General features: G+C 51.2%; 54 protein-coding genes (1 of these 54 running past the window's edge). 31 read left to right on the top strand and 23 right to left on the bottom strand.

What is annotated here, in order from left to right; translation table 11 throughout:
- Positions 1-297 precede the first annotated feature (297 nt).
- Complete coding sequence (locus tag FEK66_RS01400; RefSeq protein ID WP_130222537.1) at positions 298-990, top strand: FadR/GntR family transcriptional regulator; 693 nt, start codon at positions 298-300, stop codon at positions 988-990.
- A 22-nt stretch (positions 991-1,012) separates the two neighbouring features.
- Complete coding sequence (mdtD, locus tag FEK66_RS01395; RefSeq protein WP_135495434.1) at positions 1,013-2,440, top strand: multidrug transporter subunit MdtD; 1,428 nt, start codon at positions 1,013-1,015, stop codon at positions 2,438-2,440.
- Here mdtD and rbsR read toward each other — a convergent pair.
- From rbsR to kup, 7 genes are all read right to left on the bottom strand, one after another.
- On the bottom strand, positions 2,406-3,398 hold the full coding sequence (rbsR, locus tag FEK66_RS01390) for a ribose operon transcriptional repressor RbsR (RefSeq protein WP_130261125.1): 993 nt from the start codon (positions 3,396-3,398) through the stop codon (positions 2,406-2,408). The genes mdtD and rbsR overlap by 35 nt on opposite strands.
- Positions 3,399-3,401: 3 nt before the next feature.
- Positions 3,402-4,331, bottom strand: a complete 930-nt coding sequence (rbsK, locus tag FEK66_RS01385; protein ID WP_135495456.1) for a ribokinase — start codon at positions 4,329-4,331, stop codon at positions 3,402-3,404.
- 125 nt (positions 4,332-4,456) lie between these two features.
- Positions 4,457-5,347 carry a ribose ABC transporter substrate-binding protein RbsB gene (gene rbsB, locus FEK66_RS01380; RefSeq protein ID WP_001056273.1) on the bottom strand — a complete coding sequence of 297 codons (891 nt, stop codon included), beginning with the start codon at positions 5,345-5,347 and terminating at the stop codon, positions 4,457-4,459.
- Positions 5,348-5,371: 24 nt separating this feature from the next.
- Positions 5,372-6,337: a ribose ABC transporter permease gene (gene rbsC / locus FEK66_RS01375; RefSeq protein WP_000211858.1), complete on the bottom strand. Its 966-nt coding sequence runs from the start codon at positions 6,335-6,337 to the stop codon at positions 5,372-5,374.
- A 4-nt stretch (positions 6,338-6,341) separates the two neighbouring features.
- Positions 6,342-7,847, bottom strand: a complete 1,506-nt coding sequence (gene rbsA / locus FEK66_RS01370; RefSeq protein WP_135495433.1) for a ribose ABC transporter ATP-binding protein RbsA — start codon at positions 7,845-7,847, stop codon at positions 6,342-6,344.
- 7 nt (positions 7,848-7,854) lie between these two features.
- A complete protein-coding gene (rbsD, locus tag FEK66_RS01365; RefSeq protein WP_130206840.1) occupies positions 7,855-8,274 on the bottom strand; it encodes a D-ribose pyranase in 420 nt (139 codons plus the stop codon).
- 168 nt (positions 8,275-8,442) lie between these two features.
- Positions 8,443-10,311 (bottom strand): low affinity potassium transporter Kup, encoded by a 1,869-nt coding sequence (kup, locus tag FEK66_RS01360; RefSeq protein WP_130206838.1) that lies wholly within the window; start codon positions 10,309-10,311, stop codon positions 8,443-8,445.
- Between the two features lie 222 nt (positions 10,312-10,533).
- Between kup and ravA the strand changes: the two genes are divergently transcribed.
- Both ravA and viaA read left to right on the top strand, forming a co-directional pair.
- On the top strand, positions 10,534-12,030 hold the full coding sequence (gene ravA, locus FEK66_RS01355) for an ATPase RavA (protein ID WP_130206836.1): 1,497 nt from the start codon (positions 10,534-10,536) through the stop codon (positions 12,028-12,030).
- Positions 12,024-13,475: an ATPase RavA stimulator ViaA gene (viaA, locus tag FEK66_RS01350; protein WP_130206834.1), complete on the top strand. Its 1,452-nt coding sequence runs from the start codon at positions 12,024-12,026 to the stop codon at positions 13,473-13,475. The genes ravA and viaA overlap by 7 nt, the downstream gene beginning before the upstream one ends.
- 4 nt (positions 13,476-13,479) lie before the next feature.
- On the opposite strand, the gene asnA is transcribed toward viaA, so the two are convergent.
- Positions 13,480-14,472 (bottom strand): aspartate--ammonia ligase, encoded by a 993-nt coding sequence (gene asnA / locus FEK66_RS01345; protein WP_000845136.1) that lies wholly within the window; start codon positions 14,470-14,472, stop codon positions 13,480-13,482.
- A 151-nt stretch (positions 14,473-14,623) separates the two neighbouring features.
- On the opposite strand from asnA, the gene asnC reads away from it, so the two are divergent.
- From asnC to phoU, 20 genes are all read left to right on the top strand, one after another.
- Positions 14,624-15,082 carry a transcriptional regulator AsnC gene (gene asnC, locus FEK66_RS01340; RefSeq protein ID WP_000432970.1) on the top strand — a complete coding sequence of 153 codons (459 nt, stop codon included), beginning with the start codon at positions 14,624-14,626 and terminating at the stop codon, positions 15,080-15,082.
- Positions 15,083-15,171: 89 nt separating this feature from the next.
- Positions 15,172-15,615 (top strand): FMN-binding protein MioC, encoded by a 444-nt coding sequence (gene mioC / locus FEK66_RS01335; RefSeq protein ID WP_130206832.1) that lies wholly within the window; start codon positions 15,172-15,174, stop codon positions 15,613-15,615.
- A 378-nt stretch (positions 15,616-15,993) separates the two neighbouring features.
- Positions 15,994-17,883, top strand: coding sequence for a tRNA uridine-5-carboxymethylaminomethyl(34) synthesis enzyme MnmG (gene mnmG, locus FEK66_RS01330; protein WP_130206830.1), 1,890 nt, complete (start codon positions 15,994-15,996; stop codon positions 17,881-17,883).
- A gap of 63 nt (positions 17,884-17,946) precedes the next feature.
- Positions 17,947-18,570 (top strand): 16S rRNA (guanine(527)-N(7))-methyltransferase RsmG, encoded by a 624-nt coding sequence (gene rsmG / locus FEK66_RS01325; RefSeq protein ID WP_130206828.1) that lies wholly within the window; start codon positions 17,947-17,949, stop codon positions 18,568-18,570.
- 616 nt (positions 18,571-19,186) lie between these two features.
- Complete coding sequence (gene atpI, locus FEK66_RS01320; RefSeq protein WP_130206826.1) at positions 19,187-19,567, top strand: F0F1 ATP synthase subunit I; 381 nt, start codon at positions 19,187-19,189, stop codon at positions 19,565-19,567.
- Between the two features lie 8 nt (positions 19,568-19,575).
- Positions 19,576-20,391 (top strand): F0F1 ATP synthase subunit A, encoded by an 816-nt coding sequence (gene atpB, locus FEK66_RS01315; protein WP_000135618.1) that lies wholly within the window; start codon positions 19,576-19,578, stop codon positions 20,389-20,391.
- Positions 20,392-20,437: 46 nt separating this feature from the next.
- On the top strand, positions 20,438-20,677 hold the full coding sequence (gene atpE / locus FEK66_RS01310) for a F0F1 ATP synthase subunit C (RefSeq protein WP_000429386.1): 240 nt from the start codon (positions 20,438-20,440) through the stop codon (positions 20,675-20,677).
- 61 nt (positions 20,678-20,738) lie between these two features.
- Positions 20,739-21,209 carry a F0F1 ATP synthase subunit B gene (atpF, locus tag FEK66_RS01305; RefSeq protein ID WP_001052219.1) on the top strand — a complete coding sequence of 157 codons (471 nt, stop codon included), beginning with the start codon at positions 20,739-20,741 and terminating at the stop codon, positions 21,207-21,209.
- Between the two features lie 14 nt (positions 21,210-21,223).
- A complete protein-coding gene (gene atpH, locus FEK66_RS01300) occupies positions 21,224-21,757 on the top strand; it encodes a F0F1 ATP synthase subunit delta (protein ID WP_001288587.1) in 534 nt (177 codons plus the stop codon).
- Positions 21,758-21,769: 12 nt separating this feature from the next.
- Entirely contained in the window at positions 21,770-23,311 is a 1,542-nt protein-coding gene (gene atpA, locus FEK66_RS01295; protein ID WP_001176745.1) for a F0F1 ATP synthase subunit alpha, read from the top strand.
- Positions 23,312-23,361: 50 nt separating this feature from the next.
- Positions 23,362-24,225, top strand: coding sequence for a F0F1 ATP synthase subunit gamma (gene atpG, locus FEK66_RS01290; RefSeq protein ID WP_000896501.1), 864 nt, complete (start codon positions 23,362-23,364; stop codon positions 24,223-24,225).
- 26 nt (positions 24,226-24,251) lie between these two features.
- Positions 24,252-25,634 (top strand): F0F1 ATP synthase subunit beta, encoded by a 1,383-nt coding sequence (atpD, locus tag FEK66_RS01285; RefSeq protein WP_000190506.1) that lies wholly within the window; start codon positions 24,252-24,254, stop codon positions 25,632-25,634.
- A 20-nt stretch (positions 25,635-25,654) separates the two neighbouring features.
- Positions 25,655-26,074 (top strand): F0F1 ATP synthase subunit epsilon, encoded by a 420-nt coding sequence (locus tag FEK66_RS01280; protein WP_001251965.1) that lies wholly within the window; start codon positions 25,655-25,657, stop codon positions 26,072-26,074.
- 387 nt (positions 26,075-26,461) lie between these two features.
- Entirely contained in the window at positions 26,462-27,832 is a 1,371-nt protein-coding gene (glmU, locus tag FEK66_RS01275; RefSeq protein ID WP_130261122.1) for a bifunctional UDP-N-acetylglucosamine diphosphorylase/glucosamine-1-phosphate N-acetyltransferase GlmU, read from the top strand.
- 162 nt (positions 27,833-27,994) lie between these two features.
- Positions 27,995-29,824, top strand: coding sequence for a glutamine--fructose-6-phosphate transaminase (isomerizing) (glmS, locus tag FEK66_RS01270; protein ID WP_131161515.1), 1,830 nt, complete (start codon positions 27,995-27,997; stop codon positions 29,822-29,824).
- A 444-nt stretch (positions 29,825-30,268) separates the two neighbouring features.
- Complete coding sequence (gene pstS / locus FEK66_RS01265; RefSeq protein ID WP_130206820.1) at positions 30,269-31,309, top strand: phosphate ABC transporter substrate-binding protein PstS; 1,041 nt, start codon at positions 30,269-30,271, stop codon at positions 31,307-31,309.
- An 85-nt stretch (positions 31,310-31,394) separates the two neighbouring features.
- A complete protein-coding gene (gene pstC / locus FEK66_RS01260) occupies positions 31,395-32,354 on the top strand; it encodes a phosphate ABC transporter permease PstC (protein ID WP_000741620.1) in 960 nt (319 codons plus the stop codon).
- Positions 32,354-33,244: a phosphate ABC transporter permease PstA gene (gene pstA, locus FEK66_RS01255; RefSeq protein WP_135495432.1), complete on the top strand. Its 891-nt coding sequence runs from the start codon at positions 32,354-32,356 to the stop codon at positions 33,242-33,244. The genes pstC and pstA overlap by 1 nt, the downstream gene beginning before the upstream one ends.
- Positions 33,245-33,334: 90 nt before the next feature.
- Positions 33,335-34,108: a phosphate ABC transporter ATP-binding protein PstB gene (pstB, locus tag FEK66_RS01250; protein WP_000063126.1), complete on the top strand. Its 774-nt coding sequence runs from the start codon at positions 33,335-33,337 to the stop codon at positions 34,106-34,108.
- A gap of 14 nt (positions 34,109-34,122) precedes the next feature.
- Complete coding sequence (gene phoU, locus FEK66_RS01245; protein ID WP_130206818.1) at positions 34,123-34,848, top strand: phosphate signaling complex protein PhoU; 726 nt, start codon at positions 34,123-34,125, stop codon at positions 34,846-34,848.
- A 59-nt stretch (positions 34,849-34,907) separates the two neighbouring features.
- Here the strand turns inward: phoU and cbrC are convergent, their stop codons facing one another.
- Both cbrC and yieH read right to left on the bottom strand, forming a co-directional pair.
- On the bottom strand, positions 34,908-35,495 hold the full coding sequence (gene cbrC / locus FEK66_RS01240) for a PF03691 family colicin E2 tolerance protein CbrC (protein ID WP_131161516.1): 588 nt from the start codon (positions 35,493-35,495) through the stop codon (positions 34,908-34,910).
- Positions 35,496-35,691: 196 nt separating this feature from the next.
- Positions 35,692-36,357 (bottom strand): 6-phosphogluconate phosphatase, encoded by a 666-nt coding sequence (yieH, locus tag FEK66_RS01235; protein WP_131161517.1) that lies wholly within the window; start codon positions 36,355-36,357, stop codon positions 35,692-35,694.
- Between the two features lie 166 nt (positions 36,358-36,523).
- Here yieH and adeP point away from each other — a divergent pair, with 166 nt between their 5' ends.
- Positions 36,524-37,861 (top strand): adenine permease AdeP, encoded by a 1,338-nt coding sequence (gene adeP, locus FEK66_RS01230; protein ID WP_064525932.1) that lies wholly within the window; start codon positions 36,524-36,526, stop codon positions 37,859-37,861.
- A 53-nt stretch (positions 37,862-37,914) separates the two neighbouring features.
- Here adeP and yieF read toward each other — a convergent pair whose 3' ends face one another.
- From yieF to rpmH, 12 genes are all read right to left on the bottom strand, one after another.
- The gene (yieF, locus tag FEK66_RS01225; RefSeq protein WP_130235770.1) at positions 37,915-38,481 is read right to left on the bottom strand and encodes a class I chromate reductase YieF; all 567 of its coding nucleotides are present in this window, start codon (positions 38,479-38,481) and stop codon (positions 37,915-37,917) included.
- A 21-nt stretch (positions 38,482-38,502) separates the two neighbouring features.
- Positions 38,503-39,252 carry a 4'-phosphopantetheinyl transferase superfamily protein gene (locus FEK66_RS01220; protein WP_130206812.1) on the bottom strand — a complete coding sequence of 250 codons (750 nt, stop codon included), beginning with the start codon at positions 39,250-39,252 and terminating at the stop codon, positions 38,503-38,505.
- Between the two features lie 155 nt (positions 39,253-39,407).
- Positions 39,408-40,367 (bottom strand): HTH-type transcriptional regulator YidZ, encoded by a 960-nt coding sequence (yidZ, locus tag FEK66_RS01215; RefSeq protein WP_135495431.1) that lies wholly within the window; start codon positions 40,365-40,367, stop codon positions 39,408-39,410.
- Positions 40,342-41,517 carry a multidrug efflux MFS transporter MdtL gene (gene mdtL / locus FEK66_RS01210; protein ID WP_135495430.1) on the bottom strand — a complete coding sequence of 392 codons (1,176 nt, stop codon included), beginning with the start codon at positions 41,515-41,517 and terminating at the stop codon, positions 40,342-40,344. Before mdtL ends, yidZ begins: the two co-directional genes overlap by 26 nt.
- Before the next feature lie 307 nt (positions 41,518-41,824).
- Positions 41,825-43,072 (bottom strand): low affinity tryptophan permease TnaB, encoded by a 1,248-nt coding sequence (gene tnaB / locus FEK66_RS01205; RefSeq protein WP_130261116.1) that lies wholly within the window; start codon positions 43,070-43,072, stop codon positions 41,825-41,827.
- Positions 43,073-43,163: 91 nt separating this feature from the next.
- Entirely contained in the window at positions 43,164-44,579 is a 1,416-nt protein-coding gene (tnaA, locus tag FEK66_RS01200) for a tryptophanase (protein ID WP_130206804.1), read from the bottom strand.
- Positions 44,580-44,801: 222 nt separating this feature from the next.
- Positions 44,802-44,876, bottom strand: a complete 75-nt coding sequence (gene tnaC / locus FEK66_RS01195; RefSeq protein ID WP_001364348.1) for a tryptophanase leader peptide — start codon at positions 44,874-44,876, stop codon at positions 44,802-44,804.
- A gap of 241 nt (positions 44,877-45,117) precedes the next feature.
- Positions 45,118-46,482: a tRNA uridine-5-carboxymethylaminomethyl(34) synthesis GTPase MnmE gene (gene mnmE, locus FEK66_RS01190; RefSeq protein WP_135495429.1), complete on the bottom strand. Its 1,365-nt coding sequence runs from the start codon at positions 46,480-46,482 to the stop codon at positions 45,118-45,120.
- Between the two features lie 105 nt (positions 46,483-46,587).
- Positions 46,588-48,234, bottom strand: a complete 1,647-nt coding sequence (gene yidC / locus FEK66_RS01185) for a membrane protein insertase YidC (RefSeq protein ID WP_064525945.1) — start codon at positions 48,232-48,234, stop codon at positions 46,588-46,590.
- A 2-nt stretch (positions 48,235-48,236) separates the two neighbouring features.
- Positions 48,237-48,494, bottom strand: coding sequence for a membrane protein insertion efficiency factor YidD (yidD, locus tag FEK66_RS01180; protein ID WP_001307474.1), 258 nt, complete (start codon positions 48,492-48,494; stop codon positions 48,237-48,239).
- Positions 48,458-48,817, bottom strand: coding sequence for a ribonuclease P protein component (gene rnpA, locus FEK66_RS01175; protein ID WP_000239730.1), 360 nt, complete (start codon positions 48,815-48,817; stop codon positions 48,458-48,460). Before rnpA ends, yidD begins: the two co-directional genes overlap by 37 nt.
- Positions 48,818-48,833: 16 nt before the next feature.
- Positions 48,834-48,974 carry a 50S ribosomal protein L34 gene (gene rpmH, locus FEK66_RS01170; RefSeq protein ID WP_000831330.1) on the bottom strand — a complete coding sequence of 47 codons (141 nt, stop codon included), beginning with the start codon at positions 48,972-48,974 and terminating at the stop codon, positions 48,834-48,836.
- A 606-nt stretch (positions 48,975-49,580) separates the two neighbouring features.
- Between rpmH and dnaA the strand changes: the two genes are divergently transcribed.
- From dnaA to yidA, 6 genes are all read left to right on the top strand, one after another.
- The gene (dnaA, locus tag FEK66_RS01160) at positions 49,581-50,981 is read left to right on the top strand and encodes a chromosomal replication initiator protein DnaA (RefSeq protein WP_000059100.1); all 1,401 of its coding nucleotides are present in this window, start codon (positions 49,581-49,583) and stop codon (positions 50,979-50,981) included.
- 4 nt (positions 50,982-50,985) lie between these two features.
- The gene (gene dnaN / locus FEK66_RS01155) at positions 50,986-52,086 is read left to right on the top strand and encodes a DNA polymerase III subunit beta (RefSeq protein WP_135495428.1); all 1,101 of its coding nucleotides are present in this window, start codon (positions 50,986-50,988) and stop codon (positions 52,084-52,086) included.
- Positions 52,086-53,159, top strand: a complete 1,074-nt coding sequence (gene recF / locus FEK66_RS01150; RefSeq protein WP_000060112.1) for a DNA replication/repair protein RecF — start codon at positions 52,086-52,088, stop codon at positions 53,157-53,159. Before dnaN ends, recF begins: the two co-directional genes overlap by 1 nt.
- Before the next feature lie 28 nt (positions 53,160-53,187).
- Positions 53,188-55,602: a DNA topoisomerase (ATP-hydrolyzing) subunit B gene (gyrB, locus tag FEK66_RS01145; RefSeq protein ID WP_130206798.1), complete on the top strand. Its 2,415-nt coding sequence runs from the start codon at positions 53,188-53,190 to the stop codon at positions 55,600-55,602.
- A gap of 239 nt (positions 55,603-55,841) precedes the next feature.
- Positions 55,842-56,240: a YidB family protein gene (locus tag FEK66_RS01140; RefSeq protein WP_205712815.1), complete on the top strand. Its 399-nt coding sequence runs from the start codon at positions 55,842-55,844 to the stop codon at positions 56,238-56,240.
- A gap of 114 nt (positions 56,241-56,354) precedes the next feature.
- Positions 56,355-57,167 carry a sugar-phosphatase gene (gene yidA, locus FEK66_RS01135; protein ID WP_130206794.1) on the top strand — a complete coding sequence of 271 codons (813 nt, stop codon included), beginning with the start codon at positions 56,355-56,357 and terminating at the stop codon, positions 57,165-57,167.
- Between the two features lie 43 nt (positions 57,168-57,210).
- Here the strand turns inward: yidA and FEK66_RS01130 are convergent, their stop codons facing one another.
- Positions 57,211-57,671: the 3' portion of a hypothetical protein gene (locus FEK66_RS01130; RefSeq protein WP_135495455.1), read on the bottom strand. It continues 196 nt past the right edge of the window; the window shows 461 of its 657 coding nt (coding positions 197-657); its start codon lies off the right edge, out of view; its stop codon occupies positions 57,211-57,213.

Genomic DNA, 57,671 nt, shown 5'->3' with positions numbered 1-57,671 from the left:
ATAATACGCTTTCCCGCTACAGAGTCAAGCATTTTTTGCTTTTCTCTGTTGAGATTCTCAGGAGAATCCCGCTGACCCGGCGGCGTGTTTGCCGTTGTTCCGTGTCAGTGGTGGCGCATTATAGGGAGTTATTCTGAGCTGACAAGAGGAAATTTAAAATAATTTTCCGAATGCGCGTTTTTTCAGCAAAACACCTGTGAGCGTGCCATAAAACAAGCAATTTGCCGTTTTTGCAACCGCAATCACACTTCCAGGTGGCATACTAAAGAGGAATAAAAAGAAAAAGGAAGATAAGTAATGCCTTTAAGCGCACAACAGTTAGCTGCACAGAAAAACCTTTCATATGTTCTGGCTGAGAAGCTGGCACAACGAATCTTAAAAGGTGAATACGCACCTGGCACCATTTTGCCGGGTGAAATTGAACTGGGTGAGCAATTTGGTGTGAGTCGTACTGCGGTACGCGAAGCGGTCAAGACGTTAACGGCAAAGGGGATGGTTTTACCGCGTCCACGAATTGGTACTCGGGTCATGCCACAATCCAACTGGAACTTTCTTGATCAGGAATTACTCACCTGGTGGATGACAGAAGAGAACTTTCATCAGGTCATTGATCACTTTTTGGTTATGCGTATCTGTCTGGAGCCGCAAGCCTGTTTACTGGCTGCAACGGTAGGAACAGCAGAACAGAAGGCGCATCTCAACACGCTAATGGCCGAAATGGTCGCATTAAAAGATAACTTTCGCCGAGAACGTTGGGTTGAGGTCGATATGGCCTGGCATGAGCACATCTATGAAATGAGCGCCAATCCGTTTTTGACCTCTTTCGCCTCGCTATTCCATTCGGTTTATCACACTTACTTCACGTCAATAACCAGTGACACCGTGATAAAGCTGGATCTGCACCAGGCGATCGTCGATGCGATTATCCAAAGCGATGGCAACGCGGCATTTAAGGCTTGTCAGGCGCTACTACACACTCCGGATAAGTGATAACCAGACAAAGGGACATTGAATGAGCGAGAAAAAGAAGCGCAGTATGGCGGGTTTGCCATGGATTGCGGCGATGGCTTTCTTCATGCAGGCACTTGATGCCACTATCCTGAATACAGCCCTCCCCGATATCGCTCATAGTCTTAATCGCTCCCCCCTCGCTATGCAATCGGCCATCATCAGTTACACGCTGACGGTGGCGATGCTTATTCCGGTCAGCGGATGGCTGGCCGATCGCTTCGGCACACGCCGCGTTTTCACCATTGCCGTTAGCTTGTTCACGTTGGGTTCTCTGGCCTGCGCACTCTCAAACTCGCTGCCACAACTGGTTGTCTTCCGTGTTATTCAGGGGATAGGCGGCGCAATGATGATGCCGGTCGCTCGCCTGGCGTTACTGCGCGCATACCCACGCAATGAACTCCTCCCGGTACTGAATTTTGTCGCCATGCCGGGTCTGGTAGGGCCGATTTTAGGGCCCGTTCTTGGTGGCATGTTAGTCACGTGGGCGACATGGCACTGGATCTTTTTAATCAATATTCCCATTGGTATTGCGGGCCTTCTTTACGCTCGCAAACATATGCCCAACTTCACCACAGCACGTCGAAAATTTGATATCACTGGTTTCTTACTGTTTGGTCTTAGCCTTGTGCTCTTCTCAAGTGGAATAGAGCTGTTTGGTGAGAAAATTGTTGAAACCTGGATAGCCTTGACGGTCATTGTGGCCAGCATAGTGTTACTGCTTCTCTATATCCTCCATGCGCGACGAACGCCAAACCCATTAATTTCATTAAATTTATTTAAAACCCGCACTTTCTCGATCGGTATCGTAGGCAATATTGCAACCCGTCTGGGGACCGGCTGTGTACCGTTCCTTATGCCATTGATGTTACAGGTAGGATTTGGTTATCAGGCGTTTATTGCTGGCTGCATGATGGCACCGATAGCGTTAGGCTCCATTATTGCGAAATCGATGGTTACGCAGGTTTTACGGCGTCAGGGCTATCGCCATACGTTAGTGGGAATTACGGTGATTATTGGTTTGATGATCGCCCAGTTCTCATTGCAATCTCCGGCAATGGCGATCTGGATGCTAATTTTGCCGTTGTTTATTTTAGGGATGGCGATGTCGACGCAATTTACCGCGATGAATACCATAACACTTGCCGATCTGACCGATGACAACGCCAGCAGTGGTAATAGCGTTCTGGCTGTCACGCAACAGTTGTCGATCAGTTTAGGTGTAGCCGTTAGCGCAGCCGTTCTTCGCGTTTACGAAGGGATGGAAGGTACGACGATTGTTGAACAATTCCACTATACGTTTATTACGATGGGGATTATTACGGTTGCTTCAGCAGCGATGTTCATGCTCCTGAAGGCAACTGATGGTAATAATTTGATTAAACGCCAGCAAAAATCTAAGCCGAGCCACGCGCCATCAGAATCGGAGTAAGTTGTAATCGTTGTTGCTGTAAGGTTGGCTGCGCCATTCGGTGGATGAGTACATCAATCGCCAGCTCTCCCAATTCATCTTTCGGTTGATGGATAGTGGTGAGCGGTGGCGTCATATAACGTGCCAGTTCAATATCGTCATAACCAATCACCGCGATATCCTGCGGGACATGCAATCCAGCCTGGTACAACGCCTGGTAAACACCCACTGCCATTGCGTCATTTCCGGTAAAGACCGCCTGAGGACGCAGAGGATGTGATAACAGCTGTCGCATCGCGTCAAACCCGCCGTTAAATTCAAAATCGCCAGTCACTTCATAGCCATCGGGAATGTCGAGGCCAGCACGTTTCATCGCCGCCCGATAACCTTCCAGCCGCAATCGGGCAGGCGTTTTATCCAGAGGCCCGGTAATACAGGCGATACGAGTATGACCTTTGTCGATCAGATATTGCGTTGCTAAATCGCCTCCCAGCAACGAGTTATCCTGAATGAGATCGCTGTCGCCATCGAACGGCGCCCAGTCCATCATCACGGTAGGCACAGTCGGATAACGTTGCATGATTTCACGCGAAGGCTGATGCGTTTCGGTGCACAGTAACAGCAAGCCATCAACACGCTTTTGCATCAACGTTTCCAGATTACGATTCATTCGCTGCTCATCGCCTTCGGTATTACAAAGGACAAGACTATAACCGCGCTCGAAGCAGCTGCGTTCAACACCACGCACCAGTTCTGAATAGAAAGGATTGGTACTGGCAGTGATCAACATGCCAATGGTATGTGTTTGATTGAGTTTGAGGCTACGCGCCAGAGCTGATGGCGCGTAATTGAGTTCTTTAATCGCCGCTTCAACTTTGGCGGTAATCGCTTCACTGACGAAGCGATCTTTATTGATGACGTGAGAAACTGTTGAGGTAGAAACGCCCGCCAGGCGGGCAACATCTTTCATTGTAGCCAAGCGTCACCTCTGCCTGTCTAAAAATGCGTCGATCTCTTCACGCCACGGTACGGAAGGTTGTGCACCTTTACGTGTTACGGCAATCGCAGCGGCGGCATGGGCAAAACGAATCGCCTCTGGCAATGGTTTTTCTTCCAGCAACGCCGTGATTAACGCGCCGTTAAAGGTATCTCCGGCAGCAATGGTATCGACAGCCTGCACCCGGAATCCAGGAACGCGCTGACCTTCACTATTCACGCTAGCCCATACACCACGACTTCCTAAAGTAATCAGTACAGTACGGATACCTTTTTCATGCAGTACCTGCGCCGCCTTCGCCGCATCTTCATCATTTTCAACACGAATACCGGTGAGCTTTTCTGCTTCCGTTTCGTTTGGCGTAATAATGTCCACCAGCGCCAACAGTTCGTCAGGAAGTTCGCGAGCCGGGGCCGGGTTAAGCGCAACGATAGTCTTATTTTGATGGGCAATTTTCGCTGCTGCCATCACACTTTCGAGTGGTGATTCCAGCTGCATTAATAATGCTGAGGCATTCGCAATACGCTCACGTTGCGCTTCCACCAGCGCCGGGGAAAGGGCAGCATTAGCGCCAGCATGAATACCAATGACATTCTCACCTTCGCCATTAACAAAAATCAGCGCTACACCTGTTGATTCACCTTTGATCACGCTGACCGGAGAAATATCAATGTTATCAGTAGCGAGCTGCTGACGTACGCTCTCGCCAATACTGTCATCGCCCGTGCAGGCTATAAACGAGATATTCGCGCCGCTACGCCCTGCTGCCACCGCCTGATTCGCGCCTTTGCCGCCAAATGCGACTTGATAGTGGTTACCGGTTACGGTTTCGCCTGGAGTAGGAAAAGATTGAAGATTAAGGATATGGTCAGCATTAATGCTGCCAAGAACAACGAGGCTGCCTGCGTTTTGCATATTCGGGATGTCCATAAAATGCGCCACCGGGTTAGGGTGGCGCGTACCCTGCTTTTCTTTATATTACACGTTCATCTGTCGATGACGTATTGATGCCACTATCAGGTTATAAAACCTGACTAAGACTACTGCTTAACAACCAGTTTCAGATCAACCGGATATTTCGCCTGAACTTTTTCGCCTTTCAGAACTTTGTCCGCGGTTTCGACACCTTTCGCGCCAATCTGATCGGGTAACTGAGCGATAGTCGCTGCCAGTTTGCCATCATTTACTGCTTTTTCGCCATCAGGTGTACCGTCAAATCCGACGACCATCACATCCGATTTACCAGCAGTTTGCAGCGCACGCAGTGCGCCCAGCGCCATTTCATCATTCTGCGCGAACACTGCCTGCACATCCGGATGAGCGGTCAACAGGTTCTGCATTACGTTCAAACCTTTGGTACGGTCGAAGTCTGCCGGCTGGCTGGCAAGGACGTTAAATTTGTGAGCAGCAACAGCCTGCTGGAAGCCTTCGCCACGTTCACGGGCTGCGGATGTACCGGCAATGCCTTGCAGCTCGATAACTTTGGCACCTTCGCCCGCTTTCTTCGCGATGTAATCACCGGCGATTTTGCCGCCCAGTACGTTATCAGAAGCAATGTGGCTCACCACTTCGCCTTTCGTGGCCTGACGGTCAAGGGTGATAACTGGGATGTTCGCCTGGTTTGCCATCTTCACGGCGTTACCCACCGCATCGGAGTCGGTTGGGTTAATCAGCAGAATTTTGGTGCCGCGAACGGTTAAGTCCTGCACGTTCGCCAGCTCTTTCGCCGGGTTGTTCTGGGAGTCCAGCACCACCAGGTTATAGCCGAGTTTATCCGCCTCTTTCTGCGCGCCATCTTTCAGCGATACAAAGAACGGGTTATTGAGTGTGGAAACCACCAGCGCAATGGTGTCTTTTGCCATTGCATTCGCACTAACGGTGGCGCTTAGCGCAACAGCAGAAACCAGGGTAGCCAGTTTTTTCATGTTCATATTCAAGATGTCCTGTAGTCGTTATTACTGCTTTTTGTTGTCTACCAGCACCGCCAGCAAAATCACCACAGCTTTGACGATCATCTGGTAATAGGAGGAAACACCTAACAAATTCAATCCATTATTAAGGAAGCCAAGAATTAATGCGCCGATCAACGTCCCAACAATGCGACCTTTTCCGCCCGCCAGACTCGTACCGCCCAGAACCACCGCAGCAATAGCATCCAGCTCATAGCCAGTCCCCGCCGTGGGTTGTGCGGAGGAGAGGCGCGCCACTTCAATGATCCCGGCCAGCGATGCCAGCAGACCACAAAGAGAATAGACGATGATTTTGATTTTATTGACGTTGATACCAGAAAGACGCGTTGCCGCTTCGTTGCCGCCCAGCGCGTAGATGTAACGCCCCAGACGCGTGTGATGCAGCATGTACCAGGCCGCGAGGAAGACAATCCCCATGATCCAGACTGGCGTCGGTACGCCCAGCGGACGACCAATACCAAACCAGCCAAACAGATCGGCGTTCTCAGTAAAGCCGGTATTCACTGGGCTACCGTTGGTATAAACCATAGTCACGCCGCGCAGCAATAACATCATCACGAGGGTAGCGATAAACGCCTGGACGCGGCCTTTCGCCACAATCACCCCTGTTACCGCACCAATTGCGGCACCTAATGCCAGTGCGGCAGCGACAGCCACCAGCGCATTGACTTCAATGCCGACGATAGACGCAGCAACTGCGCCAGTCAGCGCCAACAGAGAACCGACGGACAAGTCGATGCCCGACGTCAGGATCACCAGCGTCATCCCTACCGCCATAATGGCGTTCACCGAGGTTTGCTGGAGAATATTGAATAAGTTATTGATGGTGAAAAAGTTCGGGCTTAACGTCGAGACAATCGCGATCAGCACCAGCAGAGCGATAAGCGATTTCTGCTCCATCAGCCACGCTTTCGTGAAATAACGGCGACCAGAAACAGTCTGGGTTGTCATTTTTTTACTCCTGATTCACGCGATTAAGCTTGCCCACAGCGGCAGCCATTAACACTTCCTGGGTGGCTTGCTCACGAGTAAATTCCCCGCTGAGATGCCCTTCATGCATGACGATGATGCGATCGCTCATGCCTAATACTTCTGGCATCTCTGATGACACCAGAATGATGCTCAAGCCATCGGCTTTGAACTGGTTGATCAGTTGATAGATCTCTTTTTTCGCGCCGACATCTACACCACGGGTAGGTTCATCAAGGATAAGTACTTTCGGGCGCGTCATCAGACCGCGGGCAATCGCCACTTTTTGCTGATTGCCACCGGAGAGCAGGCCAATTGCCTGTTCCATTGACGGCGTTTTCACATTGAACAGGCGAATAAAATCACTCACTGCCTGTTGTTCATCGGCATGCTTCAAACTGCCGCCAGTACGGCTGAAGTAGCGCAGCGCAGTCAGCGACATATTTTCTTTTACTGACATGCCCAGTACTAAACCGTCGCGTTTACGGTCTTCAGAGATATACACAATGCCGTTTGCCAGGCCATCCTGCGGTGAACGAGTAATAACTTCATGCCCATCCAGCGTGACATAACCGCTGGTGCGCGGCAGTGCGCCATAGAGCACTTTCATTAATTCGGTACGCCCCGCGCCCATCAAACCAGAGACGCCAAGGATTTCGCCATTGCGTAGGGTAAAAGAGACGCTGTTAACACCAGGTCCGCAGAGATTATCGACTTTCAGGCGGATATCTCCCGGCGCTTTGTCCAGGTGTGGATACTGCTCTTCCAGCTTGCGGCCCACCATCATCTCAATCAGCGAATCTTCGGTCAGTGATGCCACTTCACGCTCGGCAATAAATTGCCCGTCACGAAAAATGGTAACGTCATCGCAAATCTCGAAGATTTCTTTCATGCGGTGGGAGATATAGACAATGCCGCGCCCTTGCGATTTCAGCTCGCGAATGACGCGGAACAGGGATTCGGTTTCGGTATCAGTCAGCGCATCTGTCGGTTCATCCATAATGATGACTTTCGACTCAAAGCTCAGCACTTTGGCAATTTCAACCATTTGCTGGTCACCGATGGAAAGATCGCCCACCAGCTTGTCGCTTTTAAAGCGCAGGTTAAGTTTAGCCAGCAATTTATCCGCTTCGGCATACATGGTTTTCCAGTCAATTTTGCCAAAGCGATTAACAAACTCACGACCGAGGAAAATGTTTTCGGCAATGGTCAACTGCGGGATCAGGTTCAGCTCCTGGTGGATAATCCCAATCCCGGCTTCCTGGGAAGATTTCGGCCCGGTAAATGTCGTTTCTTTCCCCAGCCATAAAAGCGTACCGGCATCGCGAGTATAGATACCGGTAAGCACTTTCATCATGGTGGATTTACCCGCGCCGTTTTCGCCTACCAGCGCCATCACGCGGCCCTGATAGACATTTAACGCGGCGCCCGAGAGGGCTTTTACGCCCGGAAAGGCTTTATCAATGCCTTTAAGCTGTAGTAATGCTTCCATGACGACCTCAGAACGTCACGCCAGCACAGAGAATGATATTCGCATACGGAGAACATTCTCCGCTGCGAATTACCGCCTGACTTTCTGCGGTTAGTTGTTTGAATTGTTCATGCGTGGTGTAACGAATTTCAATGGTGTTTCCCTGGTGTTGTTGCAGCTGCTCAAGGTGAGTGAGCAACGTTTCGTGGAGTTGCGGATTATGTTGTTTGATCTCTTCCGCGATAATGGCTGCCTCAACCTGCATTTCACTCGTAACAACTCCCAGTACCTGCATAAAAGAAGGTACGCCCTGGGTTAATGCCACATCGATACGCGTTGTACTTTTTGGGATGGGTAAACCAGCATCACACACCACCAGCGTATCGGTATGCCCCAGACGGGAGATCACCGACGAAATATCAGAATTAAGAACGGTGCCTTTTTTCATTTTTTTCTCCATCAGCGAAACGTTTCGCTGACCAGCAGTTTAATCCTGACTGAACAGAGAAAACCATCGCAACGTTACTGAAATGTGATCAACATCGAAACGTTTTACATCGTGATTAAGCATGAAAAACAAAAACGCCTCCTTTATGGAGAAAGGAGGCGTCTGGCGTTAGATTTCGACCTGAGTACCTAGTTCAATAACCCTGTTTGGTGGGATTTCAAACTGATCTGGTGCACGCAGTGCATTACGCTGCAACAGCAAGTACAGTTTGCCACGCAAACGTAAGTACCACGGGCGTTTGCCGAGGATCAACGACTCATGGGACATAAAGAAGGAGGTTTCCATCATCCGGCAACTTAACCCTTCCAGGCCACAGCGGTGGAAGACTTCTTCCACGTTTGGCGTTTCCCGCCAGCCGTAACTTGCCACCACGCGCCAGAAAGTGGGCGACAGTTGTTCAATCTGTACCCGACGGACGTTATGGACATATGGCGCGTCTTCGGTACGCAGAGTTAACAGAATCACCCGCTCATGCAATACCTTGTTATGTTTCAGGTTATGCATCAGCGCAAAGGGAATGACGTTGATTGCACGCGACATGTACACCGCGGTTCCGGGAACGCGAACGGGCGGTGATTTTTCCAGCGAAGCAATCATCGCTTCCAGAGAGTTACCATGTTCATGCATCCGTCGCAGCAGGCGGAAACGCTCGCTCTTCCAGGTGGTCATCACGATAAACATCACCGTACCGAGGCTCAATGGCAACCAGCCGCCGGAGAGCAGTTTATCGAGGTTAGCGGTGAACAATGGAATATCGACACAAAGGAAGGCTATCAGGATCAGCGCAACAAAATACTTATTCCAGTGCCAGTTCTGACGCGCCACGGTAGTCGAAAGAATAGACGTCAGTACCATCGTTCCGGTCACCGCAATCCCATACGCCGCCGCCAGGTTACTGGAGTGCTCAAAGCTGACAATCACAATCACGACCGCGACATAGAGCATCCAGTTCACAAACGGAATATAGATTTGCCCTGACTCCCTTTCGGAGGTGTGAATGATACGCATCGGCGAAAGATATCCCAGACGTACCGCCTGACGCGTCAATGAGAAAACGCCAGAGATAACTGCCTGCGAGGCAATCACCGTTGCCAGTGCAGCGATAATCAGCAGCGGGATTAGCGCCCAATCAGGTGCTAACAGGAAGAACGGGTTCTTAATCGCTTCCGGGTTCTTTAACAACAGCGCTCCCTGGCCGAAGTAGTTAAGGGTTAAGGAAGGCAAGACGACAGTGAACCACGCCAGGCGAATCGGGAACTTACCAAAATGCCCCATATCGGCATACAGCGCCTCGACTCCGGTAATCGACAGCACCACCGCCCCTAATGCAATAAAAGAAACCGTTTTGTATTCAAGGAAGAAATGCACCGCCCACATCGGATTCAGCGCATGCAGCACTTCCGGGTTAGCAATAATGCTACGTAACCCCAGCCCTGCCAGAATCAAAAACCAGGTCAGCATGATCGGCGCAAACAGCTTACCGACCATAGCCGTGCCATGTTTTTGAATCATAAACAGTAAAGTAAGAACGATGATTGAGAGGGGAACTATCCAGGTATCCAGTTGCGGGGCGACGATTTCCAGACCTTCAATGGCAGACATCACCGAAATAGCAGGTGTTATGACGACTTCACCATAGAAAAAGCTGCCACCGATTAGCCCCATAATCACCAGCATTGATGTGGTTCGCGCCGACGTATTACGCCCGGCAAGCGACATCAACGTCAGAATTCCCCCTTCTCCGGCGTTATCCGCGCGCATCACGAAGGTAAGGTATTTGATGGAAACCACAAAGATTAGCAGCCAGAAGATCAGCGATAAAAAGCCAAACACGGCATCGCGTTCAACGCCAAAACCAAACTGGCCGGACAAACATTCACGAAGTGTATATAACGGGCTGGTACCAATATCGCCGTAGACAACTCCAATCGCCGCGAGGGTTATCGCGGGCAACGATTGCTTATTATCAGTGCTCATAGACTAGTCTTTCGTTGAAATATGAAATGTGTGCGTAGTCCCTTGGCCCACAAAAAAGCGCTCAGTATGCACGATTAACGGCAAAATCGTACTCCTAAATGCGGCCACATTAACCTGGCTCAAAGAAAAATATCCCTTCTTTGAGACTATTTTTGCCACCAGCAAGAAACGTCTATACTCGCAATTTACGCAGAACTTTTGACGAAAGGACGCCACTTCATTATGGCTCACCCTCATTTATTAGCGGAAAGAATTTCCCGCCTGAGCAGCGCGCTGGAAAAGGGGCTTTATGAACGTAGCCACGCCATCCGCCTGTGTTTGTTAGCGGCATTAAGTGGTGAAAGCGTGTTCCTGCTTGGCCCCCCAGGTATTGCTAAAAGTCTGATCGCCCGTCGCTTAAAATTCGCCTTCCAGAATGCGCGCGATTTTGAATATCTGATGACCCGCTTCTCCACCCCGGAAGAAGTTTTTGGCCCCCTTTCCATTCAGGCGTTAAAAGATGAGGGACGCTATGAACGCTTAACCAGCGGTTACCTGCCGGAAGCAGAAATCGTCTTTCTGGATGAAATCTGGAAAGCTGGCCCGGCAATTCTTAATACCCTGCTAACCGCTATTAACGAACGTCAATTCCGTAACGGTGCTCATGTCGAAAAAATCCCGATGCGCTTGCTCGTGGCGGCCTCCAACGAGCTGCCGGAAGCAGACAGCAGTCTGGAAGCGTTATATGACCGCATGCTGATTCGTCTGTGGTTAGATAAAGTGCAGGATAAAGCGAATTTCCGCTCCATGCTGACCAGCCAACAAGATGAAAATAACAATCCGGTTCCTGCCGCCTTGCAGGTCACTGATGAAGAATATGAACGCTGGCAGAAAGAGATTAGTGAAATTACGCTGCCCGATCATGTATTTGAGCTGATTTTTATGCTGCGCCAGCAACTGGATAAATTACCAGATGCGCCTTACGTCTCCGATCGTCGCTGGAAAAAAGCGATCCGCTTATTGCAGGCCAGCGCTTTTTTTAGTGGTCGCAGTGCTGTTGCCCCGGTTGATCTTATCTTGCTGAAAGATTGCCTGTGGTATGACGCGCAAAGCCTGAATTTGATTCAACAACAAATTGATTTATTGATGACCGGTCATGCCTGGCAACAGCAGGGGATGTTGACCCGCCTGGGCGCGATTGTGCAACGTCGTCTGCAACTCCAGCAGCAACAAAGCGATAAAACAGCCTTAACGGTAATTCGTCTGGGCGGCATTTTCAGCCGTCGTCAGCAGTATCAGCTTCCTGTCAACGTTACTGCTTCCAATCTGACTCTGCTGCTGCAAAAACCGTTAAAACTGCATGATATGGAAGTAGTTCATATCTCCTTTGAGCGTAGCGCGCTGGAACAGTGGCTGAGCAAAGGTGGTGAAATTCGTGGCAAACTGAACGGTATCGGCTTTGCCCAGAAACTGAATCTGGAAGTTGATAGCGCCCAACATCTGGTTGTACGCGATGTAAGTTTACAAGGCAGTATGCTGGCGCTCCCCGGTTCATCGGCTGAAGGTCTACCAGATGAAATAAAACAACAACTGGAAGAGCTTGAAAGCGACTGGCGTAAGCAACACATTTTATTCAGCGAACAGCAAAAATGTCTGTTTATCCCTGGCGACTGGTTAGGTCGCATTGAAGCCAGCCTACAGGATGTCGGTGCCCAGATTCGCCAGGCGCAACAATGCTAACACTGGATACGCTCAATGTGATGCTGGCCGTCAGCGAAGAGGGATTGATCGAAGAGATGATCATCGCGCTGCTGGCCTCACCGCAGCTGGTGGTATTCTTTGAAAAATTCCCGCGCCTCAAGGCGGCAATCACCGATGATATTCCCCGCTGGCGTGAGGTGCTGCATAGCCGTCTGAAAGATACGCGTGTCCCGCCGGAACTCACTGAAGAGGTCATGTGCTATCAGCAAAGCCAGCTTCTCTCCACGCCGCAGTTTATTGTGCAGCTGCCGCAGATTCTGGACTTACTGCATCGTCTGAATTCCCCGTGGGCCGAACAAGCCCGACAGCTGGTTGATGCTAACAGCACTATCACTCCGTCATTGCATACGCTTTTTCTCCAGCGTTGGCGCTTAAGCCTGATTGTGCAAGCGACGACCCTGAATCAGCAGTTATTAGAAGAAGAACGCGAACAACTGTTGAGCGAAGTTCAGGAACGCATGACATTAAGCGGACAGCTCGAACCAGTTCTGGCAGATAACAACACCGCAGCCGGTCGTCTGTGGGATATGAGCGCCGGTCAGCTTAAACGCGGCGACTATCAGTTGATTGTGAAATACGGGGAATTTCTTAACGAACAGCCGGAACTGAAACGTCTGGCGGAACAGCTGGGACGTTCGCGGGAGGCCAAATCAATACCCCGCAACGATGCGCAGATGGAAACCTTCCGCACTATGGTGCGCGAACCGGCAACCGTTCCTGAGCAGGTTGATGGCCTGCAACAAAGCGATGATATTTTACGCCTTCTGCCGCCGGAACTGGCGACACTGGGCATCACTGAACTGGAATATGAATTTTATCGTCGGCTGGTGGAAAAACAGTTGCTCACCTATCGTCTGCACGGTGAATCATGGCGTGAAAAAGTGATCGAACGCCCGGTGGTACATAAAGATTACGACGAACAACCGCGTGGACCGTTTATTGTCTGCGTAGATACTTCCGGCTCAATGGGCGGTTTTAATGAGCAGTGTGCGAAAGCGTTCTGCCTGGCCTTGATGCGCATAGCCCTCGCTGAAAATCGACGCTGCTATATTATGTTATTTTCCACCGAGATCGTCCGTTACGAGCTTTCAGGCCCACAAGGTCTTGAACAAGCGATCCGCTTTTTAAGTCAGCAGTTTCGTGGCGGCACCGATCTGGCCAGTTGTTTTCGCGCCATTATGGAACGCTTACAAAGTCGGGAATGGTTTGACGCTGATGCGGTGGTGATTTCTGATTTTATCGCCCAGCGGTTGCCTGACGATGTGACGAGTAAAGTGAAAGAGTTGCAGCGGGTACATCAGCATCGCTTTCACGCCGTGGCGATGTCAGCACACGGCAAACCCGGCATCATGCGCATTTTCGATCATATCTGGCGCTTTGATACCGGGATGCGAAGCCGCCTGCTCAGACGCTGGCGGCGATAAACGATTACAGCAGAGAAGGGACGCTCTCGCGAACAGCTGCCGGCCATACACCACACTGAACCTGGCCGATATGCGGCAGTTGCAGCAGCAGCATAGTCAAACGAGACTGGCCAATACCGCCACCGATGGTCTGCGGCATTTCACCACGCAGCAGCGCCTGATGCCATTCCAGCTGTAGACGATCTTCATCACCGGTCAGCGCCAGTTGATGCTTCAGCGTGTCGGCATCCACGCGGATCCCCATGGAAGAAAGCTCAAACGCATCTTCCAGTACTGGGTTCCATACCAGAATATCGCCGTTCAGACCCGCATGACCCAGCTCTGACGGGGTGCTCCAGTCATCATAATCCGGTGCGCGCACGTCGTGGCGATGACCATCGCTCAGCTTGCCACCAATCCCTACGAGGAATACCGCGCCAAGATCTTTCGCAATCGCCCGCTCACGCCCTTTGGCATCGAGATCCGGATAACGAGACAGTAACTCCTGGCTGTGTACGAAGTGGATCTGATCCGGCAGGAACGGTGCCAGACCAAACTCTTCGCTAACAGCAGCTTCGGTTGCTTTAATTCCCGCCCAGATCGCCTCTACTGTGCTTTTCAGAGTGGAGAATTGACGCTCACCGTCGCCCATTACGCGTTCCCAGTCCCACTGGTCAACATAGACCGAGTGCAGCGGGGAAAGACGGTCTTCATCGGGGCGAAGGGCTTTCATGTGCGTGTACAGCCCTTCGCCCACGCTGAAGTCGTGTTGCCCTAATGTCTGACGTTTCCACTTCGCCAGTGAATGAACCACTTCGAACTGGGCATCAGGCAGAGCTTTCACTTTTACCTGTACCGCTTTTTCACAGCCCGACAAGTTATCCTGCGTGCCATCCCCCACACGGCTAAGAATCGGCGCCTGGACTTCAATCAGCCCTAAGCGTTCTTCCAGTTGACGAGAAAAGTGAGATTTCACGAAGCTAATTTGACGTTGTTTGGCAATGTAAGCGGTTTTCATTTTTTATACTCCTGCGTCCTGTTGCTTATGATTAAGCAATAAAAACCGACACACATGCAATAATCATTCAATAAAAAGCCAAACTCATTTTTGATTCGTTAAAAAAGAAGGCTAAAATAGAACAAATCATCAATACACATAAGAAAATCCTATGGAAAATTATCTGATCGACAATCTGGACCGCGGCATCCTGGAAGCATTAATGGGCAATGCACGCACCGCTTACGCCGAACTGGCGAAACAATTTGGCGTAAGCCCGGGGACGATTCACGTTCGTGTAGAGAAAATGAAGCAGGCGGGGATCATTACCGGCGCCCGTATCGACGTCAGCCCAAAACAGCTCGGTTATGACGTAGGCTGTTTTATCGGCATTATCCTGAAGAGCGCAAAAGACTATCCTTCCGCGCTGGCAAAGCTGGAAAGTCTCGACGAAGTCACCGAAGCCTATTACACCACCGGCCACTACAGCATCTTTATAAAAGTAATGTGCCGCTCGATCGACGCCCTCCAGCATGTACTTATCAACAAGATCCAAACAATTGATGAAATTCAGTCCACTGAGACACTGATCGTCCTGCAGAACCCGATCATGCGCACCATCAAGCCATGATCAGCTTTTTTAATCCCATACTTTTCCACAGGTAGATCCCAGCGCGTTCACAGCGTACAATACGCCACTCTTAATAAAGGTGGCGGTTTATGGCAGATATCACTCTTATCAGCGGCAGCACCCTGGGCGGTGCCGAATATGTAGCAGAACACCTGGCTGAAAAGCTGGAAGAGGCGGGTTTTACCACCGAAACGCTGCACGGTCCGCTGTTAGAAGATTTATCTGCCTCTGGGATCTGGCTGGTTATCAGCTCAACCCACGGTGCCGGAGACATTCCGGACAACCTTTCTCCTTTCTATGAAGCATTGCAGGAACAAAAGCCCGATCTTTCTGCGGTGCGCTTTGGCGCAATCGGTATTGGCAGTCGTGAATACGACACTTTTTGTGGGGCCATAGATAAACTCGAGGCAGAACTCAAAAATTCCGGTGCAAAACAGATTGGTGAAACACTGAAGATCAACATCCTTGATCACGACATTCCGGAAGATCCGGCAGAAGAATGGCTGGGATCGTGGATTAATTTACTCAAATAAGTATACAGATCGTGCGATCTACTGTGGATAACTCTGTCAGGAAGCTTGGATCAACCGGTAGTTATCCAAAGAACAACTGTTGTTCAGTTTTTGAGTTGTGTATAACCCATCATTCTGATCCCAGCTTATACTGTCCAGGATCACCGATCATTCACAGTTAATGATCCTTTCCAGGTTGTTGATCTTAAAAGCCGGATCCTTGTTATCCACAGGGTAGTGCGATCCTAATAAGAGATCACAATAGAACAGATCTCTAAATAAATAGATCTTCTTTTTAATACCCAGGATCCCGGGTCTTTCTCAAGCCGACAAAGTTGAGTAGAATCCACGGCCCGGGCTTCAATCCATTTTCATACCGCGTTATGCGAGGCAATCACCATGTTTTATCCGGATCCTTTTGACGTCATCATCATTGGCGGGGGTCATGCAGGCACCGAGGCCGCGATGGCCGCGGCGCGTATGGGTCAACAGACTCTGCTTTTGACACACAATATCGACACTCTGGGGCAGATGAGCTGCAACCCGGCGATCGGCGGTATTGGGAAGGGACATCTGGTAAAAGAAGTGGATGCACTCGGCGGTCTGATGGCGAAAGCGATCGATCAGGCGGGTATCCAGTTTAGGATACTAAACGCAAGCAAGGGACCGGCGGTTCGCGCTACCCGAGCTCAGGCGGATCGTGTGCTCTATCGTCAGGCAGTACGTACTGCGCTGGAGAACCAACCGAACCTGATGATCTTCCAGCAGGCGGTTGAAGATCTTATTGTCGAAAACGATCGCGTGGTCGGTGCAGTTACCCAAATGGGACTGAAGTTCCGTGCCAAAGCCGTCGTGCTCACCGTTGGGACGTTCCTCGACGGTAAAATTCATATCGGTCTGGATAATTACAGCGGTGGCCGTGCTGGTGATCCGCCATCCATTCCGCTTTCTCGCCGTTTGCGTGAACTGCCGCTGCGCGTTGGTCGTCTGAAAACCGGGACGCCGCCGCGTATCGATGCGCGCACTATCGACTTCAGCGTGCTGGCGCAACAGCATGGCGATAACCCAATGCCGGTATTCTCGTTCATGGGCAATGCGGCCCAGCATCCCCAGCAGGTTCCGTGTTATATCACCCATACCAACGAGAAAACCCATGATGTGATCCGCAGTAACCTCGATCGCAGCCCAATGTACGCGGGGGTGATCGAAGGTGTTGGCCCACGTTACTGCCCGTCGATCGAAGACAAAGTCATGCGCTTTGCCGACAGAAATCAGCATCAGATCTTCCTTGAACCGGAAGGGCTGACGTCTAACGAAATTTATCCGAACGGTATCTCCACCAGCCTGCCGTTCGATGTGCAGATGCAAATCGTCCGTTCCATGCAGGGGATGGAAAATGCGAAGATCGTGCGTCCTGGTTATGCCATCGAATATGACTTCTTCGATCCGCGTGACCTGAAACCAACGCTGGAGAGTAAGTTTATCCAGGGCCTGTTCTTTGCTGGTCAGATTAACGGCACTACCGGTTATGAAGAAGCCGCTGCGCAAGGTTTGCTGGCCGGTCTTAACGCTGCCCGTCTGTCTGCTGACAAAGAAGGTTGGGCTCCGGCGCGTTCTCAGGCGTATCTCGGCGTACTGGTTGATGACCTGTGCACTTTAGGAACCAAAGAACCGTACCGTATGTTTACCTCCCGCGCAGAATATCGTCTGATGCTGCGCGAAGATAACGCGGATCTGCGTTTGACTGAAATCGGTCGTGAACTGGGTCTGGTAGATGACGAACGCTGGGCGCGCTTTAACGAGAAGCTTGAGAACATCGAGCGTGAGCGTCAGCGCCTGAAGTCAACCTGGGTAACGCCGTCAGCGGAAGCTGCAGCCGAAGTGAATGCCCACCTGACTGCGCCGCTTTCCCGTGAAGCCAGCGGTGAAGATCTGCTGCGTCGTCCGGAAATGACTTATGAAAAATTAACCACGCTGACGCCGTTTTCCCCTGCGTTGACAGACGAACAGGCGGCGGAACAGGTTGAGATTCAGGTTAAATACGAAGGTTATATTGCGCGCCAGCAAGATGAGATCGAAAAGCAACAGCGTAACGAGAACACGCTGCTGCCTGCGACGCTGGATTACCGCCAGGTATCCGGTCTGTCTAACGAAGTGATCGCCAAACTTAACGATCACAAACCGGCATCTATCGGTCAGGCTTCGCGTATTTCTGGCGTTACGCCTGCGGCCATCTCCATTCTTCTGGTGTGGCTGAAAAAACAGGGTATGCTGCGTCGTAGCGCATAACGCATTAAAAATGCCAGGTAAGCACCCGCTTACCTGGCAACGCATCAAGAACAGGTAATCACCGTGCTCAACAAACTCTCTTCACTGCTGAAAGACGCAGGAATTTCGCTTACCGATCACCAGAAAAATCAGCTTATTGCCTACGTAAATATGCTGCATAAATGGAATAAAGCGTACAACCTGACCTCGGTCCGCGATCCTAACGAGATGCTGGTACGCCATATTCTCGACAGCATTGTCGTTGCTCCATATCTGCAAGGTGAGCGTTTTATTGATGTGGGAACCGGACCGGGGTTGCCTGGCATACCGCTTTCCATCGTGCGTCCTGAAGCCCATTTCACATTGCTGGATAGCCTTGGTAAACGCGTGCGTTTCCTCCGTCAGGTGCAACATGAGCTTAAACTGGAGAATATTGAGCCAGTACAAAGCAGGGTAGAAGAGTTTCCGTCAGAGCCACCATTTGATGGCGTAATTAGCCGCGCTTTTGCCTCTCTGAACGATATGGTGAGCTGGTGCCATCATCTTCCTGGTGAGCAAGGCCGTTTCTACGCGCTGAAAGGGCAAATGCCGGAAGATGAAATCGCTTTGTTGCCCGAAGAATATCAGGTTGAATCAGTGATTAAACTTCAGGTTCCAGCCCTGGATGGCGAACGTCATCTGGTGGTTATTAAAGCAAATAAAATTTAATTTTTATCAAAAAAATAATAAAAAATTGACCGGTTAGACTGTTAACAACAACCAGGTTTTCTACTGATATAACTGGTTACATTTAACGCCACGTTCACTATTTTGTATCAACAAAGTAACGTGGCTTTTTTTGGTAAGCAGAAAATAAGTCATTAGTGAAAATATCAGGCTGCTAAAAATCGGCGCTAAGAACCATAATTGTCTGTTAAAATTTTATTAAGAATGTCAATGGGTGGTTTTTGTTGTGTAAATGCTATTTGTGAAAAGAGTATCTGTTTTTAGACTTAAATATCAGAAGCTTGCAAAGGCATCATTTGCCAAGTAAATAAATATGCTACGGGTGAACATGCTCGATATGTGATCTGAAGCACGCTTTACCACTAGTGTTTACGCGTTATTTACAGTTTTTCATGATCCACCACGGTCAGCAGAAAAGTCGCAATTGTATGCACTGGAAAAATATTTAAACATTTATTCACCTTTTGGCTACTTATTGTTTGAAATCACGGGGGCGCACCGTATAATTTGACCGCTTTTTGATGCTTGACTCTAAGCCTTAAAGAAAGTTTTATACGACACGCGGCATACCTCGAAGGGAGCAGGAGTGAAAAACGTGATGTCTGTGTCGCTCTTGAGTCGAAACGTTGCTCGGAAGCTTCTGCTCGTTCAGTTACTGGTGGTGATAGCAAGTGGATTGCTGTTCAGCCTCAAAGACCCCTTCTGGGGCGTCTCTGCGTTAAGTGGAGGCCTGGCAGTCTTTCTGCCTAACGTTTTTTTTATGATATTTGCCTGGCGTCACCAGGCGCATACACCAGCGAAAGGCCGGGTGGCCTGGACGTTCGCATTTGGCGAAGCTTTCAAAGTTCTGGCTATGTTGGTGTTACTGGTGGTGGCGTTGGCTGTTTTAAAGGCGGTATTCTTGCCGCTGATCGTTACGTGGGTTTTGGTGCTGGTGGTTCAGATACTGGCACCGGCTGTAATTAACAACAAAGGGTAAAAGGCATCATGGCTTCAGAAAATATGACGCCGCAGGATTACATAGGACACCACCTGAATAACCTTCAGCTGGACCTGCGTACATTCTCGCTGGTGGATCCGCATAACCCCCCAGCCACCTTCTGGACAATTAATATTGACTCCATGTTCTTCTCGGTGGTGCTGGGTCTGTTGTTCCTGGTTTTATTCCGTAGCGTAGCCAAAAAGGCAACCAGCGGCGTGCCAGGTAAGTTTCAGACCGCGATTGAGCTGGTGATCGGCTTTGTTAATGGTAGCGTGAAAGACATGTACCATGGCAAAAGCAAGCTGATTGCTCCGCTGGCCCTGACGATCTTCGTCTGGGTGTTCCTGATGAACCTGATGGATTTACTGCCTATCGACCTGCTGCCGTACATTGCTGAACATGTACTGGGTCTGCCTGCACTGCGTGTGGTTCCGTCTGCGGACGTGAACGTAACACTGTCTATGGCACTGGGCGTATTTATCCTGATTCTGTTCTACAGCATCAAAATGAAAGGCATCGGCGGCTTCACGAAAGAGTTGACGCTGCAGCCGTTCAATCACTGGGCGTTCATCCCTGTCAACTTAATCCTTGAAGGGGTAAGCCTGCTGTCCAAACCAGTTTCACTCGGTTTGCGACTGTTCGGTAACATGTACGCTGGTGAGCTGATTTTCATTCTGATTGCTGGTCTGTTGCCGTGGTGGTCACAGTGGATCCTGAATGTGCCGTGGGCCATTTTCCACATCCTGATCATTACGCTGCAAGCCTTCATCTTCATGGTTCTGACGATCGTCTATCTGTCGATGGCGTCTGAAGAGCATTAATTTACCAACACTACTACGTTTTAACTGAAACAAACTGGAGACTGTCATGGAAAACCTGAATATGGATCTGCTGTACATGGCTGCCGCTGTGATGATGGGTCTGGCGGCAATCGGTGCTGCGATCGGTATCGGCATCCTCGGGGGTAAATTCCTGGAAGGCGCAGCGCGTCAACCTGATCTGATTCCTCTGCTGCGTACTCAGTTCTTTATCGTTATGGGTCTGGTGGATGCTATCCCGATGATCGCTGTAGGTCTGGGTCTGTACGTGATGTTCGCTGTCGCGTAGTAAGCGTTGCTTTTATTTAAAGAGCAATATCAGAACGTTAACTAAATAGAGGCATTGTGCTGTGAATCTTAACGCAACAATCCTCGGCCAGGCCATCGCGTTTGTCCTGTTCGTTCTGTTCTGCATGAAGTACGTATGGCCGCCATTAATGGCAGCCATCGAAAAACGTCAAAAAGAAATTGCTGACGGTCTTGCTTCCGCAGAACGAGCACATAAGGACCTTGACCTTGCAAAGGCCAGCGCGACCGACCAGCTGAAAAAAGCGAAAGCGGAAGCCCAGGTAATCATCGAGCAGGCGAACAAACGCCGCTCGCAGATTCTGGACGAAGCGAAAGCTGAGGCAGAACAGGAACGTACTAAAATCGTGGCCCAGGCGCAGGCGGAAATTGAAGCCGAGCGTAAACGTGCCCGTGAAGAGCTGCGTAAGCAAGTTGCTATCCTGGCTGTTGCTGGCGCCGAGAAGATCATCGAACGTTCCGTGGATGAAGCTGCTAACAGCGACATCGTGGATAAACTTGTCGCTGAACTGTAAGGAGGGAGGGGCTGATGTCTGAATTTATTACGGTAGCTCGCCCCTACGCCAAAGCAGCTTTTGACTTTGCCGTCGAACACCAAAGTGTAGAACGCTGGCAGGACATGCTGGCGTTTGCCGCCGAGGTAACCAAAAACGAACAGATGGCAGAGCTTCTCTCTGGTGCACTGGCGCCAGAAACGCTCGCCGAGTCGTTTATCGCAGTTTGTGGTGAGCAACTGGACGAAAACGGTCAGAACCTGATTCGGGTTATGGCTGAAAATGGTCGTCTTAACGCGCTCCCGGATGTTCTGGAGCAGTTTATTCACCTGCGTGCCGTGAGTGAGGCTACCGCTGAGGTAGACGTCATTTCCGCTGCTGCATTGAGTGAACAACAGCTCGCGAAAATTTCTGCTGCGATGGAAAAACGTCTGTCACGCAAAGTTAAGCTGAATTGCAAAATCGATAAGTCTGTAATGGCAGGCGTTATCATCCGAGCGGGTGATATGGTCATTGATGGCAGCGTACGCGGTCGTCTTGAGCGCCTTGCAGACGTCTTGCAGTCTTAAGGGGACTGGAGCATGCAACTGAATTCCACCGAAATCAGCGAACTGATCAAGCAGCGCATTGCTCAGTTCAATGTTGTGAGTGAAGCTCACAACGAAGGTACTATTGTTTCTGTAAGTGACGGTGTTATCCGCATTCACGGCCTGGCCGATTGTATGCAGGGTGAAATGATCTCCCTGCCGGGTAACCGTTACGCTATCGCACTGAACCTCGAGCGCGACTCTGTAGGTGCGGTTGTTATGGGTCCGTACGCTGACCTTGCCGAAGGCATGAAAGTTAAGTGTACTGGCCGTATCCTGGAAGTTCCGGTTGGCCGTGGCCTGCTGGGCCGTGTGGTTAACACTCTGGGTGCACCAATCGACGGTAAAGGTCCGCTGGATCACGACGGCTTCTCTGCTGTAGAAGCAATCGCTCCGGGCGTTATCGAACGTCAGTCCGTAGATCAGCCGGTACAGACCGGTTATAAAGCCGTTGACTCCATGATCCCAATCGGTCGTGGTCAGCGTGAATTGATCATCGGTGACCGTCAGACCGGTAAAACCGCACTGGCAATCGATGCCATCATCAACCAGCGCGATTCCGGTATCAAATGTATCTATGTCGCTATCGGCCAGAAAGCGTCCACCATTTCTAACGTGGTACGTAAACTGGAAGAGCACGGCGCTCTGGCTAACACCATTGTTGTGGTAGCAACCGCGTCTGAATCCGCTGCACTGCAATACCTGGCGCCATATGCCGGTTGCGCAATGGGCGAATACTTCCGTGACCGCGGTGAAGATGCGCTGATCATTTACGATGACCTGTCTAAACAGGCTGTTGCTTACCGTCAGATCTCCCTGCTGCTCCGTCGTCCGCCTGGACGTGAAGCATTCCCGGGCGACGTATTCTACCTCCACTCTCGTCTGCTGGAGCGTGCTGCGCGTGTTAACGCCGAATACGTTGAAGCCTTCACCAAAGGTGAAGTGAAAGGGAAAACCGGTTCTCTGACCGCACTGCCGATTATCGAAACTCAGGCGGGTGACGTTTCTGCGTTCGTTCCGACCAACGTAATCTCCATTACCGATGGTCAGATCTTCCTGGAAACCAACCTGTTCAACGCCGGTATTCGTCCTGCGGTTAACCCGGGTATCTCCGTATCCCGTGTTGGTGGTGCAGCACAGACCAAGATCATGAAAAAACTGTCCGGTGGTATCCGTACCGCTCTGGCGCAGTATCGTGAACTGGCAGCGTTCTCTCAGTTTGCATCCGACCTTGACGATGCAACGCGTAAGCAGCTTGACCACGGTCAGAAAGTGACCGAACTGTTGAAACAGAAACAGTATGCGCCGATGTCCGTTGCGCAGCAGTCTCTAGTTCTGTTCGCAGCAGAACGTGGTTACCTGGCGGATGTTGAACTGTCGAAAATCGGCAGCTTCGAAGCCGCTCTGCTGGCTTACGTCGACCGTGATCACGCTCCGTTGATGCAAGAGATCAACCAGACCGGTGGCTACAACGACGAAATCGAAGGCAAGCTGAAAGGCATCCTCGATTCCTTCAAAGCAACCCAATCCTGGTAACGTCTGGCGGCTTGCCTTAGGGCAGGCCGCAAGGCATTGAGGAGAAGCTCATGGCCGGCGCAAAAGAGATACGTAGTAAGATCGCAAGCGTCCAGAACACGCAAAAGATCACTAAAGCGATGGAGATGGTCGCCGCTTCCAAAATGCGTAAATCGCAGGATCGCATGGCGGCCAGCCGTCCTTATGCAGAAACCATGCGCAAAGTGATTGGTCACCTTGCGCACGGTAATCTGGAATATAAGCACCCATACCTGGAAGAACGCGACGTTAAACGCGTGGGCTACCTGGTGGTGTCGACCGACCGTGGTTTGTGCGGTGGTTTGAACATTAACCTGTTCAAAAAACTGCTGGCGGAAATGAAGACCTGGACCGATAAAGGCGTTCAATGCGACCTCGCAATGATCGGCTCGAAAGGTGTGTCGTTCTTCAACTCCGTGGGCGGCAATGTTGTTGCCCAGGTTACAGGCATGGGGGATAACCCTTCCCTGTCCGAACTGATCGGTCCGGTAAAAGTGATGTTGCAGGCCTACGACGAAGGCCGTCTGGACAAGCTTTACATTGTCAGCAACAAATTTATTAACACCATGTCTCAGGTTCCGACCATCAGCCAGCTGCTGCCGTTACCGGCGTCAGATGATGATGATCTGAAACACAAATCCTGGGATTACCTGTACGAACCCGATCCGAAGGCGTTGCTGGATACCCTGCTGCGTCGTTATGTCGAATCTCAGGTTTATCAGGGCGTGGTTGAAAACCTGGCCAGCGAGCAGGCCGCCCGTATGGTGGCGATGAAAGCCGCGACCGACAATGGCGGCAGCCTGATTAAAGAGCTGCAGTTGGTATACAACAAAGCTCGTCAGGCCAGCATTACTCAGGAACTCACCGAGATCGTCTCGGGGGCCGCCGCGGTTTAAACAGGTTATTTCGTAGAGGATTTAAGATGGCTACTGGAAAGATTGTCCAGGTAATCGGCGCCGTAGTTGACGTCGAATTCCCTCAGGATGCCGTACCGCGCGTGTACGATGCTCTTGAGGTGCAAAATGGTAATGAGCGTCTGGTGCTGGAAGTTCAGCAGCAGCTCGGCGGCGGTATCGTGCGTACCATCGCAATGGGTTCCTCCGACGGTCTGCGTCGCGGTCTGGATGTAAAAGACCTCGAACACCCGATCGAAGTCCCGGTAGGTAAAGCGACTCTGGGCCGTATCATGAACGTACTGGGCGAACCGGTCGACATGAAAGGCGAGATCGGTGAAGAAGAGCGTTGGGCGATTCACCGCGCAGCACCTTCCTACGAAGAGCTGTCAAACTCTCAGGAACTGCTGGAAACCGGTATCAAAGTTATCGACCTGATGTGTCCGTTCGCTAAGGGTGGTAAAGTTGGTCTGTTCGGTGGTGCGGGTGTAGGTAAAACCGTAAACATGATGGAGCTTATTCGTAACATCGCGATCGAGCACTCCGGTTACTCTGTGTTTGCGGGCGTAGGTGAACGTACTCGTGAGGGTAACGACTTCTACCACGAAATGACCGACTCCAACGTTATTGACAAAGTATCCCTGGTGTATGGCCAGATGAACGAGCCGCCGGGAAACCGTCTGCGCGTTGCTCTGACCGGTCTGACCATGGCTGAGAAATTCCGTGACGAAGGTCGTGACGTACTGCTGTTCGTTGACAACATCTATCGTTACACCCTGGCCGGTACGGAAGTATCTGCACTGCTGGGCCGTATGCCTTCAGCGGTAGGTTATCAGCCGACCCTGGCGGAAGAGATGGGCGTTCTGCAAGAACGTATCACCTCCACCAAAACTGGTTCTATCACCTCCGTACAGGCAGTATACGTACCTGCGGATGACTTGACTGACCCGTCTCCGGCAACCACCTTTGCGCACCTTGACGCAACCGTGGTACTGAGCCGTCAGATCGCGTCTCTGGGTATCTACCCGGCCGTTGACCCGCTGGACTCCACCAGCCGTCAGCTGGACCCGCTGGTAGTTGGTCAGGAACACTACGACACCGCGCGTGGCGTTCAGTCCATCCTGCAACGTTATCAGGAACTGAAAGACATTATCGCCATCCTGGGTATGGATGAACTGTCTGAAGAAGACAAACTGGTGGTAGCGCGTGCTCGTAAGATCCAGCGCTTCTTGTCCCAGCCGTTCTTCGTGGCAGAAGTATTCACCGGTTCTCCGGGTAAATACGTCTCCCTGAAAGACACCATCCGTGGCTTTAAAGGCATCATGGAAGGCGAATACGATCACCTGCCGGAGCAGGCGTTCTACATGGTCGGTTCCATCGAAGAAGCTGTGGAAAAAGCCAAAAAACTTTAACGCCTTAATCGGAGGGTGATATGGCAATGACTTACCACCTGGACGTCGTCAGCGCAGAGCAACAAATGTTCTCTGGTCTGGTCGAGAAAATCCAGGTAACGGGTAGCGAAGGTGAACTGGGAATTTACCCGGGCCACGCACCGCTGCTCACCGCCATTAAGCCTGGTATGATTCGCATCGTGAAACAGCACGGTCACGAAGAGTTTATCTATCTGTCTGGCGGCATTCTTGAAGTGCAGCCTGGCAACGTGACCGTTCTGGCCGACACCGCAATTCGCGGCCAGGATCTCGACGAAGCGCGAGCCATGGAAGCGAAACGTAAGGCTGAAGAGCACATTAGCAGCTCTCACGGCGACGTAGATTACGCTCAGGCGTCTGCGGAACTGGCCAAAGCGATCGCGCAGCTGCGCGTTATCGAGTTGACCAAAAAAGCGATGTAACACCGGCTTGAAAAGCACAAAAGCCAGTCTGGAAACAGGCTGGCTTTTTTTTCGCGCGCCGCAGCGAGATTGGTTCTGCTATATCCTGCGCATTTTTATATCCCGCAATTAAACTCATTTTTATAATTACGCGAAATCCTTCGCTGATTTTCCTGTTTATTCATTGATCGAAATAAGAGCAAAAACATCAGCCTGACGCTTAAATGAAGGTGGTGTCTTACATTTATGAAGACAAAAGGCGTGACGATGGTCGAAAATGGCTCTTTCACCAGCGGGGATAATCCGTTATTGAGCAATTTATCCCCTGTCCATTTCACGATGAAAAAAATGTAGTTTTTTCAATGTGAAGCGGTTTAAATTCGTTCTCAAATTACAGTCAGGACGCGTATGTTGAATAATGCTATGAGCGTAGTGATCCTTGCAGCAGGCAAAGGCACTCGCATGTATTCCGATCTTCCGAAAGTGCTGCATACCCTTGCCGGGAAAGCGATGGTTCAGCATGTCATTGATGCCGCGAATGAATTAGGTGCAGCGCACGTTCACCTGGTTTACGGCCACGGCGGCGATCTGCTTAAACAGGCGCTGAAAGATGACAACCTTAACTGGGTGCTTCAGGCAGAACAGCTGGGTACGGGTCATGCAATGCAGCAGGCCGCACCTTTCTTTGCCGATGATGAAGACATTTTAATGCTCTATGGCGACGTGCCGCTGATCTCTGTTGAAACACTCCAGCGCCTGCGTGATGCTAAACCGCAGGGCGGCATTGGCCTGCTGACAGTGAAACTGGATGATCCGACCGGTTATGGACGTATCACCCGTGAAAACGGCAAAGTTACCGGCATTGTTGAGCACAAAGATGCCACCGACGAGCAGCGTCAGATTCAGGAAATCAACACCGGCATTCTGATCGCCAACGGCGCAGATATGAAACGCTGGCTGGCGAAGCTGACCAACAATAACGCTCAGGGCGAATACTACATCACCGATATTATTTCGCTGGCGTATCAGGAAGGACGTGAAATCGTTGCCGTTCACCCGCAACGTTTAAGCGAAGTTGAAGGCGTGAATAACCGCCTGCAACTCTCTCGTCTGGAGCGCGTTTACCAGTCCGAACAGGCTGAAAAACTGTTGTTAGCCGGCGTTATGTTGCGCGATCCAGCCCGTTTTGATCTGCGCGGTACGCTAACTCACGGGCGCGATGTTGAAATTGATACTAACGTTATCATCGAGGGCAACGTTACTCTCGGTAATCGCGTGAAAATCGGCACCGGATGCGTGATTAAAAATAGCGTGATTGGCGATGATTGCGAAATTAGCCCGTATACCGTAGTGGAAGATGCTAATCTGGCAGCAGCCTGTACCATCGGCCCGTTTGCCCGCCTGCGCCCCGGTGCTGAGTTGCTGGAAGGCGCACACGTCGGTAACTTCGTTGAGATGAAAAAAGCGCGTCTGGGTAAAGGTTCGAAAGCCGGTCATCTGACTTACCTGGGCGATGCGGAGATCGGCGATAACGTTAACATCGGTGCGGGAACTATTACCTGCAACTATGATGGAGCGAATAAATTCAAAACCATTATCGGCGATGATGTCTTTGTCGGTTCCGACACCCAGCTGGTGGCTCCTGTAACGGTGGGTAAAGGTGCGACGATTGCTGCCGGTACAACTGTGACGCGTAATGTTGGCGAAAACGCCCTGGCGATCAGCCGCGTGCCGCAGTCGCAAAAAGAAGGCTGGCGTCGTCCGGTAAAGAAAAAGTAATTCTGGCTGGGTAAATCCGGCCTCCAGGGATGAGGAGATAACATAATCTCCCTCCCACAAGCAGTAACTATAAAAATAACCCCACTCTCTACAAGGCTCGGGGCGCCCGAAAAAACGGGCATACAGGTTGACCGACAACGATATAAACCGGAATCAAAAACTATGTGTGGAATTGTTGGCGCGATCGCGCAACGTGATGTAGCAGAAATCCTTCTTGAAGGTTTACGTCGTCTGGAATACCGCGGATATGACTCTGCCGGTCTGGCCGTTGTTGATGCAGAAGGTCATATGACCCGCCTGCGTCGCCTCGGTAAAGTCCAGATGCTGGCTCAGGCAGCGGAAGAACATCCTTTGCATGGCGGTACGGGTATTGCTCATACTCGCTGGGCGACGCACGGCGAACCTTCAGAAGTGAATGCGCATCCGCATGTTTCTGAACACATTGTGGTGGTGCATAACGGCATTATCGAAAATCATGAACCGCTGCGTGAAGAGTTAAAAGCGCGTGGTTATACCTTCGTGTCTGAAACCGACACCGAAGTTATTGCTCATCTGGTGAACTGGGAACTGAAACAGGGCGGCACTCTGCGTGAAGCTGTTCTGCGCGCTATTCCGCAGCTGCGTGGCGCTTATGGCACGGTAATTATGGATACCCGTCACCCGGATACCCTGCTGGCGGCACGTTCTGGTAGTCCGTTGGTGATTGGCCTCGGTATGGGCGAAAACTTTATCGCTTCTGACCAGCTGGCGCTGCTGCCAGTGACTCGTCGCTTTATCTTCCTCGAAGAAGGCGATATTGCCGAAGTGACTCGCCGTTCGGTAACTATCTTCGATAAATCAGGCGCGGAAGTGAAACGTCAGGATATCGAATCCAATCTGCAATATGACGCGGGCGATAAAGGTATTTACCGTCACTACATGCAGAAAGAGATCTACGAACAGCCGAACGCGATCAAAAACACCCTTACCGGGCGTATCAGCCACGGCCAGGTGGATTTAAGCGAGCTGGGGCCGAACGCGGATGAACTGCTGTCGAAGGTTGAGCATATTCAGATCCTCGCCTGCGGTACTTCTTATAACTCCGGTATGGTTTCCCGCTACTGGTTTGAATCGCTGGCAGGTATTCCGTGCGACGTCGAAATCGCCTCTGAATTCCGCTATCGCAAATCTGCAGTACGCCGCAATAGCCTGATGATCACCCTGTCGCAGTCTGGCGAAACCGCGGATACCCTGGCTGGCCTGCGTCTGTCGAAAGAGCTGGGATATTTGGGCTCGCTGGCAATCTGTAACGTTCCGGGTTCTTCTCTGGTACGTGAATCCGATCTGGCGCTGATGACTAATGCGGGTACTGAAATTGGCGTGGCGTCCACCAAAGCATTCACCACTCAGTTAACCGTGCTGTTGATGCTGGTGGCGAAACTGTCTCGCCTGAAAGGTCTGGATGCCTCCATTGAGCATGATATCGTGCATGGTCTGCAGGCGCTGCCGAACCGTATTGAGCAGATGCTGTCTCAGGACAAACGAATTGAAGCCCTGGCGGAAGATTTCTCTGACAAACATCACGCGCTGTTCCTGGGCCGTGGCGATCAGTACCCGATCGCGCTGGAAGGCGCATTGAAGCTGAAAGAGATCTCTTACATTCACGCTGAAGCCTACGCTGCAGGCGAACTGAAACACGGTCCGCTGGCGCTGATTGACGCGAATATGCCGGTTATCGTCGTTGCACCGAACAACGAACTGTTGGAAAAACTGAAATCCAACATTGAAGAAGTTCGTGCGCGTGGCGGTCAGTTGTACGTCTTCGCCGATGAGGATGCAGGTTTTGTCGGTAGCGATAACATGCACATCATCGAGATGCCGCATGTGGAAGAGGTTATTGCACCGATCTTCTACACCGTTCCGCTGCAGCTACTGGCTTACCACGTCGCGCTGATCAAAGGCACCGACGTTGACCAGCCGCGTAACCTGGCAAAATCGGTTACGGTTGAGTAATTAATGGATGCCCTGCGTAAGCAGGGCATGTGACTGCTGACAAACGCAAAACTGCCTGATGCGCTACGCTTATCAGGCCTACGTGGTTACTGCAATATATTGAATTTGCACTATTTTGTAGACCGAATAAGAGGTTCACGCCGCATCCGGCATGAACAACGCGCACTTTGTCAATAATCTGATGCCCTGCTTTCGCAGGGCATTTTTCGATCCCCTCTCTCATCGTCTCATCTTCAGCTATTTTTAAACTGTCACAGAAAGAAAATTTTTCTGCCAAGCTATTGTCACTTTCACTTCTAACTTATTGATTTTTCACCAGCCAAAAAGAGTTTTCTTTCGTGTCATAAAACTGTCATAAACCTTACATATAACTGTCACCTGTTTGTCCTATTTTGCTTCTCGTAGCCAACAAACAATGCTTTATGAATCCTCCCAGGAGACATTATGAAAGTTATGCGTACCACCGTCGCAACTGTTGTCGCCGCGACCTTATCGATGAGCGCTTTCTCTGTATTTGCAGAAGCAAGCCTGACAGGCGCAGGTGCAACCTTCCCTGCGCCGGTGTATGCCAAATGGGCTGACACTTACCAGAAAGAAACCGGTAATAAAGTTAACTACCAGGGTATCGGTTCTTCTGGTGGCGTAAAACAGATTATCGCCAACACCGTTGATTTTGGTGCTTCTGACGCGCCGCTGTCTGACGAAAAACTGGCTCAGGAAGGTCTGTTCCAGTTTCCGACCGTAATTGGCGGCGTGGTGCTGGCGGTTAACCTGCCTGGTCTGAAATCTGGTGAACTGGTTCTGGATGGTAAAACCCTCGGTGACATCTACCTGGGTAAAATTAAAAAGTGGGATGACGAAGCGATCGTCAAACTGAATCCGGGTCTGAAACTGCCTTCACAGAACATCGCTGTGGTGCGCCGCGCAGATGGCTCCGGGACTTCCTTCGTCTTCACCAGCTACCTGGCAAAAGTGAACGAAGAGTGGAAAAACAAAATTGGTTCTGGCTCTACCGTAAACTGGCCAACCGGTCTGGGCGGCAAAGGTAATGACGGTATTGCTGCGTTCGTTCAGCGTCTGCCGGGTGCGATTGGTTACGTTGAATATGCTTACGCTAAGCAGAACAACCTGGCGTACACCAAACTGATCTCCGCTGATGGTAAACCTGTTGCGCCGACCGAAGAAAACTTCGCAAATGCGGCAAAAGGCGCAGACTGGAGCAAAACATTCGCTCAGGATCTGACCAACCAGAAAGGCGAAGATGCGTGGCCTATTACCTCTACCACGTTCATTCTGATCCACAAAGATCAGAAGAAACCAGAACAAGGCACAGAAGTGCTGAAATTCTTCGACTGGGCGTACAAAACCGGGGCTAAACAGGCTAACGACCTGGATTATGCCAGTCTGCCGGATAGCGTAGTTGAACAGGTTCGCGCTGCGTGGAAGACCAATATTAAAGACAGTAGCGGTAAGCCGCTGTACTAATAAAACTCCAGGCCGGATGAGGCGTTAACGCCGCATCCGGCATTACAAAATGACTTTGTAAACGCGTTTAACTGAAGAGTAACTTATGGCTGCAACCAAGCCTGCTTTTAACCCACCGGGTAAAAAGGGCGACATAATTTTCAGCGTGCTGGTAAAACTGGCGGCGCTGATTGTGCTATTGATGTTGGGTGGCATTATTGTCTCTCTGATCATCTCCTCCTGGCCGAGCATTCAGAAATTTGGTCTGGCTTTCCTGTGGACCAAAGAGTGGGATGCACCGAACGATATCTACGGGGCGCTGGTGCCGATCTACGGTACGCTGGTGACTTCGTTTATCGCGCTGCTGATCGCCGTTCCGGTGAGTTTCGGTATCGCCCTGTTCCTGACCGAGCTTGCGCCTGGCTGGCTGAAACGCCCGCTGGGTATCGCCATTGAGCTGCTGGCAGCCATTCCAAGTATCGTTTACGGCATGTGGGGCCTGTTTATCTTCGCGCCGCTGTTTGCTGTTTACTTCCAGGAGCCGGTCGGCAATATCATGTCGAATATCCCGATTGTCGGCGCGCTGTTCTCCGGCCCGGCCTTTGGTATCGGTATCCTCGCAGCAGGCGTGATCCTCGCCATCATGATCATTCCGTACATTGCGGCAGTTATGCGCGATGTGTTTGAACAAACCCCGGTGATGATGAAAGAGTCGGCCTACGGTATCGGCTGCACCACCTGGGAAGTTATCTGGCGTATCGTTCTTCCGTTCACCAAAAATGGGGTCATCGGCGGCATTATGCTGGGTCTGGGGCGCGCGCTCGGTGAAACTATGGCGGTGACCTTTATCATCGGTAACACCTACCAGCTCGACAGCGCCTCTCTGTACATGCCGGGCAACAGTATCACCTCTGCGCTGGCCAACGAATTTGCGGAAGCGGAATCCGGTCTGCACGTTGCCGCACTGATGGAACTGGGCCTGATCCTGTTTGTGATTACCTTCATCGTCCTCGCCGCATCGAAGTTTATGATTATGCGCCTGGCTAAGAATGAGGGGGCACGCTAATGGCTATGGTTGAAATGCAAACCACTGCGGCGCTGGCAGAATCCCGCCGCAAAATGCAGGCGCGTCGCCGCCTCAAAAACCGTATTGCACTGACGCTCTCGATGGCGACGATGGCCTTCGGTCTGTTCTGGCTGATCTGGATTTTAATGTCCACCATCACTCGCGGTATCGATGGTATGTCGCTGGCTCTGTTCACTGAAATGACGCCGCCACCAAATACGGAAGGCGGTGGTCTGGCGAACGCTCTGGCGGGTAGCGGCCTGTTAATTTTGTGGGCCACGGTATTTGGTACGCCGCTGGGCATTATGGCGGGGATTTATCTGGCGGAATATGGTCGTAAATCCTGGCTGGCAGAAGTGATTCGCTTCATTAACGACATTCTGCTCTCCGCGCCGTCGATTGTGGTTGGTCTGTTTGTTTACACCATCGTGGTGGCGCAGATGGAGCACTTCTCCGGCTGGGCGGGCGTGATTGCGCTGGCGCTGTTGCAGGTGCCGATTGTTATCCGCACCACCGAGAACATGCTGAAACTGGTGCCGGACAGCCTGCGTGAAGCGGCTTATGCGCTGGGTACGCCGAAGTGGAAGATGATCTCCGCGATTACGCTGAAAGCGTCGGTGTCCGGGATTATAACCGGTATCCTGCTGGCGATTGCCCGTATTGCTGGTGAAACCGCGCCGCTGCTGTTTACCGCGCTCTCCAACCAGTTCTGGAGCACGGACATGATGCAACCGATCGCCAACCTGCCGGTAACGATCTTTAAGTTTGCGATGAGTCCGTTTGCGGAATGGCAGCAACTGGCCTGGGCCGGGGTGTTGATCATTACCCTGTGCGTACTGCTGCTGAACATTCTGGCGCGCGTTGTATTTGCGAAGAATAAACACGGTTAACACTTTGCCGGATGCGGCGTGAACGCCTTATCCGGCCTACGGTAAGCCTGATTAGCGAAGTGCATCAGGCACGATGAGGAAAAGATTGCAATGAGTATGGTTGAAACTGCCCCGAGTAAAATTCAGGTTCGTAATTTGAACTTCTACTACGGCAAATTCCATGCCCTGAAAAACATCAACCTGGATATCGCTAAAAACCAGGTTACGGCGTTTATCGGGCCGTCCGGCTGCGGTAAATCGACGCTGCTGCGTACCTTCAACAAAATGTTTGAACTGTATCCAGAGCAGCGCGCGGAAGGTGAAATTCTGCTCGATGGCGACAACATCCTGACCAACACTCAGGATATCGCCCTGCTGCGTGCGAAAGTGGGCATGGTGTTCCAGAAACCGACGCCGTTCCCGATGTCCATTTACGACAACATCGCCTTTGGCGTGCGTCTGTTTGAGAAGCTCTCCCGTGCTGACATGGACGAGCGCGTGCAGTGGGCATTGACCAAAGCCGCATTGTGGAACGAAACCAAAGATAAATTGCACCAGAGCGGTTACTCTCTCTCTGGCGGTCAGCAACAGCGTCTGTGTATTGCGCGTGGTATCGCCATTCGCCCGGAAGTGCTGCTGCTCGACGAACCGTGTTCGGCGCTCGACCCCATCTCTACCGGTCGTATTGAAGAGCTGATCACCGAACTGAAGCAGGATTACACCGTGGTGATCGTAACCCACAACATGCAGCAGGCTGCGCGTTGTTCCGACCACACGGCGTTTATGTATCTGGGCGAATTGATTGAGTTCAGCAACACGGACGATCTGTTCACCAAGCCAGCGAAGAAACAAACAGAAGACTACATCACCGGTCGTTACGGTTGATTCAGGAGTGCGTTATGGACAGTCTCAATCTTAATAAACATATTTCCGGCCAGTTCAACGCCGAACTGGAAAGCATCCGCACGCAGGTGATGACCATGGGCGGCATGGTGGAGCAGCAGCTTTCTGATGCAATCACCGCGATGCACAACCAGGACAGCGATCTGGCGAAGCGGGTCATCGAAGGCGATAAAAACGTCAACATGATGGAAGTGGCAATCGATGAAGCCTGCGTGCGCATTATTGCCAAACGTCAGCCGACGGCGAGCGACCTGCGTCTGGTGATGGTTATCAGTAAAACCATTTCCGAGCTGGAGCGTATTGGCGACGTGGCGGATAAAATCTGTCGCACTGCACTGGAGAAATTCTCCCAGCAGCATCAGCCGTTGCTGGTAAGCCTGGAATCACTGGGGCGTCACACTATCCAGATGCTGCATGATGTGCTGGACGCGTTTGCGCGCATGGATATTGACGAAGCGGTGCGTATTTATCGTGAAGATAAAAAAGTCGATCAGGAGTACGAAGGGATTGTTCGTCAGTTGATGACCTACATGATGGAAGATTCGCGCACCATTCCGAGCGTACTTACTGCGTTGTTCTGCGCACGTTCAATCGAACGTATTGGCGACCGCTGCCAGAATATCTGCGAGTACATCTTCTACTACGTGAAGGGGCAGGATTTCCGCCACGTCGGTGGTGATGAGCTGGATAAATTGCTGGCAGAGAAAGATTCGAAAGCGTAACGCTAAGCGTGCGCTGCACCAGGCACTCTGTCCGGTAAAACTTACCGGACAGAGTAGCATTACGAAAAATCGCCCCACAGTCTCAGCTTGCCGCAGTGGAGACAGCGGAACAGATACCCCTGACAATCACCGCCGTTTTGCAAACATTTAGCTAGATCTGAATTTTTAATACCGAAATTTTCACAATCTTCTTCAAGATTGGCAAATTCATCGAGGCGATCTTTTATCTCATTCCAGCCCACATAGCCGATAAAAGCACAGAAATCGCCACAATGTGCGAGCCAGAATTCCTGCTGCCATCCATGATAACCTGGCGTGCGTTCAACCAACTCTTTCAGCATTTCGTCAGGATATGTGTTCTTAACACCAGCAAATTCGTCCTCTTCATCATACTCAAATTCAACGCCTTCGATGTTTGTATCATCCTGAAAACTACCTGCAAACTTTTCTGCCGCAGAACCGTCCGCAATGCACCACGGACAGAGATATTCAACTTCATCAACACAATAAAAAGGACCAGAGTAATAAACTGACGTCGGTTGTTCACAGCAATCGCACTCTACGGTTTTATCCTGCTTAAACGCGCCTGTTTCCAGTGATTTTGGATGATATTTGAATAGGGGTAACGGCCTGATATTTTGAGTCATAGAAACATCCTGTCTGCTTTTGAGTAGCCCCAAGATAAAGTATCCCGCTTAGCTTAAAGAGTCTGTTTTCGGACATTAAATACCGAATCCTGGTAGACGCGTGATGCATTACCCGACGTTGAACTGACATATCAAACTCCCTTTGCTTACCTTTGAGCGCCTTGCCGGGTGGAGTAAGTGAAGGGAGTTTGAAGCGTTATGCCGTAATATCCCAGCCTCGTGCCTTCCAGAGTGCAGGTAACTGCGCCAACTCGGTAAAGGTGGTGACTTTCGGATGAACGATCGGCTTATTGTGCGGGTCAGCGCAGAAGTAAAACACCTCCATACCGGCATCGATTCCTGACTGCGCACCGGCGCTGGAGTCATCGACCAGAATGCAGTTTTCAACGTTCACATTCATCGCTTTTGCCGCATGGAACATTAACGCCGGGTCGGGCTTCCAGCGTTGGATGTCATAGCCACTGAACAACTTTTCCGGGAAATAGTGCAGCATATTGAGCTTACCAAGCGAATGCTGCATCTTGCTGACCGGACCGTTAGAGACGACGCACATCGGCACTTTCACACTAGCCAGCAATTCGTTCGCTCCTGCAATCACCTCAAGCTCGCTATCAAACAGGCGCGCCACTTCCGCACGGTAAACGTGTTCGGCATCGGCACGGACCATTTTTACGCCCTGTTCTTTGCTAATGATGTCGATGATTTCGTAGAGTTTTACGCCTTTAAAGCGGGTAAAAATTTCTTCAAGGTCAACGTTAATGCCAAATTCCCTGAACATCGTGACATAGGCTCGAGAGCAAATAACCTCGCTGTCGACCAGCGTACCGTCGCAGTCGAAAAATACCGCTTCTATCTGGGACATGTCTTTCCTTTATCGTTAGTTTAACGTTTTCGTCAGGCATATTCGCATGACGCAATCGTTGCCGTATAAGCAAATACAATGAAAAAAAGTTATCTTCAGCCGTCCATATTGTCTCATTTTGGTATACGATAGCGACGTATTTTCCCTCCTTGTTCGGAAATAGATAATGAGTCAACAACACACAACCCAGGCTTCTGGCCAGGGGATGCTGGAACGCGTGTTTAAACTGCGCGAACATGGCACGACGGCACGGACCGAAGTGATCGCCGGTTTTACCACCTTCCTGACGATGGTTTACATCGTTTTTGTTAACCCGCAAATTCTCGGCGTTGCTGGCATGGACACCAGCGCCGTCTTCGTCACCACCTGTCTGATTGCTGCGTTCGGCAGTATTCTGATGGGGCTGTTTGCTAATCTTCCAGTTGCGCTAGCACCAGCTATGGGCCTGAACGCATTCTTCGCCTTTGTCGTTGTGCAGGCGATGGGCTTACCGTGGCAGGTCGGGATGGGTGCAATCTTCTGGGGCGCAATTGGTCTGCTGTTACTGACAATCTTCCGTGTTCGCTACTGGATGATTGCCAACATTCCGGTGAGTCTGCGTGTGGGGATCACCAGCGGTATCGGCCTGTTCATTGGCATGATGGGGCTGAAAAACGCAGGTGTGATTGTCGCTAATCCGGAAACGCTGGTGAGTATCGGTAATCTGACTTCTCACAGTGTGCTGCTGGGTATCCTCGGCTTCTTCATCATCGCCATTCTGGCTTCACGTAACATTCACGCAGCGGTGCTGGTTTCTATCGTGGTGACAACGCTGCTGGGCTGGATGTTGGGTGATGTGCACTACAACGGCATTGTCTCCGCGCCGCCGAGCGTGATGACCGTGGTGGGGCATGTGGATTTAGCTGGTTCATTCAACCTCGGACTGGCTGGCGTGATTTTCTCTTTCATGCTGGTTAACCTGTTTGACTCCTCCGGTACGCTGATTGGCGTGACTGATAAAGCAGGTCTGGCGGATGAGAAAGGTAAATTCCCGCGCATGAAGCAGGCGCTGTATGTCGACAGTATCTCTTCCGTGACCGGTTCGTTTATCGGTACGTCTTCTGTTACGGCGTATATTGAATCTTCTTCCGGCGTTTCCGTTGGTGGGCGTACTGGTCTGACGGCAGTGGTTGTTGGTTTGCTGTTCCTGCTGGTTATCTTCCTGTCGCCGCTGGCGGGGATGGTGCCTGGCTACGCCGCGGCTGGCGCGCTGATTTACGTTGGCGTACTGATGACATCAAGTCTTGCGCGTGTGAAATGGCAGGATCTCACCGAATCCGTTCCGGCGTTTATTACTGCCGTGATGATGCCGTTTAGCTTCTCGATTACCGAAGGTATTGCGCTGGGCTTTATCTCCTACTGCGTGATGAAAATCGGTACAGGCCGTCTGCGCGACCTTAGCCCGTGCGTGATTATCGTGGCGCTGCTGTTTGTGCTGAAAATTGTCTTTATCGACGCCCACTAAAATCGATAGCGCCTTAAAAACCTGCCATGCATGATTGCTGGCGGGTTTTTTATTTAGATCTTAACGCGTTGAATAAACTCTCCAAATGCGGTCAACTGCCCGGTCAGGTGGTCTAGCGTTCCCTGATCAATCACTTCTCCTGTCTGCGGATCGACTTTGTTCTGAATCACACCGCCCATAAACTCTGGTTTGTTCATCACCATTGCATCCAGGAAGACCAGAATCTGGCGCAGATGATACTGACAGCGTGCGCCGCCAATTACGCCCATTGAGCTGGTCTGAATCAACACCGGTTTACCGGCCAATGGCTGATCGGGCAGGCGGGAAAGCCAGTCGATGGCATTTTTCAGTCCACCCGGCACCGAGTAGTTATATTCCGGCGTCACGATCACCACACCATCTGCCTGACGAATCTGTTCCGCCAGAGCTTCAACCGTTGCTGGAAAACCGTCTTCCTGCTGTACGTCTGCGTCATATAAGGGAATGTCAGCAATAGATGGCAACGCGTTAACTTCCATACCCGCTGGGGCAATTTTCGGCAGCGTACGTGCAACCATGCCATTAAATGAACCTTTGCGCAGGCTTCCCAATAACGTAACCACCTTCAATTTTTCAGACATGATGACTCCTGTGGTTGTCTATCAATTTGGCAAAAATGACTTCACGGTAGAGAGCTGGGCAAAACGCATCATCCGGCTGGTAGGATTATTGGCGCGGCTGTGAATATCCGGCAGGCTTTTCCAGCCTTGCTTGCCATCAAACTCCCAGACATTGAGCTTTTCAATCGCTGGGCTGACCGCCACGGACCATACCAGCACTTCCTCTGCGTCGCATATCGCTTCTACATGATTTACATGGGCACATTTCAGGCGTCCCGCAATGGGCATCAACTGCAGATTTCGCGGGTCGTCATTCAAAACATCACCGGTAAGTTTTAGCACGCTTCGGCGCAGCGTGATGAGCTGCGCTCGCGCTTCGTTAGGATCGTTTTGCTTACTGATCCATAGTGATTCATTGCTGGAAAAAGCATGGTTATCGGGCGCGTGAGGGCTATGAAACCCGCGAGTCGCGCGCTGTAGTTCCATATCGAGGCCACATTCACCTTCAGTTGTTAACGCCACTCCGACCATGTTTCCGGCATAGGCTATTGAAAATGATGGTAAATTTTTATCGTGGAAAACCGGTTTTCCTTTAGCTTGGGTGACGATTTCCGGCAATTCACTAATGCCGTACAGCAAGAACATCAGTTCTGCGAGTAAACCTCTGGACGCCAGGAAACGACTTTGACGATGAGGGGGAAGATTTAGGGCTTCTTGATGACACTGGGAGGGTAGACGAACAGATATCAGGTGTCCTTCCGTTAAAATCCCTCGGGCAAAGTGAGTCGCCATTTTTCGCTCCATGCTTAATGGTCCATTATGAATACAGAGTAATCATTTACTAAAATTATGGACAGACTAAAGCGGCGAAAAGTTCGATTCAGACAAATTTATTACATGGTTTTTACATTTTATCGCGAAATGTGGTCGCATTTTATACGATTTAATTATGCCATCGAGGCGTAAAGATTTTTAATGGTTTCCCGTAACCAGACGATCTTCGGGTTATGGCTGTTCCGTTTGTGCCACAGCAGAGTAAACGGCACTTCCAGCTTTTTTTGCTGGATTTCGTCAAACGGGAGAGGGAGTGCAACCAGTGGAGGCTGGTGGAGTTGGTTGTAGTACTGACAGTAGCGCGGTGCGGTCGCCAGTAGCAGATTGTCGGGCTGCGCCGCCATAAATAGTGACTGCTCGAATTCCGGCAGACTCATGGCAATCGTGCGTTCGCGTCCTGATTCCTGCAACACATTGTCCAGCGCCCAGGTATCGCTCAGTTCCCAGCAAATGCTGATATGTGGATAACGTAAAAAAGTATCCAGATCCCATTCTTCACGCAGCGCCGGATGATCTTTGCGCAACCAGACGCACGGTAAGTCTGTAAATAATACGTCATAATCAATAGACAACGGCAGAAGACTAAGCTGTTCTCGCGAGCGGGGGTGGCTTTCTCGTCCGGTAAAGCCGATATCCACTTCGCCACGAATAATTGCATCCAACGAGTCATAATCCCAGTTGCGCAGTTTAATCGTCGCCTGTGGGTAACGTTGGTAAATATGTTTCGACAGCGCATTAAACATAATCATCATCAGCGGCGATTCTGCTGCCAGCTCAAACTTCAGACCACGTGGCGTTTGGTGGTGCGGTTTATCCAGCAGCAAATTGCTCATTTGCATCCACTCCGCCAGATTTTGCTCCATGCTGACCATCAGCGGCGTTGGCGTCAGGCCCAGCGGTGAGTTCACAAAGAGCAGGTCATCAAACCATATCCGAAGCTTTGCCAGAGATTTGCTCACCGCCGAAGGCGTCACATTCATCCGCTTCGCCGCTTTGGTCACGCTGCGCTCCTGCATCAGCAGTTGCAGGCAGAGCAGCAAATTCAGATCAAGTGTGGTGATGGATTTCTTCATGAGCGGTAACGGGGCGTCCAGGCGCGACGAGCATAATCAGCAACAGGCTCACTATGCTACAGGCAATCAGAATCCCGATCAGCATATTCCATGCGCCTACGCCGACTACCGCCGCTAGCCAAATCCACAGTGATGAACCGCAAACCTGTGCAATGCCTAATGTCGAACTGGCTACGCCCGCGCGTAATGAAAACGGCCCTAACGCCTGACTCATTGCCACGCCGAATCCCACCGAAAAACCAGCGCAAATCAACGTGATGCCAAACAGCGAAACTGCATGGGAAGGCGAAACCGCAAGGATGATTCCCGCCGCCAGAAATAACACCTGCGAGGTGATCATCAACGTACGTGGCTTAAAAATCCCCAACGCAAATGGCGTGGAGAACGATACGGCCATGCTGACACCTGCGGTCAACGCCATAATGGTGGCGTATTCTCCGCGCGCAAAGCCCATGATTTCCATCAGCAATACTGGCGACGTATTCACGAAGGTAAGGATGACTGAGACGCTGAGGGTGGTGATAAGCACTCGGCTGAGGAAAAAGCGGTTAAGCAACGACTCGGTATTTTCTCGTGTTTTGCCCGAAGCGACAGGTGCCGCAGGGCGGGTTTCTTTTAAAATAAATAATGACAACATGAGTACCGCGACACCCATCAGCGCCATTACCCAGAACAGGCTCTGCCACGGGAACTTAAGCATAATCAGGTGGCCAAGCACTGGCGCTAACACCGGAATGATGCAGGTAATGCCGTTGAGTAATGACAGCACTTTTGCCCGACGTCGATCGTCCAGCGTGTCGCGTAAAATCGCGAATGCCACCACGTAACAACAGCCCGCGCCGAGTCCCTGCAGAAAGCGTCCTGCAAGAAATAACGCGCTGGTTTCAGCCAGTGAACAGAGCACAGAGGCGATAATAAATAGCGCCGCGCCGGGGATGGCGACAGGTTTTCTCCCTGAACGGTCGGCCACTTTACCGGCAAATAACATTGCTGCTGCCATCCCCGCAAGGTAAACGGAGAACGCAATATGCAACTGCGCTTCGCTGGCATTGAGATCGGCTGCGATGCGCGGTAAGCCGACCAGGTACATATCAATACCTGCGGGATAGAGTAAAACCAGGGCAAAACTACAAATTAAAAAGCGGGACATGGGATAAAGCGTCCTGACGGGAAGGTGACGCAAAGCATACGTGGTGAAGGAGAATCAGGCGAGTTGCCATTTGGACAAAAGAGATTTCCTTTCAGGCAAGAAGCTAGTGGATGGCTGGCTTCAGGTTGTTGATAAAGTGCACTTTATTCATGCCGGATGCGGCGTGGACGCCCTATCCGGCCTACGAAAATACGCAAATTCAAAACATTACAGGGATAAGGTAGGCCTGATAAGCGTAGCGCATCAGGCAATTTTACGTTTGTCATCAGTCTTAAGCCAGCGAATGACCGCTGGCTTCTTTAAGGGCTTAGCCGAATTTAGGTAACACGTTAAAGACGTTGCCGAACCAGCACAAAATCACGGTAATACCAAAGATAATGACAATCGCCGGAATAAGATTGCCGCCCCAGACCGTGAATATCTGATTGGGAAACTTCTTGCGAGCTTTGATTGCCAGTACCGCAGGGATAATGACCGCCCAGATGGTGGCGCACAGTCCGGCACCGCCAATCCCGTAAATAAAGCCATTCGGGAAGACGAGATACAACAAAGCGGGTGGCAGGAAGGTTAACAGCACGGTTTTGAAACGTCCGCCGTGGGAGTTATCAATCTTAAACAGATCCGCCAGGTAATCGAACAGCCCAAGCGTGACGCCAAAAAACGAACTGGCGACAGCTAAGTTGGAGAACACCAGCAGGCAAAATTCGATAATGCCATGCTGTTTGGTGCCGAGGAACGTTTTTACCAGTGAATCAACGTTGCCGCCCGAGGAGATGATCGCTTTAAAACTTTCTCGCGAGATATTCCCCATCGTGCAATAAAGCCAGAAGAGATAAATCACCAGTGCCAGCAGCGAGCCGAAAACCACGCTTTTGATTAGTTTATCTTTCTTTTTGCCATAGCAAATAATCAGACTGGGAATATTGCCGTGGAAACCAAATGACGCCAGACACACCGGCAAAGCCATAAAGATATACGGGAAGTAAGACGTTCCCGCAGTGGTGCTGGTGGAATCGCGCAGAATGGAATAATCGACCTGGAAGAAGAATGAACCAAACACGATCACAAAGGAGATAATCTTCAGCCCGAGGAACAACGAGGTAATACGACTGGCGGCTAAAGAGCTTATCCACAATACGCTGGCAACGAAAATGGCCGTACAGATCCCGACAATGCGTGGATTAGCGTGATAGCCCAAATTCATCGATATCGTTTCGCTAATGATTGCGCCGTTAGCAGAGATATAGGCATAAGTGAGAATATAGAGAACGAAGGCAACGGTAATACCGCTAATAATGTTCCAGGTGTTGCCAATTAAATCTTTGGTGATGGTGTTAAAACTGGAGCCGACGGGATAATTTAAGTTTGCTTCTAATAATAATAGCCCTGAATGTAACATTGAAAACCAGGCGATAATAAGAATAAAAGCGCCCCAAAAAAACCAGGCACCGGCAAGGTCAACAGGTAAAGCAAACATCCCACCGCCAATTACTGTACCGGCTATAACCATAACACCCCAAAATGCAGAGTGCTTTTTTTCTGATTGATCAGTCATGATGCCACCTTTAGAGGAAGGCTATTTTTGTTATTGAGGATGTAGGGGAAATAGAGTGGCTAACATCCTTATAGCCACTCTGTAGTGTTAATTAAACTTCTTTCAGTTTTGCGGTGAAGTGACGCAATACTTTTGGTTCGTAGGTAAAGGTTAATCCTTTAATATTTGTCGCGTTCTCTTTCACATGTTTGAAGGCTTCAATAATGAAGTCCATATGTGTTTGGGTATATGTTGCGCGTGGAATGGTTAAACGCAGCAGTTCTGCCGGGCAAGGCAGTTGTTTACCGGTTTTCGGATCGCGACCTAACAGGAAGGAACCAATTTCTACCGCACGGATACCGGCAACTTTATACAGCTCGCACGCCAGTGCCTGTGCCGGGAATTGATCTGCCGGGATATGTGGCAACAGTTTACCGGCATCAACGAACGCCGCATGACCGCCCGCCTGCTGGCATACTACGCCAATCTCTTCCAGACCATCGACCAGATACTGCACCTGCGCAATACGATAAGCCAGCCAGTCATGGTTCATGCCGTCATACAGCCCCACCGCCAGACGCTCCATCGCACCGCCTTCCAGACCACCATAAGTCGGGAAGCCTTCCTGCACTACGCACAGCGTTCTGCATTCGGTGTAGACATCGAAGAAGCTGTCGTCTTTCACGCACAGCAGGCCGCCCATCGGCACCATCGCATCTTTCTTGGCGGACATCGCCAGCATATCGGCATATTTATAGGTTTCGCGAGTGATCTGCTCGATAGTCCAGTCTTTATATTCCGCTTCACGCTGTTTGATGAAATAGGCGTTTTCGGCAAAGCGTGCGGAGTCCATTACCACCGGAATATCGTATTTCTTCGCGATGCTGTACATCGCTTTCATATTTGCCAGTGAAACCGGCTGGCCGCCTGCGGAGTTGCTGGTAATGGTCGCAACGATATACGGCACGTTATTCGGGCCAACTTCTTCAATACCGCGTTCTAATCCTTCGAGGTCAAAGTTGCCTTTAAAGTCGTAACGTACGCCAGTATCGAAGGCTTCTTTGATATAGACGTTACGCACGGTACAGCCGTTAATCTGGCTATGGCCCTGAGTGGTATCGAAGAAATAGTTAGAGAACGCCACCATTTTGCTGCGATCCAGACCTTTTTCCTGCTCGCGTTTTTTAATCAGTACTGGAATATAGATTTGCTCTGCGCCACGGCCCTGGTGGGTCGGAATAGTGTATTGATAACCAAAGATATTTTTTACTGACTCGGCTAACGCGTAGTAGCTGCGGCTGCCACTGTAGGCTTCGTCGCCGCGCATCATCGCAGCCTGCATACTCTGCGTTACCGCCCCGGTGCCGCTGTCGGTCAGTAAATCGATAAACACATCTTCGCTATCCAGCAGGAACGGGTTCATACCAGATTTAATAATCGCTTCTTCACGGTAAGCGCGAGTCGTACGTTTTACTGGCTCAATAACACGAATGCGGAACGGTTCAGGGAGATGTTTAAAGTTTTCCATTGCATAATCCTTCATTTATTTTAATTACAGTGATCCCTGTGAATATTGCGTCTGCAATAACCATTAATTCACCATAATTATGTATACGAGTACATTTATTTAGACGAGCAAATAGATAAAGCAATAATGGCTTGTCTAAAAGGTAAAATTAAGGCATGGCAAACTAATAGATCACATTGAATCTAATTGGTTTGGCTCTGGTGATGGCTACAGAAGGGCAAATTAAGGGCGGTGATCGACAATCTTGTTGTCAATATTGAACCACTTTGAGGTCACACATATATGTAAGATATTCATAATGCACTTATCCTCGAAAGACATGTTGCTACACTATTACATTAAGATTTTTATATCTATTCCTAAGTTTATTAAATGTGAATCGAATCACAATCGTTCGAGATTCATTATTAAATGTTTTTTCAGAAAAATACGCGGCATTAAAATTTTAATGTTTATAAGATGAATTGATTAATAAAAAGAATGCAAACAGGAAAACAAAGCCGCATCCTGACTACCAGATGCGGCTTCGTAAGTGCGGTTACTTACCAATACAGAAGCTGGAGAAAATCCGCCCCAGTAGGTCGTCAGAGGTAAACTCCCCGGTAATCTCGCTCAAGTTCTGCTGCGCCAGGCGCAGCTCTTCCGCCAGCAATTCGCCCGCCCATGCGCCCAACAGCTGTGCTTTACCTTGCTGCAAATGCTCCGCTGCCTGTTCCAGTGCCTGTAGGTGGCGACGACGCGCCAGGAAGCCGCCTTCCATGTTGGTGTCAAAGCCCATACTCTGTTTGAGATGGTTACGCAGCACGTCCACACCTTCACCAGTTCTTGCCGAGAGACGAATTAACGCGTGACCGTTCACTTCGCTCATTCCCAGCGTTTCGCCGGTGATATCGGCTTTATTGCGCACGACGGTGATCGGTAGTTTGGCGGGCAGACGGGCGATAAATTCCGGCCAGATCACTGCCGGATCAACGGCATCCGTGGTGGTGCCATCAACCATAAACAGCACACGGTCGGCTTGTTCAATTTCCTGCCATGCGCGCTCGATACCAATACGTTCCACTTCATCGCTGGCTTCGCGTAGCCCGGCGGTATCGATGATATGCAGAGGCATCCCGTCAATGTGGATATGCTCGCGCAGCACGTCACGCGTGGTTCCGGCGATATCCGTCACGATCGCCGCTTCACGCCCAGCCAGCGCGTTCAGCAGGCTCGATTTACCGGCGTTAGGACGTCCGGCAATCACCACTTTCATCCCTTCGCGCAACAGGCTGCCCTGACGAGCTTCGGCGCGTACCGCGTCAAGATCGGCAATTACGCCATTGAGCTGGGCTTCAATTTTGCCGTCGGAGAGGAAATCGATCTCTTCATCGGGGAAATCAATCGCCGCTTCGACGTAAATACGCAGGTGGGTAAGGGCTTCTACCAGATGATTAACCCGTGCGGAGAACGCGCCTTGCAGCGAATTAAGCGCCGAACGGGCCGCCTGTTCCGAGCTGGCATCGATCAGATCGGCAATCGCTTCTGCCTGGGCTAAATCAAGTTTATCGTTAAGAAACGCGCGTTCTGAAAACTCGCCAGGGCGGGCAATTCGCAGGCCGGGAATGGTCAGAATACGTTTTAACAGCAGGTCGAGGATCACCGGACCGCCATGACCCTGCAGTTCCAGCACATCTTCGCCGGTGAACGAGTTCGGGCCAGGGAACCATAGCGCAATCCCCTGATCGAGCACGCTGCCGTCGGCGTCTTTAAACGGAAGATAATCGGCGTAGCGCGGCTTAGGCAGTTTACCCAGCACGGTTTCGGCAACTTCACGGGCTTTGAGGCCGGAGATGCGCAGGATGCCAACGCCGCCACGTCCCGGAGGCGTGGCCTGGGCTACGATAGTGTCATTATCGCTCATGATGTTCCTGTTGCTTTGTGTGGCGGATGCGCGGTGCTTATCCGCCCTACGAAAAGAAAAAAGGCGGTCAACTGACCGCCCTTATTTTAGCGAAAACTCACCGAATCAGGATTTTTTCTTCTCGCGGCTATGCAGGCCACGTTTTTCCAGACCACGGTAAATCAGCTGCTGCTGAATAATGGTAACCAGGTTGCTGACGATATAGTACAGCACCAGACCTGACGGGAACCACAGGAAGAACACGGTGAAGATGACCGGCATAAAGGTCATGATCTTCTGCTGCATCGGGTCGGTCACAGTGGTCGGCGACATCTTCTGAATGAAGAACATCGTTACGCCCATCAGGATCGGCAGGATATAGTACGGGTCCTGTGCAGACAGGTCGTGGATCCACAGTGCGAACGGTGCCTGACGCAGTTCAACGGAACCCATCAGCATGTAGTACAACGCCAGGAAGATTGGCATCTGGATAATCAGCGGGAAGCAGCCGCCCAGCGGGTTAACCTTCTCAGCTTTGTACAGCGCCATCATTTCCTGGCTGATACGCTGTTTGTCATCGCCCAGACGCTCACGCATAGCCTGAATCTTCGGCTGCAGCATACGCATCTTCGCCATGGAGGTGTACTGCGCTTTGGTCAGCGGGTACATGATGCCACGAACGATAAAGGTGATGATGATAATGGAGAAGCCCCAGTTACCCACAAAGCTATGGATCCATTTCAGCAGTTTGAACAGCGGCTGAGAAATGAACCACAACCAACCGTAATCAACGGTCAGATCCAGGTGCGGAGCAACAGCTGCCATTTTGTCCTGGATTTCCGGGCCAACCCACAGGGTGCTGTTCATCGCGCCAGTCTGACCAGGCTGAACCAGTACCGGCTGAGATTTATAGCCGATAGCGGCGATGCCGTTACCCAGATTAGCGGTGTAGAAGTTGTTGGTGCCGTCGTTATGCGGGATCCACGCAGTCGCGAAATACTGTTGCAGCATCGCCACCCAACCACCTTTCGAAGAGATGTTCAGGTTTTCGTTATCGGCAATGGTATCGAACTTGTATTTCTCGTACTTCTCGTCAGGCGTGGAGTACGCTGCGCCACGGAAGGTATGCAGTGCGAAGTTGCTGCTTCCAGTGTCGAGATGCGGTGGCAGATTGATGGATTGCTTCAACTGACCAAAGGTGGAGATCTCCAGCGGTTTTTCGCCAGCGTTCTGCACGTTGTAGTTGACGTTGACAGCGTAATCACCACGTTTCAGGACAAACGTTTTGGTAAACGTGTTGCCTGCCGCGTCGGTATACGTCATCGGCACCTGCAGTTCGTTTTGGCCTTCAGCCAGCACATAAGCGTCTTTTTCAACGTTATACAGCGGACGCGGGCCGTTAGCCGGGTTATCCGGGCCATCACGACCGGTCAGACCGCTCTGTGCCTGATAAATAAACTGCGGTGAAGTTTCCAGCAGCTGGAACGGCTGGGTAGAGTTCAGCTCTTTCGGGTAAGCCGGGAGCAGAGCCTGTTCAACATCACCACCACGGGTGTTGATGGTCAGATCAAGTACGTCGGTCTTAACCGAAATCAGTTTCCCCTGGCCACTGGCCGGTACGCCCTGGTCGGCGGCGCTACCCGCTGCGGTGGTCGTTGTCTGCGTGGTCTGTTGGGCCTGAGGTTGCGGGTTTTTATCCTGCTCCCAAGCTTGCCAGATCATGAAAGACACGAACAGCAAAGCGATGACTAAAAGATTGCGTTGCGAATCCATCGTTAGTGTTCTCTGGTATCAAATGGTCCGGGCGGGACGGGATCGTCACCACCAGGGTGTAAAGGGTGGCATTTTAATACGCGTTTCACCGTCAACCAACTGCCTTTTATCACTCCAAACCTGCGCAATGCCTCAATTCCGTAGCTTGAACAGGTTGGAGTGAAACGACAATGCGGCCCGAGTAGCGGACTAATCAGGCGTTGATAGACCCGAATGAGGGCTATCAGGACCCGCGAGCCAGGCGACAGTGGCGGCGCCATAATTTTTCCAACGCTTCCGAGAGAGCACGGTTATCGAGGTCGGCAACCCCTTTTTTCGCCACCACCACGAAATCCATAGCCGGGAGTTCATGTTGGCGCAGACGGAAGCTTTCACGCGTCAGACGTTTAATCCGATTGCGTTCATGCGCGCGTCGAACGTTTTTCTTGGCGACAGTAAGACCGATACGGGGATGCCCCAGCGAATTCAGGCGGCCGAGAATGGTAATTTGCGGCGTGCCAGCCCGTTGTGGCTGCTGGAAGACGAATGTGAATTGACTGGGAGTTAACAAACGTAACTCCCTGGGAAATGCGAGCTTAACCACGCAGGGGTTAGCTATATTACTTAGAAACGGTCAGACGAGCGCGGCCTTTAGCACGACGACGTGCCAGAACCTGACGACCATTTTTAGTAGCCATACGAGCACGGAAGCCGTGAGAACGGTTGCGCTTCAGTACAGACGGTTGAAAAGTGCGTTTCATGGCGATTTCTACCTAAACTTGAATAAATTCAATGGCTTTATTGGATATCCGCCGAAAAATGAAACGATGGACACCGAAGCCATGGGTGATTAAAGAGGCCGGATTGTAATAATTGTACACTCCGGAGTCAATTCTCTTTCCTTATTTACCGCGCTTTTCCGCACCTTTTCGCTGGGAAAATGTACGGCTTCACACCAGTGAAAACCAGCATGGCGCGCCGGGGCGAGGATTATACGGGCTACCGGGTAAAGCGCAAGGATCGTCCAGGATCTTTCTTAGATCGATTAAGCCTAATTTTGTCTAAGGTCATTAAATTTTCCAATATGCGGCGTAAATCGTGCCCGCCTTGCGGCAGGATCGTTTACACTTAGCGAGTTCTGGAAAGCCCTGTGGATAAATCGGGAAAATCTGTGAGAAACAGAAGATCTCTTGCGCAGTTTAGGCTATGATCCGCGGTCCCGATCGTTTTGCAGGATCTTGATCGGGCATATAACCGCAGACAGCGGTTCGTGCGTCACCCTCATGCAGGGTCTTTTCGACGTGCGTCAACAATCATGAATGTTTCAGCCTTAGTCATAATCGACTTTTGTTCGAGTGGAGTCCGCCGTGTCACTTTCGCTTTGGCAGCAGTGTCTTGCCCGATTGCAGGATGAGTTACCAGCCACAGAATTCAGTATGTGGATACGCCCATTGCAGGCGGAACTGAGCGATAACACGCTGGCCTTGTACGCGCCAAACCGTTTTGTCCTCGATTGGGTAAGGGACAAGTACCTTAATAATATCAATGGACTGCTAACCAGTTTCTGCGGAGCGGATGCCCCACAGCTGCGTTTTGAAGTGGGCACAAAGCCCGTGACACAAACGCTGAAAGTCCCTGCCAGCAATACAGTTGCACCCGCTCAGGCAGCGCAGGTGCAGCCGCAACGTGCTGCGCCTTCTACGCGCTCAGGCTGGGATAACGTTCCGGCTCCGGCAGAACCGACCTATCGTTCCAACGTCAACGTTAAACATACGTTTGATAACTTCGTCGAAGGTAAATCTAACCAACTGGCGCGCGCGGCGGCTCGCCAGGTGGCAGACAACCCGGGCGGCGCCTATAACCCGCTGTTCCTTTATGGCGGCACGGGGCTGGGTAAAACCCACCTGCTTCATGCGGTGGGTAATGGCATTATGGCGCGCAAGCCGAATGCCAAAGTGGTTTATATGCACTCCGAACGCTTTGTTCAGGACATGGTAAAAGCCCTGCAAAACAATGCGATCGAAGAGTTTAAACGCTACTACCGTTCCGTTGATGCGCTGCTGATCGACGATATTCAGTTTTTCGCCAATAAAGAACGATCCCAGGAAGAGTTTTTCCATACCTTTAACGCCCTGCTGGAAGGTAATCAGCAGATCATCCTCACGTCGGATCGCTATCCGAAAGAGATCAACGGTGTTGAGGATCGTTTGAAATCTCGCTTCGGCTGGGGGCTGACTGTAGCGATCGAACCGCCAGAGCTGGAAACCCGCGTGGCGATCCTGATGAAAAAGGCCGACGAAAACGACATTCGTTTGCCGGGCGAAGTCGCGTTCTTTATTGCCAAGCGTCTACGATCTAACGTACGTGAGCTGGAAGGGGCGCTGAACCGCGTCATTGCTAACGCCAACTTTACCGGACGGGCGATCACGATTGACTTCGTACGTGAGGCGCTGCGCGACTTACTGGCTTTGCAGGAAAAACTGGTCACCATCGACAATATTCAGAAGACGGTGGCAGAGTACTACAAGATCAAAGTCGCGGATCTCCTTTCCAAACGTCGATCCCGCTCGGTAGCGCGTCCACGTCAGATGGCGATGGCGCTGGCGAAAGAGCTGACTAACCACAGTCTGCCGGAGATTGGCGATGCGTTTGGTGGTCGTGACCACACGACGGTGCTTCATGCCTGCCGTAAGATCGAGCAATTGCGTGAAGAGAGTCACGATATCAAAGAAGATTTCTCTAATTTAATCAGAACATTGTCATCGTAAACCTATGAAATTTACCGTAGAACGTGAGCATTTATTAAAACCGCTACAACAGGTGAGCGGTCCGTTAGGTGGTCGTCCTACGCTACCGATTCTCGGTAATCTGCTGTTACAGGTTGCTGACGGTACGTTGTCGCTGACCGGTACTGATCTCGAGATGGAAATGGTGGCACGCGTTGCGCTGGTTCAGCCGCACGAACCAGGGGCGACGACCGTTCCGGCGCGCAAATTCTTTGATATCTGCCGTGGTCTGCCTGAAGGCGCGGAAATTGCCGTGCAGCTGGAAGGTGAGCGAATGTTGGTGCGCTCCGGGCGTAGCCGTTTTTCGCTTTCCACTCTGCCTGCGGCGGATTTCCCGAACCTCGATGACTGGCAGAGCGAAGTCGAATTTACCCTGCCACAGGCGACGATGAAGCGTCTGATTGAAGCGACCCAGTTTTCTATGGCGCATCAGGACGTTCGCTATTACTTAAACGGTATGCTGTTCGAAACCGAAGGTGAAGAACTGCGCACCGTGGCGACCGACGGACACCGTCTGGCGGTCTGTTCAATGCCAATTGGTCAGCCTTTGCCGAGCCATTCGGTGATCGTGCCGCGTAAAGGTGTGATTGAACTGATGCGTATGCTCGACGGCGGCGACAATCCGCTGCGCGTGCAGATTGGTAGCAACAATATTCGCGCCCACGTTGGTGACTTTATCTTCACCTCGAAACTGGTGGATGGTCGCTTCCCGGATTACCGCCGCGTTCTGCCGAAGAACCCGGACAAACATCTGGAAGCAGGCTGCGATCTGCTCAAGCAGGCGTTTGCTCGCGCGGCTATTCTCTCTAACGAGAAATTCCGCGGTGTGCGCCTGTATGTCAGCGAAAACCAGCTGAAAATCACCGCCAACAACCCGGAACAGGAAGAAGCGGAAGAGATCCTCGACGTTACCTATAGCGGTGCGGAGATGGAAATCGGCTTCAACGTCAGCTATGTGCTGGATGTTCTGAACGCGCTGAAATGCGAAAACGTGCGCATGATGCTGACCGATTCGGTTTCCAGCGTGCAGATTGAAGATGCAGCCAGCCAGAGCGCGGCTTATGTTGTCATGCCAATGAGACTGTAATGTCCCTCACCCGCTTGTTGATCCGCGATTTCCGCAACATTGAAACCGCGGATCTCGCTTTATCTCCCGGCTTTAACTTTCTGGTAGGTGCCAACGGCAGTGGCAAAACCAGCGTGCTGGAAGCCATCTATACGCTCGGCCATGGTCGGGCGTTTCGTAGTTTGCAGATTGGTCGCGTTATTCGCCACGAGCAGGAGGCGTTTGTGCTCCACGGGCGTTTGCAGGGCGAAGAGCGCGAGACGGCGATTGGCTTAACCAAAGACAAACAGGGCGACAGCAAAGTCCGTATCGACGGTACTGACGGGCATAAAGTCGCGGAGCTGGCGCACCTGATGCCGATGCAACTGATAACGCCAGAAGGGTTTACTTTACTCAACGGCGGCCCCAAATACAGAAGAGCATTCCTCGACTGGGGATGCTTTCACAACGAACCCGGATTTTTCACCGCCTGGAGCAATCTCAAGCGGTTGCTCAAGCAGCGCAATGCGGCGCTGCGTCAGGTGACACGTTACGAACAGCTACGCCCGTGGGATAAAGAATTGATCCCGCTGGCAGAGCAAATCAGCACCTGGCGCGCGGAGTATAGCGCCGGTATCGCGGCCGATATGGCCGATACCTGTAAGCAATTTCTCCCTGAGTTTTCTCTGACTTTCTCTTTTCAGCGCGGCTGGGAGAAAGAGACAGAGTACGCTGAGGTGCTGGAACGTAATTTTGAACGCGATCGCCAGCTAACCTACACCGCGCACGGCCCGCATAAAGCGGACTTACGCATTCGCGCCGACGGTGCGCCGGTGGAAGATACCTTATCGCGTGGGCAGCTTAAGCTGCTGATGTGCGCCTTACGTCTGGCGCAAGGAGAGTTCCTCACCCGTGAAAGCGGGCGGCGGTGTCTCTACCTGATAGATGATTTTGCCTCTGAGCTTGATGATGAGCGTCGCGGGCTGCTTGCCAGCCGCTTAAAAGCGACGCAATCACAGGTCTTTGTCAGCGCGATCAGTGCTGAACACGTTATAGACATGTCGGACGAAAATTCGAAGATGTTTACCGTGGAAAAGGGTAAAATAACGGATTAACCCAAGTATAAATGAGCGAGAAACGTTGATGTCGAATTCTTATGACTCCTCCAGTATCAAAGTCCTGAAAGGGCTGGATGCGGTGCGTAAGCGCCCGGGTATGTATATCGGCGACACGGATGACGGCACCGGTCTGCACCACATGGTATTCGAGGTGGTAGATAACGCTATCGACGAAGCGCTCGCGGGTCACTGTAAAGAAATTATCGTCACCATTCACGCCGATAACTCTGTCTCTGTACAGGACGACGGGCGCGGTATTCCGACCGGTATTCACCCGGAAGAGGGCGTATCGGCGGCGGAAGTGATCATGACCGTCCTGCACGCAGGCGGTAAATTTGACGATAACTCCTATAAAGTGTCCGGCGGTCTGCACGGCGTTGGTGTTTCGGTAGTAAACGCCCTGTCGCAAAAACTGGAGCTGGTTATCCAGCGCGAGGGTAAAATTCACCGTCAGATCTACGAACACGGTGTACCGCAGGCTCCGCTGGCGGTTACTGGCGACACCGATAAAACCGGTACGATGGTGCGTTTCTGGCCCAGCCTCGAAACCTTCACCAATGTGACCGAGTTCGAATATGAAATTCTGGCGAAACGTCTGCGTGAGTTGTCGTTCCTCAACTCCGGCGTTTCCATTCGTCTGAAAGACAAGCGTGATGGTAAAGAAGACCACTTCCACTATGAAGGCGGTATCAAGGCGTTCGTTGAGTATCTGAACAAGAACAAAACGCCGATCCACCCAAATATCTTCTATTTCTCAACCGAAAAAGACGGTATCGGCGTTGAAGTGGCGCTGCAGTGGAACGATGGCTTCCAGGAAAACATCTACTGCTTTACCAACAACATTCCGCAGCGTGACGGCGGTACTCACCTGGCAGGCTTCCGTGCGGCGATGACCCGTACCCTGAACGCCTACATGGACAAAGAAGGCTACAGCAAAAAAGCCAAAGTCAGCGCCACCGGTGACGATGCGCGTGAAGGCCTGATTGCGGTCGTTTCCGTGAAAGTGCCGGACCCGAAATTCTCCTCCCAGACCAAAGACAAACTGGTTTCTTCTGAGGTGAAATCGGCGGTTGAACAGCAGATGAACGAACTGCTGGCGGAATACCTGCTGGAAAATCCGACCGACGCGAAAATCGTGGTTGGCAAAATTATCGATGCTGCCCGCGCCCGTGAAGCTGCGCGTCGCGCTCGTGAAATGACCCGTCGTAAAGGTGCGCTGGATTTAGCTGGCCTGCCGGGCAAACTGGCGGACTGTCAGGAACGCGACCCCGCGCTCTCTGAACTGTACCTTGTGGAAGGGGACTCTGCGGGCGGCTCTGCAAAACAGGGGCGTAACCGCAAGAACCAGGCGATTCTGCCGTTGAAAGGTAAAATCCTCAACGTCGAGAAAGCCCGCTTCGATAAGATGCTGGCCTCCCAGGAAGTGGCGACGCTGATCACCGCGCTTGGCTGCGGGATTGGTCGTGACGAGTACAACCCGGACAAACTGCGTTATCACAGCATCATCATCATGACCGATGCGGACGTCGACGGCTCGCACATTCGTACGCTGCTGTTGACCTTCTTCTATCGTCAGATGCCAGAAATCATTGAACGTGGTCACGTTTACATTGCCCAACCGCCGCTGTACAAAGTGAAGAAAGGTAAGCAGGAACAGTACATTAAAGACGATGAAGCGATGGATCAGTACCAAATCTCCATCGCACTGGATGGTGCTTCCTTACATACCAACGCCAGCGCACCAGCTTTAGCGGGCGAAGCGTTAGAAAAACTGGTGTCTGAGTACAATGCGGCGCAGAAAATGATCGTGCGTATGGAGCGTCGTTATCCGAAAGCAATGCTGAAAGAGCTTATCTATCAGCCAACGCTGACGGAAGCCGACCTCTCTGATGAGCAGACCGTTACCCGTTGGGTGAACGCGCTGGTCAGCGAACTGAACGACAAAGAACAGCACGGCAGCCAATGGAAGTTTGATGTCCACACCAATGCCGAGAAAAACCTGTTCGAGCCGATTGTTCGCGTGCGTACCCACGGCGTGGATACTGACTACCCGCTGGATCACGAGTTCATCACTGGTGGCGAATATCGTCGTATCTGCACTCTGGGCGAGAAACTGCGTGGCTTGCTGGAAGAAGATGCGTTTATCGAACGTGGTGAGCGTCGTCAGCCGGTAGCCAGCTTCGAGCAGGCGCTGGACTGGCTGGTGAAAGAGTCCCGTCGCGGCCTCTCCATTCAGCGTTATAAAGGTCTGGGCGAGATGAACCCGGAACAGCTGTGGGAAACCACTATGGACCCGGAAAGCCGTCGTATGCTGCGCGTTACCGTTAAGGATGCGATTGCCGCCGACCAGCTGTTCACCACGCTGATGGGCGACGCCGTTGAACCGCGTCGTGCATTTATCGAAGAGAACGCACTGAAAGCGGCGAATATCGATATTTAATGGCGTTAACAATGCGAGCGTGCCTGATGCGCTACGCTTATCAGGCTTACAAGACTCATGCAATATATTGAATTTTCATGATTTTGTAGGCCGGAGAAGGCGTTAACGCCGCATCCGGCAAGAAGCTATAAGAAAAGGGCGGAGATCATCTCCGCCCTTTTTATTCCTGTTATCCGCAATTATCATCCCGCAGAACTATACTTTTTGAGTCAACGCGTAACGCTTTACAGGTGATTATCATGGGGCTTTTTGATGAAGTTGTAGGTGCCTTTTTGAAAGGCGATGCGGGGAAATATCAGGCGATTTTAAGTTGGGTCGAGGAGCAGGGCGGCGTTCAGGTACTGCTGGAAAAACTGCAAAGTGGCGGCTTAGGTGCCATTCTCACAACCTGGTTGAGTAATCAACAAAGCAATCAACCGGTGAGCGGCGAACAACTGGAATCGGCACTTGGCACAAATGCGGTGTCCGATCTTGGACAAAAACTCGGTGTTGATACCAGTGCTGCTTCCAACATGCTGGCGGAACAATTACCGAAGATTATTGATGCTCTATCGCCGCAGGGCGAAGTTTCGCCGCAAGCCAATAACGATCTGCTTTCCGCAGGCATGGAGTTGCTAAAAGGAAAACTTTTCAGCTAAGCAAAAGGGGGACACGCAACGCGCGTTGCATCCCCCTTTTCCCTCGGGTGTTGTACTGATTTTTGAGCGCAATCGCGTTAGCATGGGTCAGGAATCAATCTACCTGGGGAACTCATGGCTATCAAACTCATTGCTATCGATATGGATGGCACCCTTCTGCTGCCCGATCACACCATTTCACCCGCCGTTAAAAATGCGATTGCCGCAGCTCGCGCCCGTGGCGTGAATGTTGTGCTAACGACGGGCCGCCCTTATGCAGGCGTTCACAACTACCTGAAAGAACTGCACATGGAACAGCCAGGCGACTACTGCATTACTTACAACGGCGCGTTGGTGCAGAAGGCCGCCGATGGCAGCACTGTGGCGCAAACAGCCCTGAGCTATGACGACTACCGTTTCCTGGAAAAACTCTCTCGCGAAGTCGGTTCCCATTTCCACGCGCTGGACCGCACCACGCTGTACACCGCTAACCGTGATATCAGCTATTACACGGTGCATGAATCATTTGTGGCTACCATTCCGCTGGTATTCTGCGAAGCGGAAAAAATGGACCCCAATATACAGCTCCTGAAAGTGATGATGATTGATGAACCCGCCATCCTCGACCAGGCCATTGCGCGTATTCCGCAGGAAGTGAAAGAGAAATATACCGTGCTGAAAAGTGCGCCGTACTTCCTCGAAATCCTCGATAAACGCGTTAACAAAGGTACGGGTGTGAAATCATTGGCCGACGTGTTAGGTATTAAACCGGAAGAAATCATGGCGATTGGCGATCAGGAAAACGACATCGCAATGATTGAATACGCAGGCGTCGGTGTGGCGATGGATAACGCTATTCCTTCGGTGAAAGAAGTGGCGAACTTTGTCACCAAATCCAACCTTGAAGATGGCGTGGCGTTTGCCATTGAGAAGTATGTGCTGAATTAATCAGTGGGCGGGCAAACAGCACGAACGCGTTTGCCCGCAGCGATTAACAATTTCTGGTCGTGCATAAAATCAGGAACTGGAGTGGTGACGTTACTATATCCAGCGTAAGAGTGACTGGCAGCAGAGCATTAGCGAGGCCGCGCGGAACTCCATCTGTTGTTTTGTACGCATAAAATCCCACCGTAAAGGGTTGGTGGAAAACCATCATATTTGAGTAATCTGCTTTTTTATTTTTCTGGTGGATAGAGCCTTTCAGGCTGTCCAGCATCCATGTACAACGCCGGGTATCACAAATAAAACCATATTGTGTCGCCAGTGCTTTATCTTCCTCACCGTTCCAGTCGTAATAGAGCGTAATAACACCAGAAAAATTCTTATGACCGCTGCTTAAAATAAATTTCGCATTATCGGAAACGGTGATTCTTGCGCCATGAATTGCCGGATCGTTCAGCATTTTAACCACCTCATCGCCGCCGTTGGTCAACAGGTAGTCCAGCGATTCTC

Source organism: Escherichia sp. E1130 (assembly GCF_005781065.1).
In the GTDB taxonomy this organism is placed as follows: Bacteria; Pseudomonadota; Gammaproteobacteria; order Enterobacterales; family Enterobacteriaceae; genus Escherichia.
The sequence above is the reverse complement of the archived record's forward strand: the minus strand, read 5'-3'. Positions and strand labels throughout refer to the sequence as shown.

What these genes read in the sequence shown, in the direction of transcription:
- mioC (WP_130206832.1), top strand. Translation starts at nt 15,172, where the DNA reads ATGGCAGATATCACTCTTATCAGCGGCAGCACCCTGGGCGGTGCCGAA.
- mnmG (WP_130206830.1), top strand. Translation starts at nt 15,994, where the DNA reads ATGTTTTATCCGGATCCTTTTGACGTCATCATCATTGGCGGGGGTCAT.
- dnaN (WP_135495428.1), top strand. Translation starts at nt 50,986, where the DNA reads ATGAAATTTACCGTAGAACGTGAGCATTTATTAAAACCGCTACAACAG.
- asnA (WP_000845136.1), bottom strand. Translation starts at nt 14,472, where the DNA reads ATGAAAACCGCTTACATTGCCAAACAACGTCAAATTAGCTTCGTGAAA.
- pstB (WP_000063126.1), top strand. Translation starts at nt 33,335, where the DNA reads ATGAGTATGGTTGAAACTGCCCCGAGTAAAATTCAGGTTCGTAATTTG.
- rbsA (WP_135495433.1), bottom strand. Translation starts at nt 7,847, where the DNA reads ATGGAAGCATTACTACAGCTTAAAGGCATTGATAAAGCCTTTCCGGGC.
- atpI (WP_130206826.1), top strand. Translation starts at nt 19,187, where the DNA reads ATGTCTGTGTCGCTCTTGAGTCGAAACGTTGCTCGGAAGCTTCTGCTC.
- viaA (WP_130206834.1), top strand. Translation starts at nt 12,024, where the DNA reads ATGCTAACACTGGATACGCTCAATGTGATGCTGGCCGTCAGCGAAGAG.
- FEK66_RS01140 (WP_205712815.1), top strand. Translation starts at nt 55,842, where the DNA reads ATGGGGCTTTTTGATGAAGTTGTAGGTGCCTTTTTGAAAGGCGATGCG.
- rbsD (WP_130206840.1), bottom strand. Translation starts at nt 8,274, where the DNA reads ATGAAAAAAGGCACCGTTCTTAATTCTGATATTTCGTCGGTGATCTCC.
- kup (WP_130206838.1), bottom strand. Translation starts at nt 10,311, where the DNA reads ATGAGCACTGATAATAAGCAATCGTTGCCCGCGATAACCCTCGCGGCG.
- adeP (WP_064525932.1), top strand. Translation starts at nt 36,524, where the DNA reads ATGAGTCAACAACACACAACCCAGGCTTCTGGCCAGGGGATGCTGGAA.
- pstC (WP_000741620.1), top strand. Translation starts at nt 31,395, where the DNA reads ATGGCTGCAACCAAGCCTGCTTTTAACCCACCGGGTAAAAAGGGCGAC.
- recF (WP_000060112.1), top strand. Translation starts at nt 52,086, where the DNA reads ATGTCCCTCACCCGCTTGTTGATCCGCGATTTCCGCAACATTGAAACC.
- phoU (WP_130206818.1), top strand. Translation starts at nt 34,123, where the DNA reads ATGGACAGTCTCAATCTTAATAAACATATTTCCGGCCAGTTCAACGCC.
- glmU (WP_130261122.1), top strand. Translation starts at nt 26,462, where the DNA reads ATGTTGAATAATGCTATGAGCGTAGTGATCCTTGCAGCAGGCAAAGGC.
- tnaA (WP_130206804.1), bottom strand. Translation starts at nt 44,579, where the DNA reads ATGGAAAACTTTAAACATCTCCCTGAACCGTTCCGCATTCGTGTTATT.
- asnC (WP_000432970.1), top strand. Translation starts at nt 14,624, where the DNA reads ATGGAAAATTATCTGATCGACAATCTGGACCGCGGCATCCTGGAAGCA.
- atpG (WP_000896501.1), top strand. Translation starts at nt 23,362, where the DNA reads ATGGCCGGCGCAAAAGAGATACGTAGTAAGATCGCAAGCGTCCAGAAC.
- mnmE (WP_135495429.1), bottom strand. Translation starts at nt 46,482, where the DNA reads ATGAGCGATAATGACACTATCGTAGCCCAGGCCACGCCTCCGGGACGT.
- mdtD (WP_135495434.1), top strand. Translation starts at nt 1,013, where the DNA reads ATGAGCGAGAAAAAGAAGCGCAGTATGGCGGGTTTGCCATGGATTGCG.
- rbsC (WP_000211858.1), bottom strand. Translation starts at nt 6,337, where the DNA reads ATGACAACCCAGACTGTTTCTGGTCGCCGTTATTTCACGAAAGCGTGG.
- atpE (WP_000429386.1), top strand. Translation starts at nt 20,438, where the DNA reads ATGGAAAACCTGAATATGGATCTGCTGTACATGGCTGCCGCTGTGATG.
- yieF (WP_130235770.1), bottom strand. Translation starts at nt 38,481, where the DNA reads ATGTCTGAAAAATTGAAGGTGGTTACGTTATTGGGAAGCCTGCGCAAA.
- glmS (WP_131161515.1), top strand. Translation starts at nt 27,995, where the DNA reads ATGTGTGGAATTGTTGGCGCGATCGCGCAACGTGATGTAGCAGAAATC.
- rpmH (WP_000831330.1), bottom strand. Translation starts at nt 48,974, where the DNA reads ATGAAACGCACTTTTCAACCGTCTGTACTGAAGCGCAACCGTTCTCAC.
- atpA (WP_001176745.1), top strand. Translation starts at nt 21,770, where the DNA reads ATGCAACTGAATTCCACCGAAATCAGCGAACTGATCAAGCAGCGCATT.
- pstS (WP_130206820.1), top strand. Translation starts at nt 30,269, where the DNA reads ATGAAAGTTATGCGTACCACCGTCGCAACTGTTGTCGCCGCGACCTTA.
- yidC (WP_064525945.1), bottom strand. Translation starts at nt 48,234, where the DNA reads ATGGATTCGCAACGCAATCTTTTAGTCATCGCTTTGCTGTTCGTGTCT.
- rbsK (WP_135495456.1), bottom strand. Translation starts at nt 4,331, where the DNA reads ATGCAAAACGCAGGCAGCCTCGTTGTTCTTGGCAGCATTAATGCTGAC.
- yidA (WP_130206794.1), top strand. Translation starts at nt 56,355, where the DNA reads ATGGCTATCAAACTCATTGCTATCGATATGGATGGCACCCTTCTGCTG.
- FEK66_RS01220 (WP_130206812.1), bottom strand. Translation starts at nt 39,252, where the DNA reads ATGGCGACTCACTTTGCCCGAGGGATTTTAACGGAAGGACACCTGATA.
- atpD (WP_000190506.1), top strand. Translation starts at nt 24,252, where the DNA reads ATGGCTACTGGAAAGATTGTCCAGGTAATCGGCGCCGTAGTTGACGTC.
- mdtL (WP_135495430.1), bottom strand. Translation starts at nt 41,517, where the DNA reads ATGTCCCGCTTTTTAATTTGTAGTTTTGCCCTGGTTTTACTCTATCCC.
- FEK66_RS01400 (WP_130222537.1), top strand. Translation starts at nt 298, where the DNA reads ATGCCTTTAAGCGCACAACAGTTAGCTGCACAGAAAAACCTTTCATAT.
- gyrB (WP_130206798.1), top strand. Translation starts at nt 53,188, where the DNA reads ATGTCGAATTCTTATGACTCCTCCAGTATCAAAGTCCTGAAAGGGCTG.
- yieH (WP_131161517.1), bottom strand. Translation starts at nt 36,357, where the DNA reads ATGTCCCAGATAGAAGCGGTATTTTTCGACTGCGACGGTACGCTGGTC.
- atpB (WP_000135618.1), top strand. Translation starts at nt 19,576, where the DNA reads ATGGCTTCAGAAAATATGACGCCGCAGGATTACATAGGACACCACCTG.
- FEK66_RS01280 (WP_001251965.1), top strand. Translation starts at nt 25,655, where the DNA reads ATGGCAATGACTTACCACCTGGACGTCGTCAGCGCAGAGCAACAAATG.
- ravA (WP_130206836.1), top strand. Translation starts at nt 10,534, where the DNA reads ATGGCTCACCCTCATTTATTAGCGGAAAGAATTTCCCGCCTGAGCAGC.
- atpH (WP_001288587.1), top strand. Translation starts at nt 21,224, where the DNA reads ATGTCTGAATTTATTACGGTAGCTCGCCCCTACGCCAAAGCAGCTTTT.
- pstA (WP_135495432.1), top strand. Translation starts at nt 32,354, where the DNA reads ATGGCTATGGTTGAAATGCAAACCACTGCGGCGCTGGCAGAATCCCGC.
- cbrC (WP_131161516.1), bottom strand. Translation starts at nt 35,495, where the DNA reads ATGACTCAAAATATCAGGCCGTTACCCCTATTCAAATATCATCCAAAA.
- tnaB (WP_130261116.1), bottom strand. Translation starts at nt 43,072, where the DNA reads ATGACTGATCAATCAGAAAAAAAGCACTCTGCATTTTGGGGTGTTATG.
- rbsB (WP_001056273.1), bottom strand. Translation starts at nt 5,347, where the DNA reads ATGAACATGAAAAAACTGGCTACCCTGGTTTCTGCTGTTGCGCTAAGC.
- yidZ (WP_135495431.1), bottom strand. Translation starts at nt 40,367, where the DNA reads ATGAAGAAATCCATCACCACACTTGATCTGAATTTGCTGCTCTGCCTG.
- yidD (WP_001307474.1), bottom strand. Translation starts at nt 48,494, where the DNA reads ATGGCGCCGCCACTGTCGCCTGGCTCGCGGGTCCTGATAGCCCTCATT.